This window comes from Frigoribacterium sp. Leaf8 (assembly GCF_001421165.1).
Classification (GTDB): domain Bacteria; phylum Actinomycetota; class Actinomycetes; order Actinomycetales; family Microbacteriaceae; genus Frigoribacterium.
The window spans coordinates 985679-1040950 of sequence record NZ_LMKB01000005.1 but is presented as its reverse complement, the minus strand read 5'-3'; the positions used below and the strand labels follow the sequence as shown (position 1 = coordinate 1040950).

Annotated in this window: 58 protein-coding genes, 3 tRNA genes and 1 pseudogene (1 of these 62 running past the window's edge); 38 read left to right on the top strand and 24 right to left on the bottom strand. The window is 71.9% G+C overall.

Going from position 1 to position 55272, the window contains the following annotated elements:
• Positions 1-180, bottom strand: the 5' portion of a protein-coding gene (gene ald / locus ASL10_RS09530; protein WP_056046625.1) for an alanine dehydrogenase. The gene continues 930 nt to the left of window position 1, outside the view; only the first 180 of its 1110 coding nucleotides appear in the window; it begins with the start codon at positions 178-180; its stop codon lies beyond the left edge, outside the window.
• 170 nt (positions 181-350) lie between these two features.
• Here ald and ASL10_RS09525 point away from each other — a divergent pair, with 170 nt between their 5' ends.
• Entirely contained in the window at positions 351-821 is a 471-nt protein-coding gene (locus ASL10_RS09525; protein ID WP_056046623.1) for an Lrp/AsnC family transcriptional regulator, read from the top strand.
• 37 nt (positions 822-858) lie between these two features.
• Here ASL10_RS09525 and ASL10_RS09520 read toward each other — a convergent pair whose 3' ends face one another.
• On the bottom strand, positions 859-1302 hold the full coding sequence (locus ASL10_RS09520; RefSeq protein ID WP_056046620.1) for a GNAT family N-acetyltransferase: 444 nt from the start codon (positions 1300-1302) through the stop codon (positions 859-861).
• Positions 1303-1354: 52 nt separating this feature from the next.
• Entirely contained in the window at positions 1355-2140 is a 786-nt protein-coding gene (locus ASL10_RS09515) for an NAD(P)-dependent oxidoreductase (RefSeq protein WP_056046619.1), read from the bottom strand.
• Positions 2141-2417: 277 nt separating this feature from the next.
• On the opposite strand from ASL10_RS09515, the gene ASL10_RS16565 reads away from it, so the two are divergent.
• Together ASL10_RS16565 and ASL10_RS09505 are read left to right on the top strand one after the other, a co-directional pair.
• Positions 2418-2867, top strand: coding sequence for a DoxX family protein (locus ASL10_RS16565; protein WP_056046616.1), 450 nt, complete (start codon positions 2418-2420; stop codon positions 2865-2867).
• A gap of 117 nt (positions 2868-2984) precedes the next feature.
• Entirely contained in the window at positions 2985-3917 is a 933-nt protein-coding gene (locus tag ASL10_RS09505) for a carbohydrate kinase family protein (protein WP_162234608.1), read from the top strand.
• Between the two features lie 102 nt (positions 3918-4019).
• On the opposite strand, the gene ASL10_RS09500 is transcribed toward ASL10_RS09505, so the two are convergent.
• The 5 genes from ASL10_RS09500 to upp all read right to left on the bottom strand — a co-directional run bounded on the left by ASL10_RS09500 (position 4020) and on the right by upp (position 9506).
• Entirely contained in the window at positions 4020-5444 is a 1425-nt protein-coding gene (locus ASL10_RS09500; protein WP_162234607.1) for a serine hydrolase, read from the bottom strand.
• Between the two features lie 26 nt (positions 5445-5470).
• A complete protein-coding gene (locus ASL10_RS09495; protein WP_056046609.1) occupies positions 5471-6844 on the bottom strand; it encodes a deoxyribodipyrimidine photo-lyase in 1374 nt (457 codons plus the stop codon).
• Complete coding sequence (locus ASL10_RS09490; RefSeq protein ID WP_056046607.1) at positions 6841-7293, bottom strand: MarR family winged helix-turn-helix transcriptional regulator; 453 nt, start codon at positions 7291-7293, stop codon at positions 6841-6843. The genes ASL10_RS09495 and ASL10_RS09490 overlap by 4 nt, the downstream gene beginning before the upstream one ends.
• 312 nt (positions 7294-7605) lie before the next feature.
• Positions 7606-8373, bottom strand: coding sequence for a winged helix-turn-helix domain-containing protein (locus ASL10_RS09485; RefSeq protein ID WP_056047796.1), 768 nt, complete (start codon positions 8371-8373; stop codon positions 7606-7608).
• A gap of 500 nt (positions 8374-8873) precedes the next feature.
• Entirely contained in the window at positions 8874-9506 is a 633-nt protein-coding gene (gene upp, locus ASL10_RS09480) for a uracil phosphoribosyltransferase (RefSeq protein ID WP_056046605.1), read from the bottom strand.
• 93 nt (positions 9507-9599) lie between these two features.
• Between upp and ASL10_RS09475 the strand changes: the two genes are divergently transcribed.
• A complete protein-coding gene (locus ASL10_RS09475; RefSeq protein ID WP_056047793.1) occupies positions 9600-10046 on the top strand; it encodes a nucleoside deaminase in 447 nt (148 codons plus the stop codon).
• 39 nt (positions 10047-10085) lie between these two features.
• On the opposite strand, the gene ASL10_RS09470 is transcribed toward ASL10_RS09475, so the two are convergent.
• Positions 10086-11048: a cation diffusion facilitator family transporter gene (locus ASL10_RS09470; protein ID WP_056046603.1), complete on the bottom strand. Its 963-nt coding sequence runs from the start codon at positions 11046-11048 to the stop codon at positions 10086-10088.
• 46 nt (positions 11049-11094) lie between these two features.
• Between ASL10_RS09470 and proC the strand changes: the two genes are divergently transcribed.
• Positions 11095-11946 (top strand): pyrroline-5-carboxylate reductase, encoded by an 852-nt coding sequence (proC, locus tag ASL10_RS09465; protein ID WP_056046601.1) that lies wholly within the window; start codon positions 11095-11097, stop codon positions 11944-11946.
• A gap of 4 nt (positions 11947-11950) precedes the next feature.
• On the opposite strand, the gene ASL10_RS09460 is transcribed toward proC, so the two are convergent.
• Both ASL10_RS09460 and ASL10_RS09455 read right to left on the bottom strand, forming a co-directional pair.
• Complete coding sequence (locus ASL10_RS09460; protein WP_043593005.1) at positions 11951-12622, bottom strand: TrkA family potassium uptake protein; 672 nt, start codon at positions 12620-12622, stop codon at positions 11951-11953.
• Positions 12615-14072, bottom strand: coding sequence for a TrkH family potassium uptake protein (locus ASL10_RS09455; RefSeq protein ID WP_056046599.1), 1458 nt, complete (start codon positions 14070-14072; stop codon positions 12615-12617). Before ASL10_RS09455 ends, ASL10_RS09460 begins: the two co-directional genes overlap by 8 nt.
• Positions 14073-14099: 27 nt before the next feature.
• On the opposite strand from ASL10_RS09455, the gene ASL10_RS16710 reads away from it, so the two are divergent.
• The 4 genes from ASL10_RS16710 (at position 14100) to ASL10_RS09440 (ending at position 15507) form a co-directional block, all read left to right on the top strand.
• Positions 14100-14636 carry a helix-turn-helix transcriptional regulator gene (locus tag ASL10_RS16710; protein WP_082460318.1) on the top strand — a complete coding sequence of 179 codons (537 nt, stop codon included), beginning with the start codon at positions 14100-14102 and terminating at the stop codon, positions 14634-14636.
• A gap of 113 nt (positions 14637-14749) precedes the next feature.
• Positions 14750-14944, top strand: coding sequence for a helix-turn-helix domain-containing protein (locus ASL10_RS09445; RefSeq protein ID WP_043593002.1), 195 nt, complete (start codon positions 14750-14752; stop codon positions 14942-14944).
• A 107-nt stretch (positions 14945-15051) separates the two neighbouring features.
• Positions 15052-15150 carry a 30S ribosomal protein bS22 gene (locus ASL10_RS15590; RefSeq protein WP_003792170.1) on the top strand — a complete coding sequence of 33 codons (99 nt, stop codon included), beginning with the start codon at positions 15052-15054 and terminating at the stop codon, positions 15148-15150.
• Between the two features lie 90 nt (positions 15151-15240).
• On the top strand, positions 15241-15507 hold the full coding sequence (locus ASL10_RS09440; protein WP_056046597.1) for a glutaredoxin family protein: 267 nt from the start codon (positions 15241-15243) through the stop codon (positions 15505-15507).
• A gap of 78 nt (positions 15508-15585) precedes the next feature.
• Here the strand turns inward: ASL10_RS09440 and aspS are convergent, their stop codons facing one another.
• Positions 15586-16920 carry an aspartate--tRNA(Asn) ligase gene (gene aspS / locus ASL10_RS09435; protein WP_056046595.1) on the bottom strand — a complete coding sequence of 445 codons (1335 nt, stop codon included), beginning with the start codon at positions 16918-16920 and terminating at the stop codon, positions 15586-15588.
• A 120-nt stretch (positions 16921-17040) separates the two neighbouring features.
• Between aspS and ASL10_RS09430 the strand changes: the two genes are divergently transcribed.
• From ASL10_RS09430 to ccsB, 5 genes are read left to right on the top strand one after another with little or no spacing between them, the layout of a single operon-like run.
• Positions 17041-17688 (top strand): histidine phosphatase family protein, encoded by a 648-nt coding sequence (locus ASL10_RS09430; RefSeq protein ID WP_056046592.1) that lies wholly within the window; start codon positions 17041-17043, stop codon positions 17686-17688.
• Entirely contained in the window at positions 17685-18314 is a 630-nt protein-coding gene (locus tag ASL10_RS09425; protein WP_056046589.1) for a TlpA disulfide reductase family protein, read from the top strand. Before ASL10_RS09430 ends, ASL10_RS09425 begins: the two co-directional genes overlap by 4 nt.
• Positions 18315-19079 carry a cytochrome c biogenesis CcdA family protein gene (locus ASL10_RS09420; protein ID WP_056046586.1) on the top strand — a complete coding sequence of 255 codons (765 nt, stop codon included), beginning with the start codon at positions 18315-18317 and terminating at the stop codon, positions 19077-19079.
• Positions 19063-20901: a cytochrome c biogenesis protein ResB gene (locus tag ASL10_RS09415; protein ID WP_082460317.1), complete on the top strand. Its 1839-nt coding sequence runs from the start codon at positions 19063-19065 to the stop codon at positions 20899-20901. Before ASL10_RS09420 ends, ASL10_RS09415 begins: the two co-directional genes overlap by 17 nt.
• Positions 20901-21926 (top strand): c-type cytochrome biogenesis protein CcsB, encoded by a 1026-nt coding sequence (ccsB, locus tag ASL10_RS09410; protein WP_056046584.1) that lies wholly within the window; start codon positions 20901-20903, stop codon positions 21924-21926. Before ASL10_RS09415 ends, ccsB begins: the two co-directional genes overlap by 1 nt.
• Before the next feature lie 45 nt (positions 21927-21971).
• On the opposite strand, the gene ASL10_RS09405 is transcribed toward ccsB, so the two are convergent.
• A complete protein-coding gene (locus ASL10_RS09405) occupies positions 21972-22988 on the bottom strand; it encodes an o-succinylbenzoate synthase (protein ID WP_056046582.1) in 1017 nt (338 codons plus the stop codon).
• 42 nt (positions 22989-23030) lie between these two features.
• Here ASL10_RS09405 and ASL10_RS09400 point away from each other — a divergent pair, with 42 nt between their 5' ends.
• The 4 genes from ASL10_RS09400 to ASL10_RS09385 are packed head-to-tail and all read left to right on the top strand — an operon-like array spanning position 23031 to position 26560.
• On the top strand, positions 23031-23462 hold the full coding sequence (locus tag ASL10_RS09400) for a hypothetical protein (protein ID WP_056046580.1): 432 nt from the start codon (positions 23031-23033) through the stop codon (positions 23460-23462).
• A 44-nt stretch (positions 23463-23506) separates the two neighbouring features.
• Positions 23507-24415: a 1,4-dihydroxy-2-naphthoyl-CoA synthase gene (locus ASL10_RS09395; RefSeq protein ID WP_056046577.1), complete on the top strand. Its 909-nt coding sequence runs from the start codon at positions 23507-23509 to the stop codon at positions 24413-24415.
• On the top strand, positions 24415-25575 hold the full coding sequence (locus tag ASL10_RS09390) for an AMP-binding protein (protein ID WP_056046575.1): 1161 nt from the start codon (positions 24415-24417) through the stop codon (positions 25573-25575). The genes ASL10_RS09395 and ASL10_RS09390 overlap by 1 nt, the downstream gene beginning before the upstream one ends.
• 28 nt (positions 25576-25603) lie before the next feature.
• Entirely contained in the window at positions 25604-26560 is a 957-nt protein-coding gene (locus tag ASL10_RS09385; protein WP_082460316.1) for a 1,4-dihydroxy-2-naphthoate polyprenyltransferase, read from the top strand.
• 44 nt (positions 26561-26604) lie between these two features.
• Here the strand turns inward: ASL10_RS09385 and ASL10_RS09380 are convergent, their stop codons facing one another.
• Positions 26605-26892: a DUF4229 domain-containing protein gene (locus ASL10_RS09380; protein WP_056047790.1), complete on the bottom strand. Its 288-nt coding sequence runs from the start codon at positions 26890-26892 to the stop codon at positions 26605-26607.
• Between the two features lie 177 nt (positions 26893-27069).
• On the opposite strand from ASL10_RS09380, the gene ASL10_RS09375 reads away from it, so the two are divergent.
• From ASL10_RS09375 to ASL10_RS09365, 3 genes are read left to right on the top strand one after another with little or no spacing between them, the layout of a single operon-like run.
• Positions 27070-27429: a PLD nuclease N-terminal domain-containing protein gene (locus ASL10_RS09375; RefSeq protein ID WP_056046571.1), complete on the top strand. Its 360-nt coding sequence runs from the start codon at positions 27070-27072 to the stop codon at positions 27427-27429.
• Positions 27430-29190: a 2-succinyl-5-enolpyruvyl-6-hydroxy-3-cyclohexene-1-carboxylic-acid synthase gene (gene menD / locus ASL10_RS09370; RefSeq protein ID WP_056046569.1), complete on the top strand. Its 1761-nt coding sequence runs from the start codon at positions 27430-27432 to the stop codon at positions 29188-29190.
• Positions 29191-29243: 53 nt separating this feature from the next.
• Complete coding sequence (locus tag ASL10_RS09365; RefSeq protein ID WP_056046567.1) at positions 29244-30095, top strand: PPK2 family polyphosphate kinase; 852 nt, start codon at positions 29244-29246, stop codon at positions 30093-30095.
• 29 nt (positions 30096-30124) lie between these two features.
• Here the strand turns inward: ASL10_RS09365 and ASL10_RS09360 are convergent, their stop codons facing one another.
• Positions 30125-31534 (bottom strand): MFS transporter, encoded by a 1410-nt coding sequence (locus tag ASL10_RS09360; RefSeq protein WP_056046565.1) that lies wholly within the window; start codon positions 31532-31534, stop codon positions 30125-30127.
• A complete protein-coding gene (locus ASL10_RS09355) occupies positions 31531-32763 on the bottom strand; it encodes an isochorismate synthase MenF (protein WP_056046563.1) in 1233 nt (410 codons plus the stop codon). The genes ASL10_RS09360 and ASL10_RS09355 overlap by 4 nt, the downstream gene beginning before the upstream one ends.
• Before the next feature lie 52 nt (positions 32764-32815).
• Between ASL10_RS09355 and ubiE the strand changes: the two genes are divergently transcribed.
• The 8 genes from ubiE (at position 32816) to ASL10_RS09315 (ending at position 40835) form a co-directional block, all read left to right on the top strand.
• Positions 32816-33556 (top strand): bifunctional demethylmenaquinone methyltransferase/2-methoxy-6-polyprenyl-1,4-benzoquinol methylase UbiE, encoded by a 741-nt coding sequence (gene ubiE, locus ASL10_RS09350; protein ID WP_233568365.1) that lies wholly within the window; start codon positions 32816-32818, stop codon positions 33554-33556.
• On the top strand, positions 33553-34692 hold the full coding sequence (locus ASL10_RS09345; RefSeq protein WP_056046562.1) for a polyprenyl synthetase family protein: 1140 nt from the start codon (positions 33553-33555) through the stop codon (positions 34690-34692). The genes ubiE and ASL10_RS09345 overlap by 4 nt, the downstream gene beginning before the upstream one ends.
• 91 nt (positions 34693-34783) lie before the next feature.
• Positions 34784-36166 carry an FAD-dependent oxidoreductase gene (locus ASL10_RS09340; protein ID WP_056046560.1) on the top strand — a complete coding sequence of 461 codons (1383 nt, stop codon included), beginning with the start codon at positions 34784-34786 and terminating at the stop codon, positions 36164-36166.
• A 105-nt stretch (positions 36167-36271) separates the two neighbouring features.
• The gene (locus tag ASL10_RS09335) at positions 36272-36760 is read left to right on the top strand and encodes a YajQ family cyclic di-GMP-binding protein (RefSeq protein WP_056047782.1); all 489 of its coding nucleotides are present in this window, start codon (positions 36272-36274) and stop codon (positions 36758-36760) included.
• A 34-nt stretch (positions 36761-36794) separates the two neighbouring features.
• Complete coding sequence (cls, locus tag ASL10_RS09330) at positions 36795-38261, top strand: cardiolipin synthase (protein WP_056046558.1); 1467 nt, start codon at positions 36795-36797, stop codon at positions 38259-38261.
• A gap of 138 nt (positions 38262-38399) precedes the next feature.
• Positions 38400-38481 (top strand) — tRNA-Tyr (locus tag ASL10_RS09325).
• 78 nt (positions 38482-38559) lie between these two features.
• Positions 38560-39372, top strand: coding sequence for an inositol monophosphatase family protein (locus tag ASL10_RS09320; RefSeq protein WP_056046556.1), 813 nt, complete (start codon positions 38560-38562; stop codon positions 39370-39372).
• Positions 39373-39653: 281 nt separating this feature from the next.
• Positions 39654-40835 (top strand): M23 family metallopeptidase, encoded by a 1182-nt coding sequence (locus ASL10_RS09315; protein WP_056046555.1) that lies wholly within the window; start codon positions 39654-39656, stop codon positions 40833-40835.
• Between the two features lie 80 nt (positions 40836-40915).
• On the opposite strand, the gene ASL10_RS09310 is transcribed toward ASL10_RS09315, so the two are convergent.
• Positions 40916-42640, bottom strand: a complete 1725-nt coding sequence (locus ASL10_RS09310) for a glycoside hydrolase family 13 protein (RefSeq protein ID WP_056046553.1) — start codon at positions 42638-42640, stop codon at positions 40916-40918.
• A gap of 129 nt (positions 42641-42769) precedes the next feature.
• Between ASL10_RS09310 and ASL10_RS09305 the strand changes: the two genes are divergently transcribed.
• Positions 42770-43714 carry an aldo/keto reductase gene (locus ASL10_RS09305; RefSeq protein ID WP_157485358.1) on the top strand — a complete coding sequence of 315 codons (945 nt, stop codon included), beginning with the start codon at positions 42770-42772 and terminating at the stop codon, positions 43712-43714.
• Between the two features lie 9 nt (positions 43715-43723).
• On the opposite strand, the gene ASL10_RS09300 is transcribed toward ASL10_RS09305, so the two are convergent.
• Positions 43724-44296, bottom strand: a complete 573-nt coding sequence (locus ASL10_RS09300) for a 2'-5' RNA ligase family protein (RefSeq protein ID WP_056046551.1) — start codon at positions 44294-44296, stop codon at positions 43724-43726.
• Between the two features lie 126 nt (positions 44297-44422).
• Between ASL10_RS09300 and ASL10_RS09295 the strand changes: the two genes are divergently transcribed.
• From ASL10_RS09295 to ASL10_RS09275, 5 genes are all read left to right on the top strand, one after another.
• A tRNA-Thr gene (locus ASL10_RS09295) sits at positions 44423-44494 on the top strand.
• A gap of 52 nt (positions 44495-44546) precedes the next feature.
• A tRNA-Met gene (locus ASL10_RS09290) sits at positions 44547-44620 on the top strand.
• Positions 44621-44750: 130 nt separating this feature from the next.
• Positions 44751-45869: a type III polyketide synthase gene (locus tag ASL10_RS15995; protein ID WP_056046549.1), complete on the top strand. Its 1119-nt coding sequence runs from the start codon at positions 44751-44753 to the stop codon at positions 45867-45869.
• Positions 45866-46648: a class I SAM-dependent methyltransferase gene (locus ASL10_RS15990; RefSeq protein ID WP_235452635.1), complete on the top strand. Its 783-nt coding sequence runs from the start codon at positions 45866-45868 to the stop codon at positions 46646-46648. Before ASL10_RS15995 ends, ASL10_RS15990 begins: the two co-directional genes overlap by 4 nt.
• Positions 46635-47798, top strand: a complete 1164-nt coding sequence (locus ASL10_RS09275) for an NAD(P)/FAD-dependent oxidoreductase (RefSeq protein WP_157485356.1) — start codon at positions 46635-46637, stop codon at positions 47796-47798. The genes ASL10_RS15990 and ASL10_RS09275 overlap by 14 nt, the downstream gene beginning before the upstream one ends.
• Before the next feature lie 55 nt (positions 47799-47853).
• On the opposite strand, the gene ASL10_RS09270 is transcribed toward ASL10_RS09275, so the two are convergent.
• Both ASL10_RS09270 and ASL10_RS16555 read right to left on the bottom strand, forming a co-directional pair.
• Positions 47854-48756, bottom strand: coding sequence for a UbiA family prenyltransferase (locus ASL10_RS09270; protein ID WP_082460314.1), 903 nt, complete (start codon positions 48754-48756; stop codon positions 47854-47856).
• A 301-nt stretch (positions 48757-49057) separates the two neighbouring features.
• Positions 49058-49276: pseudogene (locus ASL10_RS16555) on the bottom strand (DUF3072 domain-containing protein); the annotation flags it as partial.
• Positions 49277-49491: 215 nt separating this feature from the next.
• Between ASL10_RS16555 and ASL10_RS09260 the strand changes: the two are divergent.
• From ASL10_RS09260 to ASL10_RS09250, 3 genes are read left to right on the top strand one after another with little or no spacing between them, the layout of a single operon-like run.
• Positions 49492-49950 carry a MaoC family dehydratase N-terminal domain-containing protein gene (locus ASL10_RS09260; protein ID WP_056046547.1) on the top strand — a complete coding sequence of 153 codons (459 nt, stop codon included), beginning with the start codon at positions 49492-49494 and terminating at the stop codon, positions 49948-49950.
• On the top strand, positions 49947-50378 hold the full coding sequence (locus ASL10_RS09255; protein WP_056046546.1) for a MaoC family dehydratase: 432 nt from the start codon (positions 49947-49949) through the stop codon (positions 50376-50378). Before ASL10_RS09260 ends, ASL10_RS09255 begins: the two co-directional genes overlap by 4 nt.
• Positions 50375-51466, top strand: coding sequence for a UDP-N-acetylmuramate dehydrogenase (locus tag ASL10_RS09250; RefSeq protein ID WP_255350790.1), 1092 nt, complete (start codon positions 50375-50377; stop codon positions 51464-51466). The genes ASL10_RS09255 and ASL10_RS09250 overlap by 4 nt, the downstream gene beginning before the upstream one ends.
• A 79-nt stretch (positions 51467-51545) precedes the next feature.
• On the opposite strand, the gene ASL10_RS09245 is transcribed toward ASL10_RS09250, so the two are convergent.
• The 4 genes from ASL10_RS09245 to ASL10_RS09230 all read right to left on the bottom strand — a co-directional run.
• On the bottom strand, positions 51546-52187 hold the full coding sequence (locus tag ASL10_RS09245; RefSeq protein ID WP_056047759.1) for a response regulator transcription factor: 642 nt from the start codon (positions 52185-52187) through the stop codon (positions 51546-51548).
• 65 nt (positions 52188-52252) lie between these two features.
• A complete protein-coding gene (locus tag ASL10_RS09240) occupies positions 52253-53470 on the bottom strand; it encodes a sensor histidine kinase (RefSeq protein ID WP_157485354.1) in 1218 nt (405 codons plus the stop codon).
• 84 nt (positions 53471-53554) lie between these two features.
• Positions 53555-54364 (bottom strand): ABC transporter permease, encoded by an 810-nt coding sequence (locus ASL10_RS09235; RefSeq protein WP_056046543.1) that lies wholly within the window; start codon positions 54362-54364, stop codon positions 53555-53557.
• Positions 54361-55272 (bottom strand): ABC transporter ATP-binding protein (locus ASL10_RS09230; RefSeq protein WP_056046541.1); only part of this gene is annotated, 912 nt, incomplete at its 5' end. The genes ASL10_RS09230 and ASL10_RS09235, both read right to left, overlap by 4 nt.

Genomic DNA, 55272 nt, shown 5'->3' with positions numbered 1-55272 from the left:
GTCGTCCACCACCGTCGCACCAGCGGCGATGAACTCGGCGTCCGTGAACCCCGACCCCCGTCCGGCGCCGGCCTGCACGATGACGTCGTGTCCACGTCGGGAGAACTCGTGGACGCCGGCCGGGGTCGCGGCGACACGGTTCTCGTTGTTCTTGATCTCGGTGGGGATGCCGACGCGCATGGATCGTCCTCTCGGGGAGTGGCCTCGACGACGGGCGGCCGGTGCACGCCTCTGTTCGCCGAACTGAGGTCAGTGTGCTGTTTCGTGCCGATGCGTGCCAAGCTCTCCGCACGAGATTCTGTGCAGGCCCTGCCTGGCCGCACGATCGACGGTGAGGGACGGGACGAGGCATGGCTGCGACGAAGGACGTTCGGCTCGACGAGATCGACCGGCAGCTCGTGCGCCTGCTGCTCGCGAACAGTCGCACCCCCAACGCCACGTTGGCCGCGCAGGTCGGGATCGCTCCGTCGACCTGTCTCGCGCGCCTCCGATCCCTCGTCGAGCGCGGGGTCGTCGCCGGCTTCGGAGCCGACGTCGACCTGTCGGCGCTCGGACTCGACCTGCAGGCGCTGATCAGCGTGACGATCCTCGCGTCGGCCCGACAGCGGATCGCCGCCTTCTCGGCCGAGATCCGGGCCCTGCCGCAGGTGGTGCAGCTGTTCTTCCTGGGCGGGTCCGAGGACTTCATCATCCACCTGGCCGTCCGCGACACGAACGACGTCCGCGAGTTCGTCCTCGACCACCTCTCGGCGCACCCGGCCGTCGCCTCGACCCGGACCAGTCTGGTCTTCGAGCACCACCACCCCGGCCCGACCGTCTGACCGATCAGCCGGTGCCGTGCCGAGCCAGGGGCCGGCGTCAGCGCGTGGCGGCGAGCGTCATCGGCAGGTGGGGGATGCCGTCCTCGAGGAACTCGTCACCGTCGACCACGAAGCCGAACCGGGCGTACCAGCCCGAGAGGTGGGCCTGGGCGTCGAGCCGGACCAGTCGACCGTCGCACTCGACGACGGCCGACCGCATGAGGTCGGCGGCGAGCCCGCGACCGCGAGCCGACGACGCCGTCGCCACCCGGCCGATGCGACGGTCGTCGCCGTCGTGCAGCACCCGGAGCGTCGCCAGGATCCGGGCGTCGTCGTCGGTGGACCAGAGGAGGCGCGCGGTCGGCTCGAGGTCGCGCCCGTCGAGCTCGGGGTAGGGGCACTCCTGTTCGACGACGAAGACGTCGACCCGGAGGCGGAGGATCTCGTAGAGGACGACGGGGTCGATCTCGGCGACGGACGACGAGTGCTGGGTGGGGGTCACACGGCCACGCTATCGGCCTCGCGCGCGTGACCGGATGCCGCCTTCGGGCGGGTCACCGGGACTCGCCCAACGGCATGGTCGTGAAGTCCCCGCCGACGGGTGCGTCGGGGGGCAGGACCTGACCGGCGAAGCGGTCGACGAACGCCTCGGCGTCGTCCTCGGGGTGGTAGCCGATGGCCTCGCCCGCCGCGAGCGACACGACGCGACGGGTGTTGCGACTGACGCCCCAGACGACGTGGTGCCCGGCCGGTGCGGTCGTCAGGGTGGCCAGGATCAGCCGGGTCGCGTCGGCCGGGGACAGCCAGGTGCCGAGGCTGCGGACGTCGTGCGGCTCGACCTCGGCCGTCATGATGCGCGCCGACACGACGGTCGAACCGAAGCGGTCGGCGTACAGGCTGCCGACCGCCTCGAGCAGCACCTTGCTGACGCCGTAGAAGGTGTCGGGCCGGGGGGCCGGCACGTCGTGGTCGGCGGCGCTCGAGCCCGGTTCGAACCCGACGGCGTGCACCGAGCTGGCCGCGAGCAGCCGGGTCACGCCGGCCCGACGGGCGGCCTCGTGCGCCACGTAGGCGCTCTCGACGTTGAGGTCGCGGATCTCGTGCCACGTGCGTTCGCTGGCGTGCGACGCGAGGTGGACGACCAGGTCGGCCCCGGCGAACGCCACGGTGAGGGAGTCGAGATCGGTCACGCCGACGTGCTCGAAGGTCTCTCGTCGTCGGAGGTCGCCGGGTGGCGTGACCACGTCGAGCAGCCGCAGGTCGTGGCCGGCCTCGAGCAGAAGAGGGCGGACCCAGGTCGCGATGCGGCCCGAGCCTCCCGTGATCGCGATGGTCGCCATGTGTGCCGCCTCTCGTCGGGGGCTCGTCGGCCCGCCCGTGGTCCTGCCCCGATCCTGCCCCGGACCACCGACAGCGCTCGCGGGGCACGCCACGCGTCCGCCGAAGCGCCCTCGCGACGCGTCCCCGCGTCCCCCGGATGCCCCACCCGAGCCTGACAAGGCTCTGGCGAAGGCCTGGCAGGGATCTCCACGACCCCGGTCGGTGACGCGTCACCTCCTACCGTGGCGGGGGGCCCGACGACGTGCCACGACCCCGTCCCCGACCGAAAGGCACCTCGTGTCGTCAGCTCTCTCGTCCCTCGGCCTCCTCCTCGTCCGCGTCGTCCTCGGGGTCGTGTTCGTCGCCCATGGCTGGCAGAAGCTCGCCGTCGACGGCCTCGCCGCGACGCAGGGCGCCTTCGGGGGCATGGGCATCCCGCTCGCCGAGGTCGCCGCCCCGGTCGCGGCCGTCACCGAGCTCGCCGGTGGCGTCGCGCTCGTGGTCGGCGTCGCCACCCGTGTCGCCGCCGCGCTCCTGGCGGTGACGGCGGTCGTCGCCCTGGTCGCCGTCCACCTGCCGAACGGCTTCTACTCGACGACGGGTGGGTTCGAGTACGTCCTCGTCCTGGCGGTCGTCTCCGTCGCGGTCGTGCTCACGGGGCCGGGCCGCTTCGCCCTCGACGCCCTGGTCGTCCGGGGCCGGCGCGCCCGTCGCGAGGCCTCGGCCCCGCTGCCCGCAACCGTCTGAGTCGGGGCCGAGCGGGCCGGGCGCGAGGCCGGGACGGGTGAACGTGACGCACCCGCGAGGGTGATTTGCGCCTCCTCGTCCCGTCCCGGCCCCCGATCCGTGGTCGGCTGGATGCCGATGATTCCCGCCAGCGACCGCTTCCGCCGCTCCGGCGGCCGACCCCGCACCGGGTCGCCCGTCCTCGTCTTCGGGGACGTCCTCGACGACATCATCGTCACCCCCCGGGCGGAGGACGGCACCAGGACCGAGACGGCAGCCACCATCCGGCACCGGGCCGGGGGTTCGGCGGCGAACACGGCGGCGTGGCTCGGGTCGCTGGGGGTCGAGGTCTCGTTCGTCGGTCGGGTCGGCACGGCCGACCTGCAACGCCACGCGCAACTGCTCGCCAACGCGGGGGTCGTGGCCCGTCTGTCCTACGACGCCCACGACCCGACGGGCACGGTCGTCATCACCGTCGACGGCTCGTCGCGCATCATGTTCACCGATCGGGGGGCCGGTGCCTCGCTGAGCCCCGACGACGTCCCCGACGACCTGGTCGCCGGGGCCGGTCTCGTGCACTTCACGGGCTACACCGTCGCCCAGTCCCGCAGCCCGGTCGCCCTCCGACGCCTCGTGGGACGGGCCCGGGAGGCGGGGGCGCTCGTCTCGGTCGCCCCGGGAAGCGCCTCGATCGTCCGCCGCTTCGGGGCGTCGGCGTTCCTCGCGGCCGTCCACGGAGCCGACCTGTTCTTCCCGTCGGACGAGACCGCCCGCGAGCTCACCGGGTTGGACGACCCGGTCGCGTCGGCGACGGCGCTCGCCGAGCAGGTCGGCGTGGTCGCGCTCGTCGCCGACGACGGGGGTGCCGTCGTGGTCTCGCGGGGGCAGCAACCGGTCGTGGTCGACGGGGTCGTCTCGCGCTGGGTCGACTCGGTGGGCCTCGTGGACGCGTTCTCGGCCGGGTTCATCGCCGCGTGGGCGACGACGGGCAGCCTCGGGGTCGCGGGTCGGAGTGGAGCCCGTGCCGCCGCCCGTGCCGCCGGGGTCGCCGGAGGTCGGCCGCCCGCGTGACCGCGTCGGGCCCGCCTGACAGCGTCGGGCCCGCCTGACGACGCCTGGCCCGCGTGACGACGCCTTGCCCGACTGACGACGCCTGTCCCGGCGAGCCCTCGGCTACCGTGCGCTCTCGGCGCTCACCAGCACGGTCTGGACCCGGGGCGGACGCTCGGGGGTGAGCCGGATCTCGAACCGGACGACGCCCCGGGCTCCCCGTCGTCGCCACACCAGGTGCGAGGGAGCGGACGACTCGTCGGGCGGCGATGCCTCGCCGTCGTCGTCCCAACCGCCCACGGACTCGACGGCGGCGGCCCAGGAGGCGCGGCGTCGGTCGAGCGTCAGGTCCGCCTCGACGTTCTCGCTGAACAACCCGTCGGGCACGGCGCCGCCGAGGACGACGGCCTCGACCGCCTCGCGGGCCGCCGACGTCTCGGGCCACGGCCGCACGACGACGCGGGCGTCGGGACGCTCGGCCATCAGGCCGTCGAGCGCGAGCCCGATCGGCTCGGAGACCTTCGAGTAGGTCGCGTTCTCGAACCCGACCGCGCCGAGGCCGGTCGCGGTCTGCCAGCGCATGTGGGCCGAGAACCCGGGGTAGCCCCCGCTGTGCGACACGACGGGGCCGTGGTCGGGATAGTGCTCGACGAATAGACCGAACCCGTAGCCGCCGGGGTGCCCGACCCGGGCGGGGACGAAACGCTGCACCTGCTGCATCTCGCGTCGGGAGGCGCGCGAGAGGATGCCGTCGAGGTCGCCGCGGCCCTCGGGGTCGAAGGCGGAACCCAGCCAGCGCGCCCAGCGCGCCAGGTCGGTCACGGTGCTGAACAGGCCGCCGATCGGTGAGAACGCGCCCGGGCCTGAGAACGGCAGGGGGTCACCCCCGTCGGAGGTGCGGCGATGGCCGATCGCGACGCCGCCCATCGCCCGCACGGTCGCCTCGAAGCCGGTGGCCGTCAGGCCGAGCGGTTCGAGGATCGTCGACTCGACGACCTCACGGTAGGGCTTGCCGGCGACGGCCGCGATCGCCCGGCCCACGAGGGCGAAGCCGAGGTTGGAGTAGGCAAAGGTGGTGCCCGGCACGCTGTCGAAGCTGAGCCCGGCCCGCAGCAGGGCGTCGAGTCCGTCGTCGGTGAGGGATTCTTGCCGGTCGCCCCACGGATCGTCCGTGGGGAAGCCGGCCGACATGGTCAGGAGCATGCGCAGGGTCGGCACGGGGGAGTCGGCGGTGGGCAGGGCCACGTCGGCGAAGGCGGGCACGAAGTCGGTGATCGGTGCGTCGAGGGACACGAGCCCGGCGTCGCGCTGGGCGAGCAGGGCGGTGGCGGTGAAGCTCTTCGTGCACGAGGCGATGCGATACGCCGTGTCGACGCCGGGCGCGGTGCCGGGGGCGACCTGGCCGTAGGAGCCGTCGTGCGTGACGCCCGAACGGTCGAAGGTCGCCCACACGGCGCTCGGGCCGCGCCGCTCGGGAGCGCGTGCGGCGAACACGGCGTCGATCCCCGTGGGTGGTTCGGTGCGGTCGGGTCGTGATGACGTCGTCACGGAGGCGGTCCTCTCGAGGGGCGGGGTCATTCGGTGCGCGTGGTGCGGCGCATGGCTTCGTAGGCGTCGAGCGCGGCCCGGCGGGAGGCCTTGAGGTCGACCATGGGCTCGGGGTACGAGTCGGTGTCGACCTCGGGGACCCAGCGCCGCACGTAGTCGCGGTGCTTGTCGAACTTGTCGGCCTGCAGGACGGGGTTGAACACTCGGAAGTACGGGGCCGCGTCCGCACCCGAGCCGGCCGTCCACTGCCAGTTCGCGGGGTTGTTCGCCTCGTCCGCGTCGACCAGGGTGTCCCAGAACCACTGCTCGCCCACCCGCCAGTCGGCCAGCAGGTTCTTGACCAGGAAGCTCGCCGTGACCATGCGAACCCGGTTGTGCATGTACCCGGTCGTCCACAGCTCTCGCATGCCCGCGTCGACCAGAGGGATGCCGGTCGTGCCCTGCCTCCACGCCTCGAGTTCGCCGGGTTCGAGTTCGTGCCACGGGAAGTCGTCGAACTCGGGCCGGTAGTTCTTCGTGGCGAGGTGCGGGTTCGCGAAGAGGACGGTGTGGTTGAACTCGCGCCACACGAGTTCGCGCAGGAAGCCCGAGGCCTGTTCTCGGGCGTCGGGCGCCAGGTCGCCGCGCATGCGGTGCCAGACCTGGAACGGGCTGACCTCGCCGAAACGGAGGTGCGGCGAGAGGTGGCTCGTCGCCTCTTGGGCCGGCTCGTCGCGCAGGCCGTAGTCGGCCAGGTGGCCGGTGGCGAAACGTTCGAGGGTGTCGAGGGCCGACGCCTCGCCCGGGGTCCAGGCGTCGCGCAGGCCGGCCGACCAGTCGGGGGTCGTGGGCAGCAGCGCCCACGAGTCGAGGTCGTCGCTGTCGGGCGTCGCGTGGGGGACGTGCAGCTCGTCGGGGGCCGCCTCGGGGTGGCGGGGTTCGGGCCGGTCGAGGCAGGCGCGCCAGAACGGCGTGAAGACCTTGAAGGGCTGACCCTGCCCGGTCTGGATGGTCCACGGTTCGAACATGAGGTTCGCCTGGAAGCTGCGCACGTCGAGCCCACGCTCGCGCAGCGACGACTTGAGCCCGGCGTCGGCGTCGCGGGCGGCCAGACCGTACCGGCGGTTCCAGAAGACGGCACCCGCGCCCACCTCGTCGACGAGACGGGGGAGTTCGCGTGCCTGGGGACCCCGGCGCAGCGTGAGTCGCCCACCGACGGCCTGCAGCGATTCGGCGAGGGCGGCGAGGCTGTGGTGCAGCCACCAGCGTGAGGCCCCGCCGAGGGGGCGCAGGCCGTCGGTCTCGTCGTCGAGCAGGAAGAGGACGACGACCGGTTCGCCGCGCTCGACGGCGGCCACGAGGGCGGGGTTGTCGGCGAGGCGCAGGTCGTCGCGCAACCAGACGATGGAAGGGGAGGTCATGCGTTCGTCCCGACCGGCGTGCCGAGCCGCAGCTTGGTGCACAGATCGGCGAGCGAGGCCAGTTCGTCGTCGTCGAGTGCTCCGCCCACGCGACGACGGATGGCCTCGGCGTGGCTGACCGCCGTGCGCCGGTAGAGGTCGTAGCCCTCGTCCGTCATGGTCACGATGATGCCCCGGCCGTCGCCGGGGTCGGAGGCCTTCTCGACGATGCCCTTCGACGCCAGTCGGTCGACGAGACGGCTGATGCTCGGCTGCGTCAGCAACAGGTGGCGGGTCAGGTCGCGGATGCGGGCCCGCCGATCGGGCTGGTTGGACAGGTTGAACAACACGTCGTACTCGTTGAACGAGATCTCGTGGGTCGGGAAGCACTCGGTCAGTTCACGCATGACGCTGACCTGGGCCCGGAACAGGGCTTCCCAGGCCCCCACGGCCATCGATGTCTCGCTCATGTCGTCCCTCACGTTCGTCGAGGTCGAGTCTACGAAAGGCCACCGACCTCGGGCCGACGCGCGGGGGCGGCGCCGAGCGAGCGTGTACCCGGGGGTACACGACAGAGGGCCGGTCGCCCGATGGCGACCGGCCCTCTTCCCTTGCACCAGGAGTGTCCTGCAATCACATTCCGCCTCGGCCGCCACAGCAAACGACGTCGGCGAGACACAATCTATAACGGATCGGTAACGGTGGTCCAGGGGTGGACCCGAGGAATTCCTGGGAACTCGCACCGAGCCGACGCCGCGGCCGGCGCGTGTGCCGGACGGGGCTCAGAACACGTCGGGCGACGGGGTCGACGCGTGACGGATCGAGACGTCCGCGTGTCGGTCGAAGCGGTAGCCGACCCCGCGGACGGTGCGGACGATGTCCTCGAAGGCGCCGAGTTTCGACCGCAGTCGACGGACGTGCACGTCGATGGTGCGTTCGTTCGGCACCTCGTCGTCGCCGTCGGCCCAGAGGCTCGAGATCAGCTCTGCTCGTTCGATGGTGCGGCCCTCGCGCAGGACGAGGTACTGCAGCAGCTCGAACTCCTTGTATGTCAGGGGAGCCACGTCGCCGTCCAGCAGCAGGCGCTTGCGCGAGATGTCGACGACGACGCCGCCGCGGGCACCGGGCTCGTCGTCCTCGGTGACCTGCCGGCGCTTCGCCAGGGCGGCCGGGTCCTGCAGGGCCAGGCGGACGACCTCGACGTCTCGGCCGCCGGCCCCCTCGGGGGCGAGGGCCACGGCGGCGTGCGTCTCGGCCGACGGGGCGATCCGTCCGACGAGTTCCTTGATCTGCGAGACGACGTCGCCGAGCGAGGTGCCGTCGGCGGCGGCCTTGAGCTCGTCGAGCCCGACGTAGAGGACGAAGCCGCGGGCCTCGGTGCCCTCGGGCACGGCGCGGGGTCGGGGGGCCGCGGGGCTCGCGATGACGGACGCGTCGCTGGGGGCGGCCGAGAGGGCGGGCGCGACCTCGCGGAGGGGTGTCGGGGCGGCGGAACGGGCGGGCGAGACGGTGCGGGTGGCGGTGACGGGGCGGTCGAGGATGAGGGACATGACAGGCGGGGGTCCTTGCGTGACGGCGGCGGTCCCTCGGGCCGACGGGTCGCCGGGTGCGGAGGGACTGCTCGATGTGTGTCGGTGCTCGATCCCGCCGGCGATGGTGCCGTACGTCACGAGCAGTCGGTGCGATGCACCGTTCGGGATGCGCGTCGAGGGTGGCGACGCGGGGCATCCTGGAGTCGGTGGCTCAGTGACCGGGTGGGGTCACGAGCTCAGCTGGCGGTGTCAGCAGCTTCGACTCGGCGAGGTGTGTGACCGGATCAGGCACACATTCGACACATGACAGCGTGCATCGGCATCATCATGCCGGTGCTCCCGAGGGCCTCACGAGAGGTCGGGGTGAGCACACTGTTAGTCATGGGGTCGATCTTGTTACACCCCGCGTCGCGATGTCAAGCGACGTTCGCGTTCCGGCACCGTGAGCGGCCCGGAAACGCCGGACCGCGCCTCCTGCGGTCGAGGAGGCGCGGTCCGGGGCGTCGGGGCGACGGGGGTCAGGCGAGCCCGTAGAGGCGGTCGCCCGCGTCGCCGAGGCCCGGCACGATGTAGCCCTGCTCGTCGAGCTTCTCGTCGACGGCGCCCAGCACGACGTGGACGTCGCGGCCCTCCATCGCCTTCTCGACGGCGGCGAGGCCCTCGGGCGCGGCCAGGATGCAGACCGCCGTGACGTCGACGGCGCCGCGGTCGAGCAGGTAGGCGATCGCCGCGATGAGCGAACCGCCGGTGGCGAGCATCGGGTCGAGCACGAAGCACTGACGGTTCGAGAGGTCGTCGGGCAGACGCTCGGCGTAGGTCGTGGGCTGGAGGGTCTCTTCGTCGCGCACCATGCCGAGGAATCCGACCTCGGCCGTGGGGACGAGCTTGGTCATGCCCTCGAGCATGCCGAGGCCGGCGCGCAGGATCGGCACGACGAGCGGACGCGGCTGGCTGATCTCGAGACCCGTGGTCGGACCGACCGGGGTCTCGATGTCGACGGGGCTGGTGCGGACGTCGCGCGTGGCCTCGTAGGCCAGCAGCGTGACGAGTTCTTCGGTCAGCGCCCGGAAGGTGGGGGAGGGTGTGCTCTTGTCGCGGAGCACGGTCAGCTTGTGGGTGATCAGGGGGTGGTCCGCTACGTGCACTCGCATAGGCTCAACGGTAGCGGAGTCGACCGGTTCCGTGAGCCGTCCCGACCCCGCAGAGGCCCCGTGATCGCCGTCCCGCCCGAGTTCGACGACTGGATGTCGCTCGCCCTCGCCGAGGCCGACGCGTGCCGCGTCTCGGCCGACGTGCCGGTCGGTGCCGTGGTGGTCGACGCCGACGGCCTGGTCATCGCGACCGGACGCAACGAACGCGAGTTGCGGCAGGACCCGACCGCCCACGCCGAGGTGATCGCGCTGCGGGCCGCCGCGGCGCACACCGGCGACTGGCACCTCACCGGCACGACGCTCGTGGTCACCCTCGAACCGTGCCCCATGTGCGCCGGGGCCCTGCTGGCCGCCCGGGTCCCGCGGCTCGTCTACGGGGCCTGGGACGACAAGGCAGGAGGCGCGGGCAGCGTCTACGACATCGTCCGCGACCGCAGGCTCCCGCACCGCGCCGAGGTGTACGCCGGCGTGCGCGAGGCCGAGTGCCGGGCTCGGCTGGACGACTTCTTCGCCGAGCGGCGCGTCGTCGAGGGGCACTGAGGCGGGCCGACCCCGAGGGCCGATCCGCGCCTCCTCGGGTCAGTCGGCCGCGCGGATGACGATCGCGTCGGTCGGCGGGTCGACCTGGCCCGGCTTGACCCAGACGTCGGGTTCGACGTAGATGACGCGGGCGATCGGCACGGCCTCGCGGATGCGCGACTCGACGGCGTTGATGGCGCTCGCGACGTCGGCCAGCACCGTGCGGCCGGGCATCGCGACCTTGACGCCGACGAGCAGCTCGTCGGGACCGAGGTAGAGGGTCTTCATGTGGATGATCGACTCGACCTCGGGCCCGCCCGTGATCGCGGCGCGGATCTTCTGGACGTCCTCGGCCGAGGCGCCCTCGCCGACGAGCAGGCTCTTCGTCTCGATGCCGAGGATCACGGCCACCGCGACGAGCAGCACGCCGATCGCCAGGGTGCCGATCGCGTCGAAGACGCCGTCACCGGTGATCCAGGTGAGCACGACGCCGATCATGGCGAACGACAGGCCGAGCAGCGCGGCGGCGTCCTCGAGCAGCACGACCGGCAGCTCGGGGGCCTTGGCCCGGCGCACGAACGCGACCCAGCTCTGCTGACCCTTGCTCGGGCGGGACTCGCGGATCGCGGTGCGCAGCGAGAACCCCTCGAGGGCGAGCGAGATGGCGAGCACGAGGACGGGCAGCCAGGGCACCTCGAGGGGGTGCGGCTCGCGCAGCTTCTCGACGCCCTCGTAGAGCGAGAACACGCCACCGACGCTGAACAGGATGATCGAGACGACGAACGCGTAGACGTAGCGTTCGCGCCCGTGGCCGAAGGGGTGGTCGGCGTCGGCGGTCTTCTTCGCCTTGCGGCCACCGAGCAGCAGCAGGAGCTGGTTGCCCGAGTCCGCCAGGGAGTGGACGCCCTCGGCGAGCATGGACGACGACCCCGAGAACGCCCAGGCGATGAACTTCGTCACCGCGATGCCCAGGTTCGCGCTGAGTGCGGCGATGATCGCCTTGTTGCCGCCGTGACTGCTCATCGGTTCGATCCCCTCGTGTGGTCCTGGTCGATCCTAGGATGGCCGGATGGTCACCACCCTCCCCACCACAGCGATTCTCGGAGCCGGCTCGATGGGCGGCGCGATCCTGCAGGGCCTGCTGCGCCCCGAGGTGTCCGTCGACGGGGGCGTGCGGGTGACGAACCGCACCGAGGTCAAGGCCCGCGCGCTGCGGCACGGCGGGGTCACCTCCTTCGCCACCGAGACCGACCCGAGCGCCAACTCCTCCGCGGTCGTCGGTGCGCGGCTGGTGCTGATCGGCGTGAAGCCGCACATGGTGGTCGACCTGCTGCACGAGATCGGTCCCGTGCTCGACGCGGGCGCCGTCGTCGTGAGCCTGGCCGCCGGCGTGACGACGGCCACGATGGAGGCGGCGCTGCCCGAGTCCGTGTCGGTGCTGCGCTCCATGCCGAACACGCCGTCGCACGTCGGTCTCGGGGTGACCGGCCTGAGCGCCGGGTCGCGCTCGACCGACGCCGACCTGGCCCTGGCCCGGTCGCTCTTCGCCGTCGTCGGCGACGTCGTGGTCGTCCCCGAGGCGCAGATCGACGCGCTCAGCACGATCTCGGGTTCGGGCCCCGCGTACGTCTTCTACCTCGTCGAGCAACTGCAGGAGGCGGCGGTCGCGTTGGGCTTCACCCGCGCGCAGGCCGCCACCCTGGTGCAGGGCACGTTCCGTGGCGCGAGCGAGCTGCTCGCGACGAGCGACGTCCTGCCGGCCGACGCCGCACCGGCCGAACTCCGTCGCCGTGTCACGAGCCCTGGCGGAACGACCGAGCGCGCCGTGGCCGAACTCGCCGACGGTGGTCTGCTCGAGCTGTTCGAGCGGGCGACCCAGGCGGCCCTGGCCCGCAACCGCGAGATCGCCGAAGGGCGCTAGGCGATCAGCCCTCGAGGGCGGCGAAGCGCTCGATGGCGCGGCTGTCGCCCGACACGATGATCAGGTCGTGGTTGCTGATGACCGTCTCAGGGGTCGCCTCGACGAACGCCCCACCGGGGCTCTTGACGCCGACGATCGTGATGCCGTACTTCTTGCGGATGTTCGACGCGGCCAACGAGGCACCGCGGACGGGCTTCGGCGGATACATCTTGACGATCGCGAAGGCGTCGTCGAACTCGATGTAGTCGAGCATCCGGCCCGAGACGAGGTGCGCGACGCGCTCGCCGGCCTCGCGCTCGGGGTAGATGACGTGGTTGGCACCGATGCGGGCGAGGATCTTGCCGTGCGACTGGCTGATCGCCTTCGCCCAGATCTGCGGCACCTTCAGGTCGACCAGGTTGGCCGTGATGAGCACGCTGGCCTCGATGGACGAGCCGACGGCGACGACCGCGATCGAGAAGTCCTGCGCGCCGATCTGCTTGAGGGCGTCGATGCTCCGGGCGTCGGCCTGCACCGCGTGCGTCACGCGGTCGGCCCACTTCTGCACGAGCCCGGCGTCGGTGTCGACCGCGAGCACGTCACGGTCCTGCCGTTCGAGCTGTCCGGCGGTCGCGGCGCCGAAGCGTCCGAGGCCGATGACGAGCACCGGGGCGTCGTGCTTGATCTTGTCAACCAACGATCGGTCGCTCCTCGGCTCGGGTGAACAGCTGGCGTCGTTGGCTGGCGGCCAGGGCGACGGAGAGTGTCACTGTACCAACGCGGCCCATCCACATCGTGACCGCCAGGATGTACTTCGCCGAGTCCGGGAGGCGGTCGGTCAGGCCGGTGCTGAGCCCCGAGGTGGCGAAGGCCGAGATGGACTCGAACAGCACGTGGTCGAGGGGCTCCTTCGTGATGTGCATGATCAGGATGCTCGACACGGCGACGATCGTGGCGCCCCAGAGGACGACGCTGACGGCCAGGCGCAGGACGTCGCTGGGGATGCGGCGGCCGAAGGCCTCCATCGACCGCTGGCCGCGCGCCTCCGCGAAGGCGGCCAGGAACAGCACCGCGAGCGTCGTGACCTTGATGCCACCGGCGGTCGACGCCGAGCCGCCGCCGATGAACATCAGCATGTCGGTGACGAGGAGCGACGAACCGTTCAGGTCGGAGATCTGGATGGTCGAGAAACCGCCCGACCTCGTCATCATGCTGAGGAACAGGGACTGGAACACCGTCGGACCGGCCTCGATGCCGCCGAACGTCTTCGGGTTGTCGAACTCGAGGACGATGTAGAGCACCATGCCGAACACGATGAGGATCGCCGTCGTCAGCAGGGTCAGCTTGACGTGGACGGACCAGCGCCGGGGGTTGCGGGGGTTCCGGGCCAGGGCGTAGATCACCGGGAACCCGATGCTGCCGAGGAAGACCCCGACCATGATCAGGCTGAGGAACCAGTAGTCGTTCTCGAACGCGGCCAGACCTTCGGCGTTGGGCGTGAACCCGGTGTTCGTGAAGGCCATCGCCGAGTAGTAGAAGCTGTCGAGCACCGCGTCGCCGACGGGGATGCCGTCGATCAGCATGCGGGGGATCATCAGCACCGCGATGACGAGCTGGATCACGAACGAGCTGAGGGCCACCGTCGTCAGGAGGCCACCGATCTCGCCGAGTCGCACGGCCTGCCCCTCGGGCACCGGGCCGGCGTGCACCCGCAGCGGGTTCTGGTCGCCGGCGGCCATCAGCCGGGCGCGGAGGCCGAGCTTGCGCGAGACGACGAGGCCCATGATCGACGCGAGCGTGAGCACGCCGATCGCCCCGATCTGCACGCCGACGAAGATGACAACGTGGCCGAACAGGGACCAGTGGGTGGCCATGTCGACCGTCGCGAGGCCGGTCACGCAGATGACCGAGACGGCCGTGAACACGGAGTCGGCCAGCGGGGTGATCGTCCGGTCGGCCGAGGCGATCGGCAGCGAGAACAGCAGGGTGAAGACGACGATGAGGCCGGTGAAGATCAGGATGGCGAAGCGCGCGGGCGACTTGCGACCGATGTCGTCGATCGCGTCGCTGAGTCTGCGCCAGGGCGAGCGGCCGGGGTCCGAGGGGCGGCGTCGACCGGCGACGGGGGCGCGAGTCACGACGGTCATGCTATCCCGGGTCACTACGCTGGTCGCATGCCGGACATCTTCGCCGTGATCGCCGACGCCACCCGCCGAGACCTCTTGAAGGTGCTGCTCGACGCCTCGCTGTCGACCGACTCCGCCAATGCCGACATCAGCGTGGGTGAGATGGTCACGTCCCTCGGCGTCAGCCAGCCGACCGTCTCGAAGCACCTCCGGGTGCTGCGCGAGGCCGGTCTGGTGCGCGTCCGCGAAGAGGGGCAGCACCGGTACTACTCGCTCGAGTCGGGGCCGCTCGAGGTGGTCGAGGACTGGTTGATCCCGTTCGTCAGTGCCGACTCGCTGACCTCCGAGGCGTTGGCCAGCACGCCCTTCGCCGCCTGGGCCGGCGCCTCCGTCCCCGCCCCGCTCCGGCGGGCGGCCGAGAACCTGCCCGACGCCGAGGACGTTGGGAGCACGCTGGGTCGCTACGCGGCCGGGGCCCAGCACCGCGCCTCCTCGGCCCTGCACGACGCCCAGAGCGCGCTCGGGGCCCTGGACGAGCGCGTCATCGACCCCGTCCGCAAGCGGTGGGGACGCACCGGCCAGTAGCGGCCCGGGCGCCTTTACACCGAGTCACACGCGCCCCTAGAGTTGCCCCCAGGCACATGGGGAACACCCGTCTGCTCCACAGCCCCGGCCGGGGCCCGAGACGAGGCAGGGTCATGTCGCAGGATCTGTCGGATGTGCGGTTCCTCACGGTCGCCGAGGTGGCCGACATGATGCGCGTGTCGAAGATGACGGTCTACCGCATGGTCCACTCGGGCGAGCTGCCGGCGATCCGCTTCGGGCGGTCCTTCCGCGTGCCGGAATCGGCCGTCGCGGCCGTGCTGCGAATCGGCATCGCCGACGTCGGGTAGGCCCACTTCGACTTTCTCGGGCCGTCCTAGTAGACTGACCCGAGGCATTTTTCCGCGGTTCTGTTTCGGACCCGGTCGGTCCAATCCAGAAATCAGTGAGGTCCTCTATGGGTTCTGTCATCAAGAAGCGTCGCAAGCGCATGGCGAAGAAGAAGCACCGCAAGCTGCTTCGCAAGACTCGTCACCAGCGTCGCAACAAGAAGTAGTCGCTCGACGCGAAGGCCCCCTCCGACCACCGGTCGCCGGGGGCCTTCGTCGTGCCCGGGCGCCATCCGGCCCTCGCTACCCTTGAGGGCATGGCCGAACCGCGAATCACCCTCCTGACCAAGCCGGGCTGCCACCTGTGCGACGACGCCCGTTCCGCGGTGCACGGCGTGGTGGCCGAAGCCGAGTTCGTCGATGCCGGCATGGTCGTCGACGAGAAGAACATCCTCGACGACGCCGAGCTCACCGCCGAGTACGCGGAAGAGATCCCGGTCGTCCTGATCGACGGTCGCGTGCACACCATCTGGCGGGTCGAGCCCGAGCGCCTGCGGACGGCGCTCCGCGCGGCCGTCCGCTGAGGACGGCCGACGGCGCACGACGACGAGAAGCCCCGACGAGACGCTCTCGTCGGGGCTCCTGTGATCCGTGGTGAGGAGCTACGGCTGGAGGCGCGTGGGGCCGCGGAAGAGGAAGGTCACCTCACGCAGGTTGGCCTGGTTCAGCATGAGCATCAGCACCCGGGCGAGGCCCATGCCGAAGCCGCCGTGCGACGGGGCGCCGTAGCGGAAGAAGTCGAGGTAGCTCGAGAGCTCTTCGGGCTTCATGCCCTTCTCGCGGATCTGCTGCTCGAGCACCTCGATGCGGTGCTCGCGCTGCGCACCCGTGGTGATCTCGGTGCCGCGGTAGATGAGGTCGTAGCTCTTGGTGAGCTGCGGGTCGTCGTCATGACGCATGTGATAGAACGGGCGGATCGAGGCGTCGTAGTCCGTCAGGTACACGAAGTCGTGTCCGAACTCCTCCGCGACGTACTCGGCGATGCGGCGCTCGCCCTCGGGGTCCATGTCGGCGTCCGCACGGGGCACCTCGTAGCCGCGCTCGGCCACGATGCGCTTGGCCTCGGCCAAGGGGATGCGGGGGAACGGCACGGTCGGCACCACGACGTCGACGTCGAAGAGCTCCTTGATCTCGGCGCCGTGCTTGTCGGCCACGGCCTGGAACGCGAAGGCCAGCAGCTGCTCCTGCATCTGCATGACGTCCTCGTGGCTCTCGACGTAGCTGATCTCGGCGTCGACCCCCGTGAACTCGGTCGCGTGACGCGACGTGAACGACGGGTCGGCCCGGAACACCGGAGCGATCTCGAAGATCTTGCCGAAGCCGGCCGACTGGGCCATCTGCTTGAAGAACTGGGGGCTCTGCGCCAGGTAGGCGACACCGTCGAAGTAGTCGACCTTGAACAGCTCGGCGTTCGACTCGCTCGGGGTCGCCATGAGCTTCGGGGTGTGGATCTCGACGTAGTCACGCTCGATCCACCAGGTGCGCAGGGCGTGCTCGAAGGTCGTCTGCACGCGGAAGATCAGGGCGTTGCGGGGGACGCGCAGGTCGAGGAAGCGCCAGTCGAGGCGCTTGTCGATGCCGCTGTCGGCGGCGATGGGGGTCTCGGGGTCGGCCAGCGAGTCGATGACGAGCGTCTCGACCTTGACCTCGATGCCGCCGAGTTTGACGCGCTCGTCGTGCTTGAGCTCGCCCGTGACGGTGACGAAGCTGCCCTGCGACAGCGACGAGATCGCGTCGGCGACGTCGTCGGTCTCGCCAGCGGCCTCGAGCACGTCGGCCGCGGTACGGGGGCGGACCAGTTGAAGGGCGCCCGTCTCGTCGCGGAGGACGACGAACTGCACCTTCTTCTGGTCGCGCACCGTCTCGACCCAGCCGGTCACGGTCACGGGTCCGTCGGGCAGCGCGGACAGGTCTTTGATGAGGGTGCGTTCGATCACGAGGCCCGAGTTTACAGTCACCGCCTCGCGCGACCCGCCGGACGGCCCCGCCGGACCACGGCGAGCTTGGGGCTTCCCGTGTGGGAGGTGTGCAGGCGGTCCCGACCTAGACTCGTCCGCATGCCCGCGCAGCAGATCCACCTCGTCCGGCACGGTGAGGTGCACAACCCCGAGCACGTGCTCTACGGCCGCCTCGACGGGTTCGGCCTGAGCGACCTCGGCCACCGGATGGCGGCCGCCTCGGCCGACGCCTTCCACGAGCAGGGCGTCCCGGTCCGTGCCGTCGTGGCCTCACCGCTCCAGCGCACCCGCGAGAGCGCGGCGCCGTGGTCGTCGGCCTTCGGGCTCGAGACGCAGGTCGACGAGCGGCTGATCGAGCCGAGCAACAAGTACGAGGGTCGTCGCAGCGACTTCACCATCGCGAAACAGCTCAAGGTGCCGGCCGAGTGGCCCTGGATCGTCAACCCCCTGAAGCCGAGCTGGGGCGAGGCCTACGTGAGCATCGCCGCCCGCATGCTCTCGGCGGTCGACGAGGCCTGGTCGAGCGTCGACGAGGGCGACGTCGTGCTCGTCAGCCACCAGCTGCCCATCTGGATGGTCCACCGGAGCGTGACGGGCGCCCGCCTGTTCCACGACCCGCGCCGCCGCCGCTGCACCCTCTCGAGCATCACGACGCTCGAACGCCGCGAGGGGGGCTTCGTCGAGGTCGGCTACCAGGAACCCGCTGCACACTTGAACCAGTCCGCCGTCGACCTGGGAGCAGTGTGAGCCAGAAGACCATCCGTCCGACCCGAGCCCGACTCGTGGTCCGGGGCCTCGCGCTCGCCGCAGTCCTGGGCGTCGTCGCCACGGGGTGCTCGTCCACCGCCGACGACCTCGCGAAGCAGTACGGCAACGGCACCACCGAGAACTACATCTCGGGCAACGGCACCGTGACCGAGATCGCGCCCGAGGACCGCACCGACCCGGTCGCGTTCACGGCCGAGACGGACGCCGGCGAGACCGTCTCGAGGAGCGACCACGAGGGCGAGGTCGTCGTCCTCAACTTCTGGTACGCGGCGTGCCCGCCCTGCCGTCTCGAAGCACCGGAGCTGGAGAAGCTCAACCAGTCCTACGCCGACAAGGGCGTCGAGTTCCTCGGCGTCAACGTGCGCGACCAGGCCGACACCTCCCTGGCCTTCGCCCGCACCTTCGACGTCACCTACCCGTCGGTCGTCGACGCCAACGACGGCGCGGTCCAGCTCGCCCTCGCCGGCACGATCGCGCCCAACGCCGTGCCGACCACGATCGTCCTCGACAAGCAGGGCCGCATCGCGGCGCGCATCCTGGGCGGTCTCGACGGGCCCGGCATCCTCGACACCCTGATCTCCGACACCCTCGCCGAGACGTCCTAGGTGTACCAGGGCAATCCCTTCTTCGACGCGGTCGTGGGCGGTCAGCTCGCGGTCGGCCTGCCGGTGGCCCTGCTGGCGGGGCTCATCTCGTTCCTGTCGCCGTGCGTGCTGCCGCTCGTGCCGGGGTACCTCGGTTACGTCGGCGGTCTGACGACGGGGGCGACCGAGGCGAGGGCCCGGCGCCGCGACCGCCGCCGGCTCGTCCTCGGCGTCGTCCTGTTCATCCTCGGCTTCTCGGTCGTCTTCGTCGGCACCTCGCTCGCCTTCGCCTCGGCGGGGTTCTGGTTGATCCAGTGGCGCGACGTCGTCACCCGGGTCATGGGCGTCGTGGTGATCCTGCTCGGTCTCGTCTTCATCGGGCAGTTCACGTTCTTGCAACGCACCCTCAAGCCCGGGTTCCTCCCGAAGACGGGTCTCGCCGGGGCGCCCCTGCTCGGCATCGTCTTCGGCATCGGGTGGACCCCCTGCATCGGACCCACCCTGGCCGCCGTGCAGGTGCTCGCCCTGGGCTCGGGCTCGGCCTGGCAGGGCGTCCTGCTCGGGGCCTTCTACTGCATCGGCCTCGGGGTCCCGTTCCTGCTCGTCGCGCTCGGCTTCGGCTGGGCGTCACGATCCATCTCGTTCGTCAAGCGGCACATCCGCGTCGTCAACATCGTCGGAGGGTCACTGCTCGTGCTCATCGGTCTGCTCATGGTCACGGGCCTCTGGTCCAGCCTCATGTCACACGTCGGGGCGGTGATCGCGACCTATGGCACGATCGTCTGACCGCGACGGGGGCGACGCGACCCGCGCCTCCTCGGTGGCCGCCGGGACCGACACCGGGCGGAGCGACACCGGGTTGACCGACGCGGACGCCACCGACGTCGGCGGCGACCCGTTGCGCCCGAGCGACCACATCGACTCGGTCCGACCGGCGGCCTCCGACGGCGCGGGCATCACGCAGCCGAAGCTCGGCCCCGTCGGCTACCTGCGCTTCTTCTGGCGACAGCTGACGAGCATGAAGACCGCGCTCTTCCTGCTCATGCTGCTCGCCGTCGCGGCGATCCCCGGTTCGCTCGTGCCGCAGCGCACCTCCGACCCCAACGGCGTGGTCCAGTACCGCACCGACCACCCCGACCTGTTCCCGGTGCTCGACAAGCTCGGCGTCTTCGACACCTACTCGTCGCCCTGGTTCTCGGCCGTCTACCTGCTGCTCTTCATCTCGCTGATCGGCTGCATCATCCCGCGCACCCGGCACCACTTCGAGGCGCTGCGAGCTCGACCCCCGAAGACCCCCGCGCGGTTGTCGCGCCTGGCCGGGTACCGGTCGATCACGCTCGAGACCGCAGGAGGCGCGGGTGAGGCCTCGGTCACGGCCGCCCGTGCCGTCGACGCGGCCCGGGCCCAGCTGAAGCGCTCCGGCTACCGCACGCAGGTCTTCGGCGACTCGGTCAGCGCCGAACGCGGCTACCTGCGCGAGACCGGCAACCTGGTGTTCCACTCGGCGCTCGTCGGGGTCCTCCTGACCGTCGGCGTCGGCGGCGGCTTCGGTTACTCGGGCCAGCGCGTGGTCGTCGAGGGTCAGACCTTCTCGAACGTGCTCGGCTCCTACGACTCGTTCAACCCGGGCCGCTGGTTCGACGAGGCACAGCTGTCGCCCTTCTCGATCGCGCTCGACCGGTTCTCGACCGAGTACGCGCCCGACACCGCGGGCGCGGCCGGCATGGCCACCGACTTCACCGCCGACGTCACCGCGCAGGCGCGGGGTGGCGACGCCGAGAAGACGCAGATCAAGGTCAACTCGCCCCTGTCGATCGGCGGTTCGAACGTCTACCTGCTGGGCAACGGCTACGCGGTCGACGTGACGGTGCGCGACGGCGAGGGCAACGTCGCGTTCCGGGACACGGTCCCGTTCCTGCCGCAGGACACCAACCTCACCTCGCTCGGCGTCATCAAGGTGCCCGACGCCCTGCCCCGGCAGCTCGGCATGATCGGGTTCTTCTACCCCACGGCGGCGGACAACGGCACGGGGGCCCTGACGTCCACCGACCCGGACACCACGAACCCCGTGCTCAGCCTGAACGTCTATTCGGGCGACCTCGGGCTGGACGCCGGGGTGCCGACGTCCGTCTACACGCTCGACACGGACGGTCTGACCCCGCTGGCCGGCACCGACGACGACGCGCAAGAGAAAGCGGTCCAGCTGACCCCGGGCGAGACGGCGACGATCCCCGACGGTCTCGGCACGATCACCTTCGACGGGGTGAAGCGGTTCGCCTCGTTCGACATCCACCACGACCCCTCGCAGGTCTGGGTGCTGTTGTTCGCGGGGCTCTCGTTCGCCGGTCTGCTGACCGCGTTGTTCGTGCCGCGCCGTCGGGTCTGGGTCAAGGCCACCGAGACCGGCGACGGCGTCCGGCTCGAGTACGCCGGGCTCGCCCGCGGCGAGGACCCCACGCTCGGACGCGCCGTCGGCGACATCGCCAAGGCGCACCTGGGCGGCCTGGGCGTCCCGGCCGACGTCGCGCGCGAGGTCGCCGACGACCCGGCCCGTCACGACGTCGAGAAACCCGGCCCCGCCGCCGGGGGACGCGGACGTAAGATCTGATGGTGACCGCCGACCTCGCCTACTACTCGCTCGTCGCCGTGTACTCGGCGATGGCCATCTACACGATCTCGTTCGTGGCCTTCGCCCTCGACCTGGCGAAGCGGTCCGGTGACGCCCAGCAGGCGGCGGCCCGTGCGGCCAAGGCCAAGGCCGAGGCCCTCGCGACCACCACCGTCTCGCGCTCGTCGTCGGGCGGCAGCACCGTCGTCCTCGACCGGCCGTCGGGCGGAGCGGGCGGAGCGGGCGGGGCGGTCCCCGCCGCCGGTGGGTCCGCCAAGGCCTCGAGCTTCGAGCGCGTCGCCATCGCCATGATGCTCCTGGGGTTCGTCGTCCACGTCTCCTCGGTCGTCCTGCGTGGACTGGCCGCCGGTCGCGTGCCGTGGGCGAACATGTTCGAGTTCTCGCTGACCGGCACCGCGATCATCGTCGGGGTCTACCTGGCCGTCCAGCTGGTGGTCAACCTGCGGTTCCTCGGCGCGTACGTCATGGGCCTCAACCTGGTGCTGCTCGCGATCGGCACCGTCAACTACTACGTGGCGGTCTCGCCGCTGCCGCCGGCGCTCCAGTCCGCCTGGCTGGTGATCCACGTCTTCGTGGCCATCCTCGGCACGGCGTTCTTCGCCATCGCCGCCGGGCTCTCGGCCGCCCAGCTCGTGCAGACGAAGCGTGAGCAGTCCAAGCTCGCCGGCCTGCGCTTCCTCGACACCCTCCCGGGCGCCGAGCGCCTCGAAGACCTGGCCTACCGCATCGCCCTCGTCGGCTTCGTCCTCTGGACCTTCACCCTCATCGCCGGCGCCATCTGGGCCGAGCGGGCGTGGGGCCGCTACTGGGGCTGGGACACCAAAGAGGTCTGGACCTTCATCATCTGGGTGCTCTACGCCGGGTACATCCACGCGCGGGCGACCCGTGGGTGGCGCGGGGCCCGGTCGTCGTGGTTGTCGATCATCGGCTTCGCCGCGGTCATGTTCAACTTCTCGGTCGTCAACGTCTTCTTCAAGGGCCTCCACGCGTACTCCGGTCTCTGACGCACCGACGCCGTGGCGTCGCCCGGCGCCGCGTGCGACGGGGCGTCAGCCCGCGAGCACGGCGTAGGAGGCGCGCAGCCGCTCCAGCCACACCTCGCGTCGGTCGTCGTCCACCGCGTGGCGGCGGAGCAGGTCGACGTCGACCTCGACCCGTCGCACGTCGATCTCGCCGTCGACGGGCAGCAGCGGATCACGCGTCACGTCGGCCCCGAGCAGGGCGGCCGTGCCGAGCCCGCAGTCGTGGCGGAGCCCGGGCACGGCGGCGGCGAGGTGCGCCCCCATGCTGAGCCCGACCGACGTGTCGAGGGCGCTCGACACGACGACGGGCAGCCCGGCCGCCGCGACGATGCGCAGTGCGGCGGTGACGCCGCCGAGCGGTTGGGCCTTGATCACGAGGAGGTCCGCGGCCCCGGCCCGGGCCACGGCCAGCGGGTCGTCGGCCTTGCGGACGCTCTCGTCGGCGGCGACGAGCACGCCCGTCCCCGAGACGCGGCGTCGCAGCTCGGCGAGCTCGGGCACCGTGGCGCAGGGCTGTTCGGCGTACTCCAGGGCGTACGGTGCCATGCCGACCAGCGCCTCCTCGGCCGACTCGACGGACCATCCTCCGTTGGCGTCGACGCGGACGCGCCCCTCGGGGCCGACCCAGTCGCGGGCTGCGGCGACGCGGGCGATGTCGTCCGCGAGGGTCTGACCGCGCTCGGCGACCTTGACCTTGACCGTCCGGCAGCCGCGGTAGCGGGCGAGCACGTCGGGCACCCGGTCGGCGGCGACGGCCGGCAGGGTCGCGTTGACCGCCACCCGGCGGGCGCCCCCCTCGGGGAGCCGACCCCAGCCGAAGTCGATCGTGGCCGCGAGCCAGGCGGCCGCCTCGGCCGGTCCGTACTCGACGAAGGGGCTGAACTCGGTCCAGCCCGACGGGCCTTCGACCACCAGGGCCTCGCGTGCGTCGAGTCCCCGGAACCGGGTGCGGAGGGGGAGACGGACGACGTGGGCACCCTCGACCAGGTCGGCCAGGGGAGGCAGCGGGGGAGTCGTGGACGGTGCGCGGTCGACGGTCGGCATCCGCCCAGTGTCGCACCGGGGACCCCGGTAAGGTCGTGCGTCATGGTCGACCGCGAACCCGAGCCCGTCCGACGACCGGAGCCCTCACCCGACGATCCCTCCGACCCGGGGCGCGACGGCCTCGGCCGCGCCTCGTCCGAGGCCGACGGCCTCCGGGTCTTCGACGGTCCCGGTCACGACGTGCTCGACCCTGCGCGCAGCCGACGCCTCGGCGTCGTCACGTTCGTCCTGGCCGTCGTGCTGCTCGCACTCGACGGTGTGGCCCTGGGACTCCTGGCCGCGGACGCCGTGAGCCCGGCCGCCGTCCTCGCGTTGGTCACCCTGTTGGCCTCCGTCGTCGTCGGGGTGATCGGTCTGATGGCCGCCGTCCTGCGCCGCGGGCGGTGGTGGGGGGTGGCCGCGGTGGTCCTCAGCTCGCTGTCGAACCCGTTCGTGCTCGTCTGGCTGATCGGGCGGTTCGTCTCGACGGTCTGACCCCGCCAGGCGGCGAGGTCGGACCCCGTCGCTAGGCTGGCGACATGGCTTCCGAGGTGTCCGACCTGTTCGATCCGACCGAGTGGCGGGGGGTCGAGGGGTTCGACGCCCTGACCGACGTCACCTACCACCACAGCCTCGACGGGCGGGTGGCCCGCGTGGCCTTCGACCGCCCCGAGGTGCGCAACGCGTTCCGGCCGCACACGGTCGACGAGCTCTACCGGGTGCTCGACGACGCCCGCATGAACAGCCGCATCGGGGTCGTCCTGCTGACCGGCAACGGTCCCAGCGCGAAGGACGGGGGCTGGGCGTTCTGCAGCGGTGGCGACCAGCGCATCCGCGGTCGTGACGGCTACAAAGCAGAGGGCGACCAGGCGAACGTGCCCGACCCGGCGTCGGCGGGGCGGCTGCACATCCTCGAGGTGCAGCGGCTCATCCGGTTCATGCCCAAGGTCGTCATCGCCGTGGTGCCCGGTTGGGCGGCCGGTGGCGGCCACTCGTTGCACGTCGTCTGCGACCTGACGATCGCCAGTCGCGAACACGGTCGGTTCAAGCAGACGGACGCCGACGTGGGGTCGTTCGACGCGGGCTACGGCAGCGCCTACTTCGCCAAGCAGATCGGGCAGAAGTTCGCTCGCGAGGTGTTCTTCCTGGCAGAGGAGTACAGCGCCGACCGTGCCCACGAGATGGGTGCCGTCAACCGGGTCGTGCCACACGTCGACCTCGAACGCGAGGCGCTCGCCATGGCGCGCACCATCCTGACGAAGTCGCCGACCGCCATCCGCATGCTCAAGTTCGCCTTCAACGCGACCGACGACGGCATCGTCGGTCAGCAGGTCTTCGCGGGCGAGGCGACCCGCCTCGCCTACGGCACCGACGAGGCCGTCGAAGGACGCGACTCGTTCCTCGAGAAGCGTGCTCCCGACTGGTCGCCCTTCCCCTGGCAGTACTGATGACGCGCACCCTGCGGGCGGTCGACGCACGTGAGCCCGGTGCGGTGCTCGACGCCCTCCGGGTCGCGCTCGAGGGGGGTCCCGCGGTGGCGCCCCGGACGGACGACCGTGTGCCCGCCGACCTCCCGGGACTCGTGCCGCAGGCGGTGTCGCTGGTCGTCGAGACCAGCGGCTCTAGCGGACGCCCGAAGCGCGTGGCCCTGTCCTCCGACGCGGTGCTCGCCGGTGCCGCCGCGGCCGACGGTGCCCTGGCCGGGCCCGGGCAGTGGGTGCTCGCCCTGCCGGCGCACTACGTCGCCGGGCTGAACGTGCTCGTCCGCTCGCTCGCCTCGGGCACCGAGCCGGCCCTGCTGACGCCCGGCCACTTCGACGTCGCCGGCTTCGTCGCCGCCGCCGGTCGGCTCGAGCACCCCGTGCGGTACTCGTCGCTCGTCCCCGCGCAGCTCTCGACGGCGCTGGACGCCGCCGACGAGGACGCCGGCGTGGCCGACGTGCTGCGCCGCTTCGACGCCCTCCTGGTGGGCGGGCAGGCGACTCCCGGCCCCCTCGTCGAACGGGCCCGTCGGCTCGGGGTGACCGTCGTGCGCACCTACGGGTCGAGCGAGACCAGTGGCGGGTGCGTGTACGACGGCGTGCCGGTGGGCCGCACCCGCGTCGAGGTCGTCGACGGCCAGGTCGAGCTGAGCGGGCCGTCGCTGGCCGAGGGGTACCTCGACGACCCCGAGCGCACGGCTGCGGCCTTCGTCACGCGCGACGGCCTGCGGTGGTACCGCACGGGCGACGCCGGAACTGTGTCGCCCGGCGGGGTGCTGACCGTGAGCGGCCGGCTCGACGACGTGATCGTCTCGGGTGGCGAGAAGGTGTCGCTCGGCGTCGTCGAGCGGGTCGTGCGCGAGCAGCCGGGGCTCGCCGACGCCGTGGTCGTCCGCGCGGCACACGCCCGGTGGGGCGAGGTGCCCGTCGTGGTCACCGACACCGCGCCTCCTGCGCCGTCGGCCGCCGACGACCTGGCGGCCCTGCGATCCGCGGTGGTCGCCGCCGCCGGTCGAGCCGCGGCACCCGATCGCATCGTCAGGGTCGACGCGGTGCCCGTGCTCGCGAGCGGCAAGCCGGACCGGGTGGCGCTGACCCGCCTGGTCGCCGGCCTCGCGGCAAGCTGATAGCCGGCTGCGAACTAGACTCGACCACGTGGCGAAGACGAAGACCTCGACCCCCAAGCGCAACGGCCGCCCCGGTGGCCGACCGGGCGGGCGGCCCGGCAAGCAGCCGGTCCGTCGCGTGACGGCCGGCGACTGGATCGGCGGTGCCCGCCTGCGCACCCTGCCGCTGGGCATCGCCCCGGTCGCCCTCGGCACCGGTGTCGCCCGGGCAAACGGTGGCTGGGACCTCACCCTGGCGCTTCTCTGCCTCGCCGTCGCGGTGTTCCTGCAGATCGGCGTCAACTACGCGAACGACTACTCGGACGGCATCCGCGGCACCGACGACTTCCGGGTCGGGCCCTCGCGACTGACCGGCTCGGGCAGCGTCCGTCCGAAGACCGTGCTGAAGGTGGCGCTGGCGTTCTTCGCCCTCGCGGCCGTCGCCGGTGTCGTCGTCGTCGTCATCACCCAGATCTGGTGGCTGCTCGCGGTCGGCGCCGCCGCGGTCGTGGCCGCCTGGTTCTACACCGGCGGCAAACGGCCCTACGGCTACAACGCCCTGGGCGAGCTCTTCGTCTTCGTGTTCTTCGGGCTCGTCGCGACCGTGGGCACGACCTTCGTACAGCTGCGCGAGTTCCCGTTCGACGCCTGGGTGGCGGGGGTCGCCGCCGGGCTGTTCGCCTGCGCGGTCCTGATGATCAACAACGTGCGCGACATCCCGCAAGACACCGCCGCCGGCAAGCGCACCCTCGCGGTCGTCGTCGGCGACCCGGTGGCGCGCGCCCTCTACGCGCTGTTCCTGCTGCTGCCGTTCTTCATCCTCGTGTACTTCGCGTTCCTGTACCTGCACGCGCCCTACGTCTACTTCACGCTCATCGTCGCGGTGCCCGCCGCGGTGATCGGCGTCACGGGCAAGACGCCCCGTGAGCTGATCCTCGCCCTGCAGCTGTCGTCGTTGACGGCCCTGGTCTGGGCTCTCGCCTTGTCGGCCGCGCTCTTCTTCTAGGGTCCGGCCCGGGCTCGCGGCCCGGGCTCGCGGCCCGGGGGCGGTCAGGCCTGGCCGTCGATGCGGCGTGCGCGCTCGCCGTCGTCCTCGGCGATGGCCTCGTCCTCGGCGACGGAGTCGTCGTCGAGCTTGGCCGGGCGCGACCGGCGGTCGGCGAGGTCGAGCGCGACCTTCCGGCGCAGCGGCGCGAAGAACAGGTACGAGACGCAGAAGCCGACGACCGCCGCGATCAGCGTGGCCCAGAAGGGGTCGAACCTCAGCACCAGCAGCAGGCCCAGCACGACCGCGAACAGGCCGAGGCGGACGATCGAGTACTTGAGCCAGGGTTTCACGACGAGGAGTCTACGGTCCGTGAGGTGTGCGCCCGCCCCGCGGCGGACGGGCCGTGCGGCCGCGATCCGACGGGCCGAGGAGGCGCGGTGCGGCACCGCCTCGCGCCGTACGTCACAGCTCCGCAACGGCCGACCGACCATCAGGCGTTGCACCGGATCGAGAACTAGGCTCGGTCCATGGTCAGGCTCTTCATCGTGGGCATCGTCGCCGCGGCGGCATTCGTCATCTTCGCGCTCATCGACTGCCTGTTCGCCGACGCCTCACGGTTCCGGGCCCTCAACAAGCCCCTCTGGGCCGTCATCATCGTCCTCCTCCCCGTCATCGGCGCGGTGCTGTGGTTCGTGCTCGGGCGGGCGCGCAAGAGCGGCCGCCCCGCCGCGACGCGCACCATCGCACCCGACGACGACCCCGAGTTCTCGGGGACGTCCTGGCGCACGACGAGCGACCTCGACCGCGAGACGACCGACGAGCGCATCCGTCGCCTCGAGCAAGAGCTGCTCGACCTCGACAACGACGACAAGACCGGCAAGCAGTAAGTGACCAGTCCGTCGACCGAGTACGCCCTGTCGCTGCTCGCGTCCCTCGCCGACGCGGGTGTCCGCGACGTGGTGCTCAGCCCTGGGTCCCGAAGCCAGGCCCTGGCCCTCGCGGCCGCCGAGTTCGAGATCGCCGGTCGGTTGTCGGTCCACGTGCGCATCGACGAGCGTTCGGGCGGATTCCTGGCGTTGGGTCTCGCCGCCGAGACGGGCGTCCCGAGCGTCGTGATCACCACGTCGGGCACCGCCGTGGCGAACCTCCACCCCGCCGTGCTCGAGGCGCACCACTCGGGTGTGCCCATGATCGTCGTGAGCGCCGACCGTCCCTCCGAGATGCGCGGGATCGGCTCGAACCAGACGACGGTGCAACCAGGTCTCTTCGCGAGCGCCGTCGGGTGGGTGCGCGACGTCGAGGCTCCCCGCTCCGGCCCGGTCGACCACGAGGCCGTCCGCACGCTCGCGCGCGAGGCCGTCGCCGAGGCCCTCGGCGGCGACTCCCACGGTGCCCTCGGGCGTTCGCGCGGCCCGGTCCAGCTCAACGTCGCGTTCCGCGAGCCCCTGTCGTCGGGCGAGCAGTCGCTGCCCGCCGCCCACCCCGCGCCGGTCGAGGTCGCGCCGCCCGTGGCACCATCCGCGCTCGGGGTCGACGTCGACCCCGCGACCCTCGTCGTCGCCGGGCACGCCGCCGGCCCCGAGGCCGAGGCCGCTGCCCGGGCACTGGGTGCCCCGCTCGTGGCCGAGGTCTCGAGCGGGGCCCGTTTCGGGCCGCACCTCGTCTCGTCGTACCGTGCCCTGCTCGACGACGCCGACTTCGGCGGCCGCGTCCGTCGGGTGGTGGTCTTCGGGCACCCGACCCTCAGCCGTCAGATCCCCTCGCTGCTCACCCGTGACGGGGTCGAGGTCGTGGTCGTCCGTGCGGCGGGGGCTGAAGCCTACGACCCGGGTCGCTCCGCGCGCGTGGTCGAGGCCGTCGAGGTGGACCGCGCCTCCTCGGGGGTCGGTTCGACCGACGACGCCGCTCATCGCACGTGGGTCGGGCGCTGGGTCCACACGGGTCGTCGCCTGCTCGAGGCCGAGGCCGAGGCCGAGGCCGAGTCCGAGGACGCGGCCGACGGTCCCGGGGTCGACGGGACGGCCGAGGGTTCGGCCGGTCGCACCGAGGCGGCCGAACAGGCCGAGTTCCTGCGTCGCGAGGTGCAGCTGCTGCGACGGCCGGTGACGCGCCGCGCCCTCGCCGAGGCCCTGTGGCGCGTCAGCTGGCCTCACGACCGCCTCGTCTTGGGTGCGTCGAGGCTCATCCGCGAACTCGACCAGACCGTGCCGGGCAAGAAGATCCCCGTGCACGCCAACCGTGGGCTGGCCGGCATCGACGGCACGATCGCCACGGCCACCGGCATCGCCCTCGCCAGCCAGCGTGACGACCCCGCAGCCGGCACCACCCGGGTGCTCGTCGGCGACCTGACCTTGCTGCACGACGTCGGTTCGATGCTCCTCGGCCTCGGCGAGACCAGGCCCCGGTTGCAGGTGGTCGTCGGCAACGACGGCGGCGGCACCATCTTCGACGGGCTCGAGGTCGCGGCCACCGCGTCGCCCGAGGCGATGACCCGTGTGCAGTTCACCCCTCACGAGGTCGACCTCTCGGCACTTGCCGTGGCCTACGGCTGGCAGTACGTCGAGGCGGCCACGCGGGCGGAGCTCGACCAGGCCCTCGTCGCCCGGTACGACGGGCCGGTTCTGATCGAGGTGCCCCTCTCCCGCTGAGCGTCCGCGCCACGGCAGGGCGGATCGGGTCGCTCGGTCGTAGGGTCGAGGGCATGGCCAAGACGTGGACGACCCCGCCCTCCCAGTCCCTCCGAGCCGGTGAGGGCTTCGTGCTCGCCGACGTCGACACCTCGTCCACCCCGGGCTTCGCGGGTGACAAGGCGTACGCACAGCAGGCGCTCGAGTCGGGTCGCGAGACCCTGAGCGAGCTCCAGGAGAAGATGTTCGCGCAGAGCCGGAGCGGGGGCAGCACCGGCAACGTGCTGTTGGTCCTGCAGGCGATGGACACCGCCGGCAAGGGCGGCATCGTCCGGCACGTCGTGGGCGCCGTCGACCCCCAGGGCGTCGCGCACCATGCCTTCAAGTCGCCGACGCCCGACGAGCTCGCGCACGACTTCCTGTGGCGGGTGCGGCGCGAGCTGCCCGGCCCCGGCATGATCGGGGTCTTCGACCGCTCGCACTACGAGGACGTGCTGATCGGCAAGGTGCGCCGCCTCGCGCCGCCCGAGGACATCGAACAGCGGTACGCCGACATCGTCGAGTTCGAGGACGAGCTCGTCGCGAACGGCACCACGCTGGTCAAGGTGATGCTGCACATCTCGTCCGACGAGCAGAAGGAACGCCTCGCGGACCGACTCGACCGCCCCGACAAGCACTGGAAGTACAACCCCGGCGACCTCGAGGAGCGTCTCGTCTGGAACGACTACCAAGACGCCTACGAGACGGCGATCCGTCGCACGTCGACCGGGACCGCCCCGTGGTTCGTCGTGCCGGCCGATCGCAAGTGGTACGCCCGGGTCGCCGTCCAGAAGCTGCTGATCGACGCCCTCGCGTCGCGCGGGCTCGACTGGCCCGTCGCGCAGTTCGACGTCGAGCTCGAGAAGACGAAGCTCGCGACGTCGTAGCCGGCCCACCGGCCGACGAGGTCAGGAGCCTAGGAGGCGCGGCTCCGCAACGCGTCGCCGGTCCCCTTGGGCAGCCGCAGCCCCTCGATGAGGCTGAGCAGGGCCAGCACGGCCAGCACGATCAACGCGGCCTGGTACCCGGACGCCGCGGGTGCCGGGCCGTCGGTCGAGATCGCGAGGTCGGCCACGCGGACGGCCAGCGCCGTCGCGGCGACGCCGAGCCCCACGGCGAGTTGGCTCGTGATGGACGCGATGGCGTTGGCGGGCCCGATCATCTCGGCCGGGACGTCGGCGAACTGCAGCGTGTTGTAGGCCGTGAAGCCCACGGACCGGAAGACGCCGCTGAGCAGCAGCACCCCCGCCACGACGACCGGCGAGGTGTCGGGGCCGACCAGCGCGGCCGCGACGAAGGTCGCCGCGAGGGCCACCGTCGCGACGACGATGATCGGCACCACGCGGAAGCGCTTCAGCAGCGGCGTCGTGAACGGTTTGACGGCCAGGTTGCCGACGAACACCCACATGAGCATGAGTCCCGCCTCGACCGGCGACCAGCCGAAACCGTCCTGCAGCAGCAGCGGGACGACGAAGGGGATGCCGTTCACGACGGCCCGGTAGAGCGATCCGCTGAGGTTCGTCACGCGGAACGACCCGATGCGGAAGGCCGTGAGGTCGAGCAACGGGTGCGCCGCCCGACGGAACCACCGCACGGCCACGAGGCCGAGCACCACCGCCAGGACGGCCAACAGCACGCCCGGCACGAGCGTCGTGGGCTCGCCGAGCAGCTCGAACGCCAGCACCAGTGCCACGATCGATCCCGCCACGAGCACCAGACCGACCAGGTCGAGAGGCTGGCGGTCACCGACCTCGGGGGAGGGGACGACCCTCCAGGCGACCACGAGCAGCGCGAGGCCGACCGGGACGTTGACCAGGAACACCCACTGCCAGCCGAGGTGCTCGGTGAGCAGTCCTCCGAGCAGCGGCGCGACGACCGGAGCCACGAGCGCGGGCCAGGTGAGGTAGGCGATGGCCCGGATCAGCTCGGACTTCTCGGTGCTGCGGAGGACGATCAGTCGGCCGATCGGCACCATCATGCTGCCCGCGAAGCCCTGCACGACCCGGGAGGTCGTGAGGGCGACCAGGTCGGTGCTCGCGGCACAGGCGACCGAGGCGAGGACGAAGAGCACGACGGCCGCGAGGAACACGCGGCGGGCGCCCCAGCGTTCGGCGAGCCAGGCGCCCAGCGGGATGAACGCCGCCACGGCGACGAGGTAGCCGGTCACGGCGAGTCCGAGCTGCGCGGGCTGGACGCCGAAGTCGGTCGCGATCGTGGCGGTCGCCGTCGACAGGATGGTGGCGTCGAGGTTCTCCATGAAGAACGCGGCCGCCACGACGAGGGCGACCGGACGCGACCACGTCGTCGCGGGGGCGGGCGCGGTCATCGGCTGAAGGCGTCGACCACGGGGCGGAACTTCATGGCCGTCTCGGCCACCTCCCTCTCGGGCACGGACTCGGCGACGACGCCGGCCCCCGCGAACGCCCGCACCGAGCCGTCCCGGTCGACCTGGGCACACCGGAGGGCGATGGCCCACTCGCCGTCGCCGTCGGCACCGACCCAGCCGACGGGCCCCGCGTAGCGACCACGGTCGAACGGTTCGAGTTCTCGGATCAGGGCCAGCGCCTCCTGCGTCGGGGTGCCGGCGACGGCCGCCGTCGGGTGCAGCGAGGCGATGAGGTCGAGCGAGCTCGACCCGTCGGTCAGGCGGCCCCGCACGTCGCTGGCCAGGTGCCAGAGGTTGGGGAGGCGCAGGGTGAAGGGCTGCTCGCCCGTCACGACGTCCCGGGCGTGCGGTCCGAGCGACAGCAACAGGCTGCGCAGGGCGAAGGCGTGTTCGTCGAGGTCCTTCGGAGACGTCGCCAGGGCGAGGGCGGCCTGCTCGTCGGTGGCCGCGTCGACGCCACGGGCCGCGCTTCCGGCGAGGACCCGGGCCGACACCTCGCCCCGTTCGGACTTGACGAGCGTCTCGGGGCTGGCCCCGATCAGTCCGTCGACGGCGAAGGCGTAGCAGTCGGGGTAGGCGGTGAGCAGGGTGGCGGCGACGAGGCGCAGGTCGGCCTCGGGGGGCAACGTGCCCACGAGGTCGCGTGCGAGCACGACCTTGCTGACCCGACCGGTGCCGATGGCGTCGACGGCCCGGGCCACGGCCGTCGCGTAGCCGTCGGCGTCGAGGGCGCCGTCGGCCAGCGAGAGGCGGACGGAGGCGCCGACCGGCTTCCCCGCGGGCAGCTCGGCGTCGTCCACCCTCGTGATCCAGGCGACCCCGTCGCGCCGTCCGATGACGATGCTCGGGACGATCAGCACGCTCGTCTCGGCGGACTCGTCGTCGAACGCGAACGAGCCGAACGCGACCAACCCGGTACCGGGCACGCCGACCTCGTCGTGCACCGTGGCGGAGGCCGCCACGGCACGCCAGGCGTCGGCGGCCTCGGTCATGCGGTCGGGCCCGGAGAACTCGAGACGGAGGGCCTCGCCGACGCCCGCCATGCCCGCCCCGCCGCGGACGAAGACCAGCGGACGCGCCCGGTCGACGACGTCGAGCAACGGGCTGACGTGGTCGATTCGCGTGGTGCGGACGGCGAGTGACGGAGCGCGGGACGCGGGGGACTTCACTCGTCGACCCTACTCGGGACACCCCCAGTGCTTGACGGTAGGATCCACCATCGTGACCAAGGCCGACATGAACAAGCAACCCGACGAGGTCGCCTCGATGTTCGACGGCGTCGCGCGCCATTACGACCGCACGAACGACGTGCTCTCGGCGGGCAACGCCGTCCTGTGGCGCATCGCCACCGTGAAGGCGATCGGTGCCGGTCCGGCCGACAAGGTCCTCGACATCGCAGCCGGCACGGGCACCAGCTCGGCGGCCATAGCGCAGCGGGGTGCCGAGGTCGTCGCCCTCGACTTCTCGAAGGGCATGGTCGAGGTCGGCCGCGAACGCCACCCCGAGCTCGAGTTCGTCGAAGGCAACGCCGAGTCGCTGCCCTTCGACGACGACACGTTCGACGCCGTCACCATCTCGTTCGGGCTGCGCAACGTGAACCGGCCCAAGGTCGCGCTGGCCGAGATGAACCGCGTGCTCAAGCCCGGTGGCCGCCTCGTCGTCTGCGAGTTCTCCACTCCGCCGTTCGGTCTCCTGCGCGCCGCCTACCGGGCCTACCTCAAGTACGGCATGCCCCTCGTCGCCAAGGTCACCAGCAGCAACGGCCCGGCCTACTCGTACCTGGCCGAGTCCATCGAGCAGTGGCCGGAGCAGCAGGTCCTCAGCCAGTGGATCCGCGGCGCCGGGTTCACCCGCGTCGCCCACCGCGACCTCAGCTTCGGCATCGTCGCCCTGCACCGGGGTCGCAAGCCGGCGTCGGGCGCCGCGCGCTCCTCCTCGCGGTCGAAGCGGGCCACGTCGTGAACGCCGGCGCCCCTCCTGCGCAGCGCAACTCGCTGGGTCGTTCGCTCGGCCTCGGCGAGAAGCTGTTCGCCACGCCGACCGAGCGTCGTTTCGTGGCCGCGGTCGACGACGGGCTCGAGCTCGTCGAAGAGGGGTTGCTGCGCGAGATCGCCTTCGCCGACGACATCGCCGACGCCACGACGCGCTACCTCCTCGCGGCCGGCGGCAAGCGCGTCCGGCCGACGCTGACGCTGCTCATCGCCCAGCTGGGCGACGGCGCGACCCCCGGGATCGTCGCCTCGGCGCAGGCCACCGAGATCACCCACCTCGCCTCGCTCTACCACGACGACGTCATGGACGAGGCGCAGATGCGTCGCGGCGTCCCCAGCGCCCAGACGGTGTGGGGCAACAACGTCGCGATCCTCGCCGGCGACCTGCTGTTCGCCCGGGCCAGCACCATCGTGTCGGGGCTCGGCCAAGAGGCCATCCTGCTCCAGGCCGAGACCTTCGAACGGCTCTGCCTCGGTCAGCTCCACGAGACGGTCGGCCCACGAGAAGGCGACGACCCGATCGCCCACTACATCGACGTGCTCGCCGACAAGACGGGGTCGCTCATCTCGACCGCCGCTCGCGCCGGCGTCATGTTCAGCGGGGCACCGCGTGAGTACCTCGCCCCCGTCGCCGAGTTCGGTGAGAAGATCGGCATCGCCTTCCAGCTGATCGACGACGTCATCGACCTGTCCGACCAGCCCGCGGAGACCGGCAAGAAGGCCGGCACCGACCTGCGGGCCGGCGTCGTCACGCTCCCGGTGCTGTACCTGCGGCAGCTGGCGCAGGCCGACCTCGAGGCGTCGTCGCTGTTGTCCGAGATCGACCGCATCGTCGACGCCACGCGTGCCGCGGCCCACGGGTCGAGCGGTGAACCGAACCTCGAGGGCGGCACGTCGGCGTCGCTCGCCGACGCGACGGCCCACCTCGACGACGAGTTCGCCGACCTGGTCCGACGCGTCCGTCAGCACGAGGTCACCGAACGCACCCGGGTCGAGGCTCACCGGTGGGCCCGCGAGGCCCTCGACGCCCTGTCCCCGCTGCCCGACGGGCCCGTGAAGAAGGCGCTCACCCGCTTCGCCGACCGCGTGGTCGAGCGGTCCGCCTGACCGGCGCCGCGCCTCCTCGTCCGTCTCGTCCTCGAGCACCATCGTCCAACCGGCCGGCCCCGCCGAGCCACCCCAGATCTAGGGAGAACCCGTGACCACCTTGCGACTGGCCATCGTCGGCGCCGGACCGGCCGGCATCTACGCCGCCGACATCCTCGCGAAGGCCGAGAAGGCCTTCGACGTCTCGATCGACCTCTTCGAGCAGCTGCCGGCCCCCTACGGTCTCGTGCGCTACGGCGTCGCCCCCGACCACCCCCGCATCAAGGGCATCGTCAACGCGCTGCGCGACGTGCTCGACAGCGGCGACATCAGGGTCTTCGGCAACGTCCGCTACGGCGTCGACATCGGGCTGGACGACCTGCGCAAGCACTACAACGCCGTCATCTTCTCGACCGGTGCCATCAAGGACGCCGACCTCGACATCCCCGGCATCGACCTCGAGGGCAGCTACGGCGCGGCCGACTTCGTCAGCTGGTTCGACGGTCACCCCGACTTCCCCCGCACCTGGCCGCTCGACGCGACGTCGGTCGCCGTCGTCGGCGTCGGCAACGTCGCGCTCGACGTGTCCCGCATCCTGGCCAAGCACGCCGACGACCTGTTGCCCACCGAGATCCCCGACAACGTCTACGCGGGCCTCAAGCAGTCCTCGATCACCGACGTGCACGTCTTCGGACGCCGGGGCCCGGCCCAGGTCAAGTTCACGCCGCTCGAGCTCCGCGAGCTGGGCGAGGTGCGTGACGTCGACATGATCGTCTACGACGAGGACTTCGACCACGACGAGGCGTCCAAGACGGCCATCGCGACCAACAAGCAGGTGTTCGTCATCGACAAGGTGCTGAACCAGTGGCGCCAGCGCGAGGTGGGGACGGCGTCGCGTCGCCTGCACCTGCACTTCTACGCCAAGCCCGTCGAGGTCGTCGGCGATGCCGACGGTCGCGTCGCGGCCTTCCGGTACGAGCGCACCCGGCCCGACGGGCAGGGCGGCGTCGAGGGCACGGGCGAGCTCCGCGACGTGCCGATCCGGGCCATCTACCGCGCGGTCGGCTACTTCGGCTCTCCGCTCGACGGCATCCCGTTCGACGAGCGTCGTGGCGTGATCCCGAACCACGAGGGCCAGGTGATGGACGACGACAACCAGATCGTCCCCGGCGTCTACGCCACCGGCTGGATCAAGCGCGGCCCCGTCGGCCTCATCGGGCACACCAAGAGCGACGCGATGGAGACCGTCAAGCACCTCATCAACGACCAGGCCAGCTGGTGGCAGCCGGTCGACCCGTCCGACGAGGCCATCCCGGCCCTGCTCGAGCAGCGCGGCGTCGAGTACACCGACCTCGAGGGCTGGCACCGTCTCGACGGGCACGAGATCGCCCTCGGCGGGGCCCACGAGCACGAGCGTGCCCGGGTCAAGGTCGTGGAGCGTGACGAGATGGTGCGCGTCTCGCGCGCCGTCGAGACGGAGACGACGCCCGCCTGACGTCCTCGGTCGCCCGCAGCGCGCCTCCTCGGCTCCCCTCGACGGGGGAACCGAGGAGGCGCGCGGTCGTCACCGACCTCGTCGGTCGTCGGTATGGTGGTCCCCATGGCAGACAGTTCCTTCGACGTGGTCAGCAAGGTCGACAAGATGGAGGCCGACAACGCCCTCCACCAGGCGCAGAAAGAGATCGAGCAGCGCTACGACTTCAAGGGTGTCGGCGCCTCGGTCGACTGGAGCGGCGAGAAGCTGCTGCTCAAGGCCGCCACCGAAGAACGCGTCAAGGCCGTGCTCGACGTGCTCGAGTCGAAGTTCATCAAGCGCAGCATCAGCCTCAAGCACCTCGACGTCGGCGAGCCCTTCGCCAGCGGCAAGGAGTACCGCATCGAGGCGTCCCTCAAGCAGGGCATCGAGCAGGACGCAGCGAAGAAGATCGGCAAGATCATCCGCGACGAGGGCCCGAAGAGCGTGAAGAGCCAGATCCAGGGCGACGAACTGCGCGTGCAGTCCAAGAGCCGTGACGATCTGCAGGCGACCATGGCGCTGTTGAAGAAGGCCGACCTCGACGTCGACCTGCAGTTCGTCAACTTCCGCTAGTCACCGCGCGGCTCACGACTCCGAGGTCCCGTCCATGGTCGAACCCGCCTGGGTGGCGCCGACGATCGCCGTTCTCGGCATCGTGCTCGACATCGCCATCCGGGTGTTCGCGATCGTCTACGTCCCGATCAACAGGCGGCCCCAGACGGCCACCGCGTGGTTGCTCGCGATCTTCCTGATCCCGTACGTCGGGTTCGTCCTCTTCTTGTTGATCGGCAGCACCAAGCTGCCCGCGCGTCGTCGTGAGAAGCAGACCGAGATCAACAAGTACATCATCGAGACGACCGAGGGCATGGAGCGCGTCAAGCGCGACCACCCGTGGCCGGCCTGGCTCGACTCGGTGGTCGAACTCAACCGCACGCTCGGTGCGATGCCGCTCGTCGGCGGCAACACCGGTGAGATGCACACCGACTACGACGAATCCATGGCCGCGATGGTCGAGGCCGTCGACGGGGCCCACCGCTACGTCCACGCCGAGTTCTACATCACGAGCCTCGACCGCACGACCGAGCCGTTCTTCCTGGCGCTCGAGAACGCCCGTCGACGGGGCGTCACGGTCCGTCTGCTCATGGACCACATCGCCAGCCGCGGGTACCCGGGGTACCGCAAGGCCCGACGCCGGTTGGACGCGATGGGCGTGGAGTGGCAGCTCATGCTGCCCGTGCTGCCGCTGCGGGGCAAGTACCAGCGGCCCGATCTGCGCAACCACCGCAAGCTCCTCGTGATCGACGGTCGGGTGGCCTTCACGGGCTCGCAGAACATGGTCGACAAGAGCTACCAGAAACGCAAGAACAAGCGCCGAGGCCTCGAGTGGAAGGACTTCATGGTCCGCTTCGAGGGCCCCATCGTCGCCGGCATCAACGCGCTGTTCGTCACCGACTGGTACAGCGAGACCGACGAGTTGCTGCTCCGCGAGACCGACCCCGTGCACACGGCCGACCGGCTCGAGACGATCGACTGTCAGGTGGTGCCGAGCGGGCCGGGCTTCGACGGCGAGAACAACCTGCGGTTGTTCAACTCGCTGCTCTACAGCGCGCAGGAGCGCATCATCATCACCAGCCCCTACTTCGTGCCCGACGAGTCGATGCTCTACGCCGTGACGACCGCGGCCCAGCGCGGGCTCGAGGTGCAGCTCTTCGTCAGCGAGATCGGCGACCAGCCGGTGGTCTACCACGCGCAGCGTTCCTACTACGAGGCCCTGCTGCGGTCGGGGGTCCGCATCTTCCTGTACCGCTCGCCGACCGTCCTGCACGCCAAGCACTTCTCGATCGACGACGAGGTCGCGGTCATCGGCTCCAGCAACATGGACATGCGGTCGTTCAGCCTCAACCTCGAGATCTCGGTCATGGTGCGTGGACGCGAGTTCGTCGAACGGCTGCGCGAGGTCGAGCAGACCTACCGCGCCTCGAGCCGCGAACTATTCCTCGACGACTGGCTCGTGCGGCCCTTCCGCTCGAAGGTCCTCGACAACGTCGCCCGCCTCACCTCCGCCGTCCAGTAGTCCACCTGTCCACGCGGTCCATCGCGGGCCCGCGGCCCGCGCGGCGCGGCCCTGAGGGCGAGTGGTCGTGAGGGGGCTCCCGAGGCTGTATATTTGTCTGGCGCCTCCGGTCGGTGATCACACGGGCTGGGCGTGCATGGCAAGTTACCCAAGCGGCCAAAGGGATCTGACTGTAAATCAGCCGGCGTAGCCTTCGGGGGTTCGAATCCCTCACTTGCCACGGTTGCCCCTCAAGAACGGACTCGCTCGTCGAGTCCGTTCTTGCGTTACCGGGCCACCCACCCCCACAGGAGGACCCGTGTCCGTCACCCCGACCCCCGCCGAGCTGCTCGAGATCGCCGTCGCCGTCGCGGGTGAGGCCGCCGAGCTCGCGGCCCTCCGCCGCTCCGAGGGGGTCGTGGTCGCCGACACCAAGAGCAGCGCCGTCGACGTCGTGACGCACACCGACCGAGAGGTCGAGACGTACGTCCGAGGCCGTCTGGCCGCGCTGCGACCCGGGGACGGCTTCTTCGGAGAAGAGGGCGAACCCGACGACTCCACCACCGGTCTCACCTGGGTCGTGGACCCCATCGACGGGACCGTCAACTTCCTCTACGGCATCCCGCAGTGGGCCGTGAGCATCGCCGTCGTCGAGGGCGGTCCCGACCCGCTCACCTGGCGCACCCTCGCCGCGGCGGTCGTCAACCCGACGTCGGGCGAGGCCTTCACCGCGTCGGTCGGCGGCGGCGCGTGGCTGGACGGTCGTCGCCTCGAGGTGAACGCTCCGGCTTCCCTCGAGTCGTCCCTGCTGGCCACCGGGTTCTCGTACGACGCCGCACGTCGGGTCGAGCACGCGGAGGCGCTGGTCCGGGTGGTGGGGCGCGTTCGCGACCTGAGGCGCCTGGGGGCGGCCTCGCTCGACCTCTGCGCCGTCGCCGCAGGACGGGTCGACGCCTACGTCGAGCGAGGACTCAAACCGTGGGACCACGCGGCGGGCGCGCTCGTGGCCGCCGAAGCAGGCGCCGTCGTCCGCGGGGAGCTCGGGCAGGCGCCCAGCGAGTCGCTGACCTTCGTCGCGGCCCCTGCCATCGCCCAGGACCTCGCCGCCCTGGTCGTCGAGGCAGGGATCTGACCTGAGCACCCTCGCTGCGAGATATGAACATGCAGCGTTCGAGTTGTCATATCGTAGGTCAACGATACATATCGACATCGACACCCGAATGCGGGTAGCCATTCGTTCATCGACCGGCTACCCTGGAGAGGTCGTTATTGATCCGTGATCATCGCGTGACGCACTCCGCCAGGGCTCCTTCCGAAAGTCCTGCGCAGCTCGCGCCACGATCACCAGTGACGGCCGTGAAGACGACGGTGCACCCACCGTCCGATCCCGATCACCCCGAGGACCCATCACACGTGACGAAGTACCAGCAGATCGCCGAGCCCGACGGCGACGGAACCCCGTCGCGTCGCGCCACCGACGACCTCACGGGCACCGGTTCGCCGAGTGTCGCTCCGACCGTCCCCGTCGTGGCCGACGCCCCCGTCTACCTCACCCGTCGCGAAGCGCGTGAGGCCGAACGCCGCGCGGCCCGGCCCGTGACGACGACGGCCTCCGCCGCCCCCACGACCTCCGCCACCACGACCTCCGCCACCACGACGGCTGCCGCCGCTACGAGCACTGCGGCCCGCGTGGTCGCCGAGCCCGCCGCCGAGGCCCGACCCGCGACTGGCCCGTCCGCGGCGACCGAGCACGTCTCGCCGCGACGAGCCGCTCGTCTCGGTGCGGACTCCGGCACCCGTCCCGCAGCTGCCGGGCGCACCGCGAAGGCCCGCGCACAGCGCCCCGCGGCTCGCCTCGAGGCGCCCGTCCGCGCGCCCCGCACCGCCGGGGCGACCTTCCGACGCGCCACCAAGCGCGTCACGGTCGTCGGAGCCATGCTCTTCGCCGCGTCCATGCTCGTGGCCACCTCGGTGCCCGCCAACGCCTTCTTCGTCGACACCCCCACGCAGACGGCCGCCAAGAAGGCCGCCGACTCCCAGAGCTACACGGCGACCGCACCCTCGGCCGACGGCACGGCCGGCGTCTCGCGCGACGGTTACTCGGTCACCGAGATGAAGGCCGTCTCCGAGTACGCCTCGACGAGTGCCAGCACGTTCTCGAACGACGTCGACGGCACGGTCCAGTGGCCGTTCCAGACGGGCGTGCCGATCAGCAGCGGCTTCGGCGCCCGCCAGGTGGCCAACTGCGGCTTCTGCTCGACGTTCCACCAGGGTCTCGACTTCGTCCCCGGTGCCGGCTCGCCGATCCAGGCGATCGCCGACGGCGTCGTCAGCAAGGTCGACGGCCCCTCGGGTGCCCTGGGCAACAACGTCTGGATCGACCACGTCGTCAACGGCCAGAAGGTCACCAGCGTCTACGCGCACATGCAGACCGGTTCGGTCGAGGTCCGCGAGGGCGACACCGTCACGGTCGGCACCATCATCGGCAAGGTCGGCAGCACGGGCAACAGCACCGGGGCCCACCTGCACTTCGAGATCGTGATCGGCGGCGTGCCCGTCGACCCCTATCCCTGGCTCCAGGCCAACACGAACTGAGCCGTGGTCCCGCGTCCGCGCGGCACGCACGAGAAGAGCCCCACCTGTCGCCAGGTGGGGCTCTTCCGTCGTCGTCGCCGCTACGACGTGGTGGCGAGCCAGACCGTCGCGTTCGCCGGCAGGGCCGGCCCGTCGACGACCATGGTGGCCAGCAGGACCTCGCCCACGGGGAGCTCGACGGGGACGTCGCCCATGTTGGCCACGACGGTGACCCCCTGGCTGCGGAACGCGACCACCTCGGGCCCGAAGCCCTCGAGCCAGGTCAGCGTGCCCGTACCCAGCTCGTGCTCCGCACGGAGGCGGAGCGCCCGCGTGTAGAGCTCGAGCGTCGACCCGGCGACACCCCGCTGCTCGTCCCGGGCGTACGTCGACCAGTCCGCGGGTTGGGGCAACCAGGAGGCGCCCGTCGCGTTGAACCCGAAGGCCGGCTCGGTCGCGGACCAGGGCAACGGCACGCGGCAGCCGTCCCGGCCGTAGCGCTCCCCGTCCGTGCGGAACCACGTGGGGTCCTGCCGGGAGTCGTCGGGCAGGTCGATGGCCTCGGGCAGGCCGAGTTCTTCGCCCTGGTAGAGGTACGCGCTGCCGGGGAGGGCCAACATGAGCGCCGATGCGGCTCGCGCCCTGGCCAACCCGAGCTCGGGGACGGGTAGCCCCTCGCTCTTCGGCCCGATGCCGTACCCCTGCGGGTTCTCGGCCGTCAGGGCGAGCCGGCTGGCGTGCCGGACGACGTCGTGGTTGCTCATGACCCAGGTGCTGGGGGCTCCGACGCTCGAGAAGGTCTGGAGGGACGCGTCGACGACCTCGCGGACGGCCGGGGCGGACCACCCGGTCTCGAGGTAGGCGAAGTTGAACGCCTGGTGCATCTCGTCGGGGCGCACCCAGTCGGCCAGACGCGAGAGCGGTTCGACCCAGGCCTCGGCGACGAGCACCCGGTCGCCCGGGTACTCGGCGAGGACGGTGTGCCACTCGCGGTAGATCTCGTGGACGCCCTCCTGGCCCCAGTAGGGCGGGGGAGCGGACTCGCCCTGGCCACCGCCCATGCTGCCGGACTCGGCGGGGGGCGTGTAGTCGGGCAGGCCCTCGGCCTTGACCATGCCGTGAGCGACGTCGACCCGGAACCCGTCGACGCCGCGGTCGAGCCAGAAGCGCAGCACGTCGACGAACTCGTCGCGCACGCGGCGGTTCGTCCAGTCGAGGTCGGGTTGCGACGAGTCGAACAGGTGCAGGTACCACTGGCCCGGTCGGCCGTCGGCCTCGGTCACGCGGGACCACGCCGGGCCGCCGAAGACCGACTGCCAGTTGTTCGGCGGCAGCTCGCCGTCGGGGCCGCGGCCGTCACGGAACAGGTACCGACCGCGGGCGGCCGAACCGGCCGGCGAGGCGAGGGCCTCGCGGAACCACGCGTGGTCGCTCGAGGTGTGGTTCGGCACCACGTCGACGATGACCCGCAGGCCCAGCTCGGTGGCCCGGGCGCGGAGGGCGTCGAAGTCGTCCAAGGTGCCGAACAGCGGGTCGACGTCGCGGTAGTCGGCCACGTCGTAGCCCGCGTCGCGCTGGGGCGAGGTGTAGAAGGGCGACAGCCAGACGGCGTCGACGCCGAGCTCGCCGAGGGCGTCGAGTCGCGACGTGATGCCGGGGAGGTCGCCGACGCCGTCGCCGTCGCCGTCGGCGAACGACCGCGGGTAGACCTGGTAGATGACGGCGGTGCGCCACCACTCGTGGCCCTGGTCGGCGGTCGTCGCGGTGCCCTCGAGGGGGGCGGTCGGGGTCAGCGTGTCGGTCTCGGCCGGATCTCGTGTGGACATGAGGCCACGATACGGCAGGCCCCCGACGCGGCATCGGCTACGGTCGTGGTCAGGACAGCCCGGAGGGGGACCTCCGGGACGAACACCCGCGACACGATTGGCACGATCCTGAACCCTGCGACCGATCTCGTGACGGCCGACCTGCCCGCCGGCACCCGGCCGTTCCCGCTCGCGCTCGGAACCAACGTCTTCGGCTGGACGGTCGGCGCCCCCACCGCCCTCGAGGTGCTCGACCTGTTCGCCGACGACGGCGGCCGCGTCGTCGACACGGCCGACGTCTACTCGGCGTGGCTGCCGGGCAACTCCGGGGGCGAGTCCGAGGCCATCATCGGCCGGTGGCTCGCCCGACCGGGCAACCGCGACCGGGTGGTGCTGAGCACCAAGTGCGGGCAGCACCCCGACGCCCCCGGCCTGTCGCGCGTCAGCATCCGTGCGGCGGTCGAGGCGTCGCTGCGCCGTCTGCGCACCGACCACGTCGACTTCTACTTCACGCACTTCGACGACGACGAGACACCGCTGGACGAGACCGTGGGCGCGCTCAGCGAGCTCGTCGACGAGGGCAAGATCCTCTGCGCCGGGGCGTCCAACTACACCGGCGCGCGCCTCCGGCAGGCCCTCGCGATCGCGGATCGCGACGGACTCCACCCGTTCCGTTTGGTCCAGGTCGCGTACAACCTGGTGCGACGGGGCGAGTACGAGCACGACGTCGCCGCCATCGTGGACCACTACGACCTCGCCGTGTTGCCGCACTCGTCCCTGGCGAGCGGGTTCCTGACGGGCAAGTACCGTCACGAGGCCGGCCGCGGGGACTCTCCCCGGGGCAGCCGGGCCCTCAGCTACGTCACGCCGCAGAACCAGGGCACCCTCGAGGTCGTCGTCGAGATCGCCGAGCGTCTCGACGTCGAGCCGGGCGCCGTGGCCGTCGCGTGGCTCGCCTCCCGCGACAACGTCATCGGCGCACTCGGCAGCGCCCGGACCCCCCGCCAGCTCGAGGGCCTGCTCGACGCCGCCCGGGTCGAGTTGACCGAGGGCGACCTGGCGTCGCTCGAGGCGGCCTCGCGTCCGCTCGCCTGACGTCCGGGGTCAGCGCTCGGCGCCGTCCCTCTCATGCGCCTCCCCGTCCGCGGCGACGGGACCCAGCGGGACGATCGTCCGCGCGCCCGGGTCCCAGCGCCGCAGCCGGGACAGCACGACCGGCCGGGTCGACGGGACGCCGGCCTCGGAGAGGGCGTCGAGGGCCCGGGCCACCTGGTCGGGCGTGAGGCGTGACGCGAGGGTGACGTGGGGGGTCCACCGACCGGGCGTGGTGTGCGGGACGTCCCCCGCGCCTCCCAGGCTCTCGTGCACCCGGGCGTGGAGGTCCAGCAGTTCTCCCGTCACGACCACGGGTCGCACGAGCACGAGCCCGCGCGGGGGCGACCCGAAGAGCAGCAGCCCGCCGAGCTCGGCGGGCATCGGCAGCGCCTCCGAGAGGGGCAGGAGGCGCGGGTCGGCGGCCGGGTCGAGGTCGGGTCGTGCCACCAGGGTGACGTGCGGCGCGTTCGACGTCCCGCCGTGGTCGCCCTGCGACGGGAGGCCCGCCGCGGACAGCACGCGCCATTCGTCACGGACGGCTCCGTCGGAGGCCGGGTCGAGCAGGAGTTCGAGGCTGTGCACCCGTCGATCCTGCCCCGCGGGGCCTTCGGCGGGCCGGGTCGGCACGTGGCGTCAGCAGCCCGTTCGCTCTGCTACCCTTGTCTGGTGCCAATCGGCAGCGGCCTCGGTCGCTCGCCTGGTGGTCACGCCCCGATAGCTCAGTGGTAGAGCACTTCCATGGTAAGGAAGGGGTCGTCAGTTCAATCCTGACTCGGGGCTCTGGCTGTCTCGGTCCCGTCCCGGTGTGATGCCGGCAGGGCCTGCAGCCTGCGGCGGGGTAGCTCAGTTGGTTAGAGCACACGGCTCATAATCGTGGTGTCGCGGGTTCAAGTCCCGCCCTCGCTACCGCAGGCCCGGATCTCTCACGAGTTCGGGCCTTCGTCGTCCGTACGCTCGGTGGTCACCCGCCGGGTCGTCTCCGCGCACCGAGACGCGACCGGTGCGCCGTGCCCGGGCGTCGGGCATACGATGAAGCATGGCCGTGAGCATCCGCAGCATCGGCACCGCGGTGCCCCCGACCATCATCCGACAGGACGACGTCCGAGAGATCTTCGCGACCCAGGCCGGCCTCGGCCGCCTCGGTCAGCGCATCGTCGGCGCCGCGTTCGGTGCCTCGGCCATCGAGACCCGGCACACCGTCGTCGACGAGCTCGACCGGCGACCGCGCGAGGGCGAGCCCACTTTCTACGACGCCGCGTCGAACGAGATCCTCCGACCCGGCACGGGTGCGCGCAACCAGGTCTACACGGACCGGTCGCCCCAGCTGTTCCTCGACGCCGCTCGTGCCGCGCTCGCGGCGGCGCCCGACCTCGGGCCCGACGACGTCACGCACGTGATCAGCGTGTCGTGCACCGGCTTCTTCGCCCCCGGGCCCGACTACCTGCTCGTCCGGGGCCTCGGGTTGTCGCCGTCGACCCGTCGCCACCACCTGGGCTTCATGGGCTGCTACGGGGCCTTCCCCGCCCTCGCCGCCGCACGCGACTTCTGCCTCGCCGATCCGGAGGCGGTCGTGCTCGTCGTCTGCGCCGAGCTCTGCACGCTGCACCTGCGGAGCTCCGACGACCCCGACTCGATCGTCGCCTCGTCCGTGTTCGCCGACGGGGCGGCCGCCGCCGTGGTGACCGCCCGCCCGGCGCCGTCGGGCTCCGTCGTGCTCGACCTCGACGTCCTCGAGACGGTGCTCACCCCGGTCGGCGAGACCGACATGGCGTGGACGATCGGCGACCTGGGCTTCGACATGGTGCTGAGCAGCTACGTCCCGCAGATCATCGAGCTGCACATCGACTCGGCCCTGGCACCGCTCTTCGAGGCCGGCGGCGTCGGCGTCGGCGACGTCGACCTGTGGGCCGTCCATCCGGGCGGGCGCAGCATCCTCGACCGCGTGCAACAGCAGCTCGGGCTCACCGACGCCCACCTGGCGCCCTCACGCGACGTCCTGCGCGACTATGGCAACATGTCGAGCGCGACCGTCCTGTTCATCCTCGCCGACCTCCTGGCCGGGCCCCCCGCCCCGTCGCAGCGCGTGGGCGCCATGGCCTTCGGCCCCGGACTGACCGTCGAGACCGCGCTGATGACGCGTCGCGCGGTCTCGTGAGCGCGACCCGCACCTCCTCGGCTCCGTCGGTCGCGGTGCGGCCGCCCTGGTGGCCCGACCTGTCGCGACGAGGCGTCGGACTCGTCGAGCTGATGGACGACCCGGGCTGCGACCTCGGCCTGCTGAACGCCACCTACCGGGCATTCCCGGTCGTGAACGGTCTCGTGGCGGGGTGGCGCCGGGCGTACCTCCGCCGCCTCCGCCCGCTGTTGTCGGCCGACGTGACGACCAGGCTGCTCGACCTCGGGTCCGGCGGCGGCGACCTCGCGCGCGCCCTGGCCGGCTGGGCCCGTCGCGACGGGCTCGCCCTCGAGGTCGTGGCCGTCGATCCCGACGAACGGGCCCACGCCTTCGCGGCGTCCTGCCCCGTCCCGTTCGGCGTCGAGTTCCGGCGGGCCTCGAGCGCCGACCTCGTGGCGGCGGGCGAGACCTTCGACGTGGTCGTGTCGAACCACGTCCTGCACCACCTCGACGACGGGGCCCGGGCGGCCGTGCTGGACGACAGCGCCCGCCTGGCGTCCCGTCTCGTGCTGCACGCCGACATCGAGCGGGCCCGCGGGGCGTACCTCGCCTACCGGGCCGCGACCTGGCCGTGGCGGACCCGCTCGTTCGTCCACGTCGACGGGCTCCTGTCGATCCGCCGCAGCTTCACCGCCGACGAGCTGGTCGACGTGGCTCCGCCGGGGTGGCGCGTCGTCCGGCAGTGGCCCTTCCGCCTGCTGCTCGTCCGCGAGATCGGCATCGACGCCCCCGGGGGTGCCGGCCGTGCGGACGCATGACGTCCTGATCGTCGGTGGGGGGCCCGTCGGGGTGATGCTCGCCGCCGCCCTGGCGGATCGCGGCCTCGACGCCGTCGTCTGGGAGGCGCGGGTCGACGATCCGGCGCACTCGCGCGCCCTCGGCGTGCATCCGCCCTCGATCGACCTCTTCGACCGGCTCGGCCTCGCGGACGACCTGCTCGCCGACGCCGTCCGCATCCGGCGGGGGATCGCCCGGAGCGGCGAGCGGACGGTCGGCGTGGTGCCGTTCGACCGGGCGTCGTCGCGGTGGCCGTTCGTCGCGGCGGTGCCGCAGGACCGCACCGAGGCGGTGCTGCGGACGGGGTTGGCCGCGCGGCGGGACGACGCGCTCCGTCGGGGCGTGCGGTTCGTCGGGCTCGCACAACGCGACGAGGACGTGGTCGTCGAGGGGGTCGACGACGAGGGGCCGGTGGTCGTCGCCGCCCGCTTCGTCGTCGGGGCCGACGGCACGCGCAGCGCCGTCCGCGCCGCGCTGGGCGTCGACACCAGGGCCCGGGACCTGCCCGACCGCTACGTGATGGGCGACTTCGCCGACGCCACCGGCCACGGCCCCGACGCCGTGATCCATCTCGAGCGCTCCGGGGTGGTCGAGTCGTTCCCGTTGCCCGCGGGTCGACGACGGTTCGTGGTGCACGTCGGGTCGGCTCAGGGAGCGACCGCGTCGGTCGCACCGGACGACGTCGCGCGGCTCGTGTCGGACCGCACGGGGTCGCCCGTGGAACCGACGACCTCGACCATGACGAGCGGGTTCGGCGTCCGGCGCCGGCTGGCCGTCCGGAGGGTCGTCGGCCGGGTCACGCTGATCGGCGACGCCGCCCACGAGATCAGTCCCATCGGCGGCCAGGGCATGAACCTCGGCTGGCTCGACGGACACGCTCTCGAGGCCGTCATCGCTGCGGCGGTGAAGCGGAGGGGTGGCCGGGTGCTCGATCCGACCACGTTCGGCCGTTTCGACGCCGACCGTGCCCGCGCCGCCCTCCGCGCCGCCCGGCAGGCCGAGTGGAACACCGCCCTCGGTCGGCCCGTCGGCGGGGGAGCGGCTCGGGCCCGGGACCTGGCGCTCGGAGCCGTGCTGAGGGCTCCGAGCAGGCATCTGCTCGCGTCGGTCTACGCCATGCGCTGGGCCTGAGCGGTCCGGCCTCTGCGGCCGGGCCGGCTCGGCTCGCCTCCGCCGACCCGCGTGCTCAGGCGACGACGGTGCCGCCGCTGAGGGCGAGCTGCACCACGAGCAGCACGGCCGCCACCATGATCAATCGGAAGAGGGTCCGGTCGACGCGTCCCGCGAACACGAGGCGCACGCCGACGACGGCGATGCCGAGGGTCACGGCGGTGCCGACGGCGGCAGCCACGAGGCCCGGGGCCGACGAGTCGCCGCCCAGCCGGCCCGAGAGCAGCAGGACGGCCGCGACGGCCAGGGCCGCGAACGCGACGACGCCCGAGACGGTCCGTCCGAGGCGGTGGGGGAGCCCGACGATGCCGGTGCGCGCGTCGTCGTCGAGGTCGGGCAGGACGTTCGTGAAGTGGATCGCGACGCCGAACACGGCTCCGACCGCGACGGCCCAGCCGGCGGGAGGCGACGGTGGTGCCGCGGCGAGGGTGGCGACGGCGGGCAGCAGGCCGAAGCTCACGACGAACGGCACCACCGAGACCGGGGTCCGCTTGAGCCCGAGGTCGTAGGCCCACCCCGAGGCCACGAGCACGAGGTGGGCCGTGCCGGCTGCGGGCCCGAGCGCGTAGGACGGCACGAGCATCAGCACGCCGCAGACCACCGCGGCACGGCGGACGGCCGACACGCTCACGAGGCCCTGGGCCACCGGCTTGTCGGTCCGGCCGACGGCGCGGTCGCGCCCGGCGTCGAGCCAGTCGTTGGCGAACCCGATCGAGGCCTGTCCGAGCAGCACCGCGAGGGCGAGCAGCACGAGTCGGCCGAGGGGCAACCCCGAGGAGGCACCCAGCACGACGGCGAGGACGGTCACCACCACCGTCGGCCCCGGGTGCGTCGAACCCAGCAGTGCGGCGGTCCACGAGGCGGGGCCGTCGCGGCGACCGGAGCCGGCGGTGGAGACCGGGGGCTCGGGGGAGATCATCCGTTCACCCTAGACGGACGGAGCCGCACGGCCCCGAGTCGGTCGGCCCCGGACGGCAGGACACGATGCGGTGGGCGACGTGAAGAGGTGCACCCGAGTCGGGGGAGGACTCGGATGCACCCCGTCGCACCCTCGGCGCTCGAGGTGCAGGTGGATCAGTACCGGCACGCGCCAGAGGAGGGTGCCCACGTCGAGTTACCATCCCAGACGTGACTGGAGTGTACGACTGCCACGGGTGGATCGGAAGGGGCACCGGGCCGTCTTTCGCGGATCGGCCCGGGCCCCGGGGGACGACGAGGGGTCAGGCCCCGCGGCCGGTCTTCTGCTGGAGGCGGTCGATGTGCTCGCTCGCCTCGGCCTTCGTCATGTCGGCGGGTAACTCTTCGCCGGCCTCGCGGGCGAGGGTGTCGAGGTAGCTCTTCTGCGGGCCGGTGATGGGCTCGTCCCCGGTGACCCAGTCGTCGGGGTCCTTCGACGCCGTGCTGCCGCCGTCGGGGCGGGCGCCGCCGAGCGTCTCGCCGTGTGCGGGGGCCGCGTTCTCCTCCCGGGCCGTGGCGGCCTGGTCGGTCTCGTCGGTGGTCGTCGTGTCGGTGGTCGTCGTCTCGTCGGACTCGGCCGCTGCCGGGTCGACGGGGGTGATGTCGGGGTCGATGTTCGCGTCGCTCATGACGTGAACGTACGCCGTGCCCCCGACACCGGGCCGGGCGACGTACCCCGCTGGTTAGACTCGACCGCGTGTCCGTGAACCCTGATCTGCAAGGGCGGGTCTTCCCGCCGGCCCCGCCCTACCTCGTGGGCCGCGAGAAGGTGCGCGAGTTCGCCCGCGCGACCGGCTCGACGAGCCCGCTCTCGTTCGACCTCGAGGCGGCCCACGCGGCCGGGCACGGCGACCTCGTCGCCCCGCCGACCTTCGCCGTCGTCGTCCAAGAGGCCACCCTCGCCCAGTTGCTCGCCGAACCCGACGCGGGCATCGACTTCTCCCGCGTCGTCCACGGCGAGCAGCGCTTCTCGCTCTCGCGTCCGATCGTCGCGGGGGACGAGCTCACGGCCACCCTGACCGTGACGAGCGTCAAGACGCTGGGCGGCAACGCCATGGTCACGGCGTCCTCCGACATGCGCGACGTCGACGGGCGGCACGTGGTCACCGCCGTGTCGACGCTCGTCGTCCGCGCCGACGACGAGGCCGCCGCGTGAGCGCCCTCGAGGTCGGCCAGGTCGTCGCCGAGAAGACCTACCCCCTGACACGCGACTCGTTGGTGCGCTACGCCGGCGCCTCGGGCGACTTCAACCCCATCCACTACCGCGACGACGTGGCGGCCGCGGTCGGTCTCCCCGGTGTCCTGGCCCACGGCATGCTCACGATGGGCACCGCCGTCCAGCCGGTCGTCGAATGGCTCGAGGGGGCGGGCGACGACGCCGGCGTGCTCGGTCGGGTGTCGGACTACCAGGTGCGCTTCACGCGTCCCGTCGTGGTCGACCCCACCGCCGGGGCCGAGATCGCCGTCGTCGCGAAGGTGGGCAAGCTCGACGCCGAGGCCGGCACGGCGCGCATCGACCTGACCGTGACCGCCGGCGGCCAGACCGTGCTGGGCAAGGCCCAGGTCGTGGTGACGCTGGCGTGACGACCTTCGCCGAGCTCACGACGATGCAGGTGGGCGGCGAGCCCGCCCGCCTGGTCGAGGCGACGACGACCGACGAGCTGCTGGCCGCGGTCCGTGAGGCGTCGGTCGGTGACGACCCCTGGTACGTCCTGGGCGGCGGGTCGAACACGGTCGCCTCCGACGAGCCGTTCGACGGCACGGTCGTCCACGTGGCCACCCGGGGTGTCGAGCGCGTCGACTCCGACGACCACCGCGTCCACCTCCGCGTCGCCGCCGGTGAGCCCTGGGACGACCTCGTCGCCTCCACGGTCGAGCAGGGCTGGTCGGGGCTCGAGGCGCTCAGCGGCATCCCCGGCTCGACGGGCGCGTCGCCGATCCAGAACATCGGTGCCTACGGCCAGGAGGTCGCCTCGACGCTCGTGGCCGTCGACTTCCTGGACGACGACTCGGGCGAGTTCGTCCGCATCCCCGCGGCCAACCTCGACCTCGGGTACCGCACGAGCGTCTTCAAGCAGGGCCGTCGGGGCGTCGTCACGGCCGTGGAGTTCGCCCTCACGGACCACGGAGGCGCGAGCGAGCAGGTCGCGTACCCGCAGCTCGCGAAGGCCCTCGGCGTCGAGCTCGGGGCCCGGGTCTCGGTCGCCGACGTGCGCTCCAGCGTGCTCGCCCTGCGGGCCGCGAAGGGCATGGTGCTCGATCCGGCCGACCGTGACACGGCGTCGAGCGGATCGTTCTTCACCAACCCGATCGTGTCGCGGGCCGACGCGTCGACCCTGCCGGCCGACGCGCCACGGTGGCCGACCGGCCCCGAGCCCGAGCGCCAGGTCGTGCCACTCGGTGAGGAGCCGGCCGCCCCGGCGCCCCGTGCGCCCGCCGAGGTCAAGCTCAGCGCCGCCTGGCTGATCGAGCACGCCGGCATCGCGAGGGGTTTCCGCCTGCCGGGCTCGCGAGCCGCCGTCTCGTCCAAGCACACCCTGGCCCTGACCAACCGTGGCGGTGCCACGGGCGACGAGGTCGCCGAGCTCGCGCGCTACGTGCAGCAGCGGGTCCAGTCCGAGTTCGGCGTGCTGCTGCACCCCGAGCCCGTCCTCCTCGGCCTCTCGCTGTAGGGACGCGGCCGCGTGCGTCCGACGCGGCCACGTGCGTCCGACGCGGCGGTGCCCGTCCGACGTCGCGGCGCAGAGATCCTCAGCGGCGCGGCAGGTGGCCGAGTTCGAGCGCCAGCGTGACGGCGCGCGTCCGGTCGTTGACGCCCAGTTTCTCGAAGACGTGCAGCAGGTGCGTCTTGACCGTCGCCTCGCCGACGAACAGCCGGCGTCCGATCTCGCGGTTCGAGCAACCCTCCGCCACGAGGGCGAGCACGTCGGTCTCGCGAGGACTCAACGGGGTCGGGCGCGGCACGGGCTCGGCGCCGCTGCGTGCGCGGCCGACGAGACGGGCCGCCATCGCGGGGGCGAGGGCCACCTGTCCCGCGACCACGGCTCGGAGGCCCGCCACGAGCTCGTCCTCCGGGGAGGCCTTCAGGAGGTAGCCGCTCGCCCCCACCTCGATCGCCCGCAGGATGCTGTCGTCGGACTCGTAGGTGGTGAGCACGACGACCTTGGTCGTCGGGTGACGTGCCAGGACGGCCTCGGTCGCCTCGACACCGTCGAGGCCGGGCATGCGGAGGTCCATCACGATCAGGTCGGGCTCGAGCGAGTCCGCCAGGGCGACGGCCTCGGAGCCGTCGCTCGCCTGCCCCACCACGACGAAGTCGTCCGTCGTCGCGAGCAGGGCGGCGATGCCCTGCCGCACGATCGGATGGTCGTCGGCCACGACGGTGCGGTGCACGGGCGATCCCGCCGGCGAGGCTCCGGGCCCGGTCGACGTCGCATCCTCGTGCGCGGGCCCCGCGGTCACGGGGTCACCACCGCGGCGCGGGGGACCTGCGCGGTGACGACCGTCCCGTCGCGGTCCGACGAGACGTCGAGGCGGCCACCCGACAGCTCGAGCCGCTCGCGGAGGCCGTCGAGGCCGAACCCGGTCGATGCGACCGCCGTGTCGAACCCGGTGCCGTCGTCGGACACGACGAGCACGGCCGTCCCGTCCGTCGCCGTGAGCGTGACCCGCGCCGACGTCGACGCACTGTGCTTGCGGACGTTGGCCAGCGCCTCCTGGGTGCACCGCACCAGCACGACCTGCAGGTCGCGGGGCAGGTCGACATCGACGGCGTCGACCGTGATCCCGATTCCGCTCTCCCGCTCGAAGCGCTCGCCGAGGCGATGGAGGGCGGCCGCCACGTCGGTGCCCGCCGGTCCGGTGGACGCGGTCGCCGCGACGAGGGTGCGCGCCTCGGTGAGGGCCTCGCGGGCGGCGGCCTCGATCACGTCGAGCCGTTCACGGGTCGTCGTCAGGTCGCCGGCCGCGAGGGCTCCGCGGGTCTGCTGCGCGAGCATGACGACTCCGGTGAGGCTCTGGGCGATCGTGTCGTGGATCTCCCGGGCCAGGCGCTCGCGTTCGGTGCTCGTGCCCGCGTCGCGGTGCCGCGCGGCCAGTTCGGCCTGGGCCTCGCGCAGCTCGTCGAGCAGCCGGCCGCGTTCGACCCCGACCCCGGCGATCGTGGTGATCCACATCCCCAGCGCGATGCTGAAGACGAGCGAGAGGCCTTCGCTGGTGGCGGCCGTCGCGAGGGCCTCGGCCGACCACCCCAGGCTGACGACGAACCCGATCGAGATGGCGACGCACAAGCAGACGTTGGCGACGATCGCGGACCGGGTGCCGGGGAGCAGCGTCCAGATCAGCGGCATGAGGAAGGCCTGCACGACCGCGAGTTCGGGGGTGGCGGCCACCGTGACGCCGCCCACCACCACGAGCGCGGCGACGGCCGTCACGGTCGGGAGCGACAGCAGCGCGACGGCGCGACGCACCACGGGCCGCGCGAGGGCGAACCACGTGAGCACCAGCAGCCCGACGGCGACGAACGAGGCCGTGACCCGGCCGCTCGACGAGGTCGTGGCCAGGACGACCATCACCACGACCGTGATCGCGAGGCCGGCGTCCCACCAGCGCATCGAGATGGCGGTTCCCGACCGGGCGGGGGCCGCGGCCTCCGCCCGGTCGCCGGTGTCGTCCATGTCGATCACGCTAGTGGCAGCCGCGGGCCGGCGAGGCCGTCGTGGTCGTCGCCGATCGGGCGGAGGACGGTGGCCGTCCACGGGTCAGGTGTCCTTCCTGATCCACCGGAAGGTCAGCAGCGAGGCGACGGCGCCGGCGACGAGCCAGACCGCCAGCCAGAGGGCGACGCCGGGCAGGTCCCACGATCCGCCGGCCTCGGCGGCCGAGAACGTGTCGGGCAGGAACACGCTGCGCATGCCCTGCGCCAGCCACTTCAACGGGAACACCGAGGCCACCGACTGCAGCCAGTCGGGCAGCTGGGTGAACGGCAGGTAGACCCCCGAGATGAACTGCAGCACGAGCGTGATCGGGACGATCACGGCCGTGGCGCTCTTCCCGCTGCGGGGCACGCGCGAGAGGGCGATGCCGACCAGCGCCGACGTCGCGATGCCGAGCAGGTAGACCCAGGCGAGCGTCAGCCACGACCCGGCGTCGGTCGGCAAGGGCACGCCGAAGAGCACCCGGGCCACCAGCACGAGCAGCGCCACCTGCAGCAGGCTCGTGACGAGCACCTGGCCGAACTTGCCGACAAAGTACGACCCGACCGGCAGGGGCGTCCCCGAAAGTCGCTTGAGGGTGCCGTCGCCACGCTCGAGGGCGATGTCGACGGCGAGGTTCTGCACGCCCGAGAGCAGGATGCCGGCCGCGATCATGCCCGGCAGGTAGAACGCGGCGGCCCCCACCTCGGAACCGTCCGGCCGCGTGCCGAACGAGCCCGAGGCGCTGAACGCCGTGGAGAAGATCGCGAGCATCACGACCGGGAACAAGAACGTGAAGAAGACGGTGTCGCCGGCCCGGAAGTACCCCCGCACCTCGTACCGGGTGCGGCTCAGGCCGAGCGAGAGCGTCCTCACGAGGTCACCCCGGACGAGGAGGCGCGCGGCGCGTCCCCGGCGTCGGTCGCGACCCGTTCCCCGTCCGCGACGGTCTCGGCGGTCGCGACCAACCCGAGGTACACGTCCTCCAGCGACGGCCGGATCACCTCGAGCGAGCGCGGTTCGCCTCCGCGGGCGTGCAGGTCGGCGACCAGGGCGCCCGGTGCGGAGGTGCGGACGTCGTGCCGTCCGTGTTCGTCGAGCCAGGTCACCCGAGGGGTGCGCGCCTCCTCGTCCCCGAGCTCGTCGGGTCGCCCCTGGGCGACGAGCCGGCCCTGCGCGATCACCGCGACGCGGTCGCTCAGCTGCGCCGCCTCGTCGAGGTAGTGGGTGGTGAGGACGATGCTCGTCCCGTCGTCCGACAGCGACCGGATCAACTGCCAGAACTGTCGGCGGGCCTCGGGGTCGAAGCCCGTGGTCGGTTCGTCGAGGAACAACAGCTCGGGGCCGCCGACCACACCGAGCGCGACGTCGACGCGTCGTCGCTGCCCCCCGGACAGCGACCGGATGCGTGCCCCGGCCTTCGCCTCGAGGCCGACCGCGGCGATCACCTCGTCGACGTCGCGCGGGTTCGGGTAGAAGCCGGCGAAGTGGGCGATCTGCTCGCGCACCGTGGCCGTCCCCTGTTCGCCGGAGGTCTGCAGGACGATGCCGAGGCGCGCCTTCCAGTCGAGACCGGCGTGCTGCGGGTCGGCGCCGAGCACCGACACGTCACCGCCCGACCGGTCGCGGTAGCCCTCGAGGATCTCGATGGTGGTCGACTTGCCGGCGCCGTTGGGGCCGAGCAGGCCGAGGGTCTCGCCCGCGGCCACCTCGAACGAGAGGCCGTGCAGAGCCGTGGCGGTGCCGTAGGTCTTGGTGAGGTCGCGCACTCGCACGACGGGTTC

What these genes read in the sequence shown, in the direction of transcription:
- ASL10_RS09470 (WP_056046603.1), bottom strand. Translation starts at nt 11,048, where the DNA reads ATGAGCAGTCACGGCGGCAACAAGGCGATCATCGCCGCACTCAGCGCG.
- ASL10_RS09415 (WP_082460317.1), top strand. Translation starts at nt 19,063, where the DNA reads ATGGCACGATCGTCTGACCGCGACGGGGGCGACGCGACCCGCGCCTCC.
- ASL10_RS09335 (WP_056047782.1), top strand. Translation starts at nt 36,272, where the DNA reads ATGGCAGACAGTTCCTTCGACGTGGTCAGCAAGGTCGACAAGATGGAG.
- ASL10_RS09240 (WP_157485354.1), bottom strand. Translation starts at nt 53,470, where the DNA reads ATGGACGACACCGGCGACCGGGCGGAGGCCGCGGCCCCCGCCCGGTCG.
- ASL10_RS09375 (WP_056046571.1), top strand. Translation starts at nt 27,070, where the DNA reads ATGGTCAGGCTCTTCATCGTGGGCATCGTCGCCGCGGCGGCATTCGTC.
- ASL10_RS09455 (WP_056046599.1), bottom strand. Translation starts at nt 14,072, where the DNA reads ATGACCGTCGTGACTCGCGCCCCCGTCGCCGGTCGACGCCGCCCCTCG.
- ASL10_RS09525 (WP_056046623.1), top strand. Translation starts at nt 351, where the DNA reads ATGGCTGCGACGAAGGACGTTCGGCTCGACGAGATCGACCGGCAGCTC.
- ASL10_RS09405 (WP_056046582.1), bottom strand. Translation starts at nt 22,988, where the DNA reads ATGCCGACCGTCGACCGCGCACCGTCCACGACTCCCCCGCTGCCTCCC.
- ASL10_RS09390 (WP_056046575.1), top strand. Translation starts at nt 24,415, where the DNA reads ATGACGCGCACCCTGCGGGCGGTCGACGCACGTGAGCCCGGTGCGGTG.
- ASL10_RS09475 (WP_056047793.1), top strand. Translation starts at nt 9,600, where the DNA reads ATGTCGCTCGCCCTCGCCGAGGCCGACGCGTGCCGCGTCTCGGCCGAC.
- ASL10_RS15995 (WP_056046549.1), top strand. Translation starts at nt 44,751, where the DNA reads ATGGCCGTGAGCATCCGCAGCATCGGCACCGCGGTGCCCCCGACCATC.
- ASL10_RS09440 (WP_056046597.1), top strand. Translation starts at nt 15,241, where the DNA reads ATGGCCGAACCGCGAATCACCCTCCTGACCAAGCCGGGCTGCCACCTG.
- ASL10_RS09400 (WP_056046580.1), top strand. Translation starts at nt 23,031, where the DNA reads ATGGTCGACCGCGAACCCGAGCCCGTCCGACGACCGGAGCCCTCACCC.
- ASL10_RS09505 (WP_162234608.1), top strand. Translation starts at nt 2,985, where the DNA reads ATGATTCCCGCCAGCGACCGCTTCCGCCGCTCCGGCGGCCGACCCCGC.
- ASL10_RS09360 (WP_056046565.1), bottom strand. Translation starts at nt 31,534, where the DNA reads ATGACCGCGCCCGCCCCCGCGACGACGTGGTCGCGTCCGGTCGCCCTC.
- ASL10_RS15590 (WP_003792170.1), top strand. Translation starts at nt 15,052, where the DNA reads ATGGGTTCTGTCATCAAGAAGCGTCGCAAGCGCATGGCGAAGAAGAAG.
- ASL10_RS09490 (WP_056046607.1), bottom strand. Translation starts at nt 7,293, where the DNA reads ATGAGCGAGACATCGATGGCCGTGGGGGCCTGGGAAGCCCTGTTCCGG.
- ASL10_RS09485 (WP_056047796.1), bottom strand. Translation starts at nt 8,373, where the DNA reads ATGTCCCTCATCCTCGACCGCCCCGTCACCGCCACCCGCACCGTCTCG.
- ASL10_RS09515 (WP_056046619.1), bottom strand. Translation starts at nt 2,140, where the DNA reads ATGGCGACCATCGCGATCACGGGAGGCTCGGGCCGCATCGCGACCTGG.
- ASL10_RS09270 (WP_082460314.1), bottom strand. Translation starts at nt 48,756, where the DNA reads ATGATCTCCCCCGAGCCCCCGGTCTCCACCGCCGGCTCCGGTCGCCGC.
- ccsB (WP_056046584.1), top strand. Translation starts at nt 20,901, where the DNA reads ATGGTGACCGCCGACCTCGCCTACTACTCGCTCGTCGCCGTGTACTCG.
- upp (WP_056046605.1), bottom strand. Translation starts at nt 9,506, where the DNA reads ATGCGAGTGCACGTAGCGGACCACCCCCTGATCACCCACAAGCTGACC.
- cls (WP_056046558.1), top strand. Translation starts at nt 36,795, where the DNA reads ATGGTCGAACCCGCCTGGGTGGCGCCGACGATCGCCGTTCTCGGCATC.
- ASL10_RS16710 (WP_082460318.1), top strand. Translation starts at nt 14,100, where the DNA reads ATGCCGGACATCTTCGCCGTGATCGCCGACGCCACCCGCCGAGACCTC.
- ASL10_RS09445 (WP_043593002.1), top strand. Translation starts at nt 14,750, where the DNA reads ATGTCGCAGGATCTGTCGGATGTGCGGTTCCTCACGGTCGCCGAGGTG.
- ASL10_RS09430 (WP_056046592.1), top strand. Translation starts at nt 17,041, where the DNA reads ATGCCCGCGCAGCAGATCCACCTCGTCCGGCACGGTGAGGTGCACAAC.
- proC (WP_056046601.1), top strand. Translation starts at nt 11,095, where the DNA reads ATGGTCACCACCCTCCCCACCACAGCGATTCTCGGAGCCGGCTCGATG.
- ASL10_RS09310 (WP_056046553.1), bottom strand. Translation starts at nt 42,640, where the DNA reads ATGTCCACACGAGATCCGGCCGAGACCGACACGCTGACCCCGACCGCC.
- ASL10_RS09495 (WP_056046609.1), bottom strand. Translation starts at nt 6,844, where the DNA reads ATGACCTCCCCTTCCATCGTCTGGTTGCGCGACGACCTGCGCCTCGCC.
- ASL10_RS09365 (WP_056046567.1), top strand. Translation starts at nt 29,244, where the DNA reads ATGGCCAAGACGTGGACGACCCCGCCCTCCCAGTCCCTCCGAGCCGGT.
- ASL10_RS09395 (WP_056046577.1), top strand. Translation starts at nt 23,507, where the DNA reads ATGGCTTCCGAGGTGTCCGACCTGTTCGATCCGACCGAGTGGCGGGGG.